The 43,608-nt window shown below is 55.9% G+C and carries 45 protein-coding genes and 1 tRNA gene; 23 read left to right on the forward strand and 23 right to left on the reverse strand.

All coding sequences use genetic code 11. The features are described 5' to 3' along the window. A partial coding sequence (locus AABZ39_15080; protein MEK6796102.1) for a hypothetical protein occupies positions 1-324 on the reverse strand: 324 nt, incomplete at its 3' end. Positions 325-438: 114 nt separating this feature from the next. On the opposite strand from AABZ39_15080, the gene AABZ39_15085 reads away from it, so the two are divergent. Beyond that, positions 439-1,152, forward strand: coding sequence for an AraC family transcriptional regulator (locus AABZ39_15085; protein MEK6796103.1), 714 nt, complete (start codon positions 439-441; stop codon positions 1,150-1,152). A gap of 29 nt (positions 1,153-1,181) precedes the next feature. Here the strand turns inward: AABZ39_15085 and AABZ39_15090 are convergent, their stop codons facing one another. Both AABZ39_15090 and AABZ39_15095 read right to left on the reverse strand, forming a co-directional pair. Next, positions 1,182-1,868 carry a hypothetical protein gene (locus AABZ39_15090; GenBank protein MEK6796104.1) on the reverse strand — a complete coding sequence of 229 codons (687 nt, stop codon included), beginning with the start codon at positions 1,866-1,868 and terminating at the stop codon, positions 1,182-1,184. Then, positions 1,865-2,596 carry an MBL fold metallo-hydrolase gene (locus AABZ39_15095; GenBank protein MEK6796105.1) on the reverse strand — a complete coding sequence of 244 codons (732 nt, stop codon included), beginning with the start codon at positions 2,594-2,596 and terminating at the stop codon, positions 1,865-1,867. The genes AABZ39_15090 and AABZ39_15095 overlap by 4 nt, the downstream gene beginning before the upstream one ends. 145 nt (positions 2,597-2,741) lie before the next feature. Here AABZ39_15095 and AABZ39_15100 point away from each other — a divergent pair, with 145 nt between their 5' ends. From AABZ39_15100 to AABZ39_15110, 3 genes are read left to right on the forward strand one after another with little or no spacing between them, the layout of a single operon-like run. Beyond that, positions 2,742-4,019 (forward strand): hypothetical protein, encoded by a 1,278-nt coding sequence (locus AABZ39_15100; GenBank protein MEK6796106.1) that lies wholly within the window; start codon positions 2,742-2,744, stop codon positions 4,017-4,019. 21 nt (positions 4,020-4,040) lie between these two features. Next, positions 4,041-4,469 (forward strand): hypothetical protein, encoded by a 429-nt coding sequence (locus AABZ39_15105; protein MEK6796107.1) that lies wholly within the window; start codon positions 4,041-4,043, stop codon positions 4,467-4,469. 36 nt (positions 4,470-4,505) lie between these two features. Beyond that, positions 4,506-5,363, forward strand: coding sequence for an alpha/beta fold hydrolase (locus tag AABZ39_15110; GenBank protein ID MEK6796108.1), 858 nt, complete (start codon positions 4,506-4,508; stop codon positions 5,361-5,363). A 10-nt stretch (positions 5,364-5,373) separates the two neighbouring features. Here the strand turns inward: AABZ39_15110 and AABZ39_15115 are convergent, their stop codons facing one another. The 4 genes from AABZ39_15115 to AABZ39_15130 form a co-directional block, all read right to left on the reverse strand. Beyond that, positions 5,374-6,144, reverse strand: coding sequence for a sugar phosphate isomerase/epimerase (locus AABZ39_15115; GenBank protein ID MEK6796109.1), 771 nt, complete (start codon positions 6,142-6,144; stop codon positions 5,374-5,376). Positions 6,145-6,167: 23 nt separating this feature from the next. Next, on the reverse strand, positions 6,168-7,337 hold the full coding sequence (locus AABZ39_15120) for a Gfo/Idh/MocA family oxidoreductase (GenBank protein ID MEK6796110.1): 1,170 nt from the start codon (positions 7,335-7,337) through the stop codon (positions 6,168-6,170). A gap of 167 nt (positions 7,338-7,504) precedes the next feature. Further along, the gene (gene purB / locus AABZ39_15125; protein MEK6796111.1) at positions 7,505-8,941 is read right to left on the reverse strand and encodes an adenylosuccinate lyase; all 1,437 of its coding nucleotides are present in this window, start codon (positions 8,939-8,941) and stop codon (positions 7,505-7,507) included. Positions 8,942-8,982: 41 nt separating this feature from the next. After that, positions 8,983-9,630, reverse strand: a complete 648-nt coding sequence (locus AABZ39_15130; GenBank protein ID MEK6796112.1) for a bifunctional nuclease family protein — start codon at positions 9,628-9,630, stop codon at positions 8,983-8,985. Positions 9,631-9,836: 206 nt separating this feature from the next. Between AABZ39_15130 and rplM the strand changes: the two genes are divergently transcribed. From rplM to dnaB, 4 genes are read left to right on the forward strand one after another with little or no spacing between them, the layout of a single operon-like run. Continuing rightward, entirely contained in the window at positions 9,837-10,268 is a 432-nt protein-coding gene (rplM, locus tag AABZ39_15135) for a 50S ribosomal protein L13 (GenBank protein MEK6796113.1), read from the forward strand. A gap of 10 nt (positions 10,269-10,278) precedes the next feature. Then, entirely contained in the window at positions 10,279-10,674 is a 396-nt protein-coding gene (gene rpsI / locus AABZ39_15140) for a 30S ribosomal protein S9 (protein MEK6796114.1), read from the forward strand. A gap of 20 nt (positions 10,675-10,694) precedes the next feature. Beyond that, positions 10,695-11,138, forward strand: a complete 444-nt coding sequence (gene rplI / locus AABZ39_15145; protein MEK6796115.1) for a 50S ribosomal protein L9 — start codon at positions 10,695-10,697, stop codon at positions 11,136-11,138. 38 nt (positions 11,139-11,176) lie between these two features. After that, positions 11,177-12,589 (forward strand): replicative DNA helicase, encoded by a 1,413-nt coding sequence (dnaB, locus tag AABZ39_15150; GenBank protein ID MEK6796116.1) that lies wholly within the window; start codon positions 11,177-11,179, stop codon positions 12,587-12,589. Positions 12,590-12,597: 8 nt separating this feature from the next. Here the strand turns inward: dnaB and AABZ39_15155 are convergent, their stop codons facing one another. The 6 genes from AABZ39_15155 to AABZ39_15180 all read right to left on the reverse strand — a co-directional run bounded on the left by AABZ39_15155 (position 12,598) and on the right by AABZ39_15180 (position 16,122). Next, positions 12,598-12,882, reverse strand: coding sequence for a hypothetical protein (locus tag AABZ39_15155; GenBank protein ID MEK6796117.1), 285 nt, complete (start codon positions 12,880-12,882; stop codon positions 12,598-12,600). 11 nt (positions 12,883-12,893) lie between these two features. Further along, a complete protein-coding gene (locus AABZ39_15160) occupies positions 12,894-13,148 on the reverse strand; it encodes an STAS domain-containing protein (GenBank protein ID MEK6796118.1) in 255 nt (84 codons plus the stop codon). Positions 13,149-13,275: 127 nt separating this feature from the next. After that, a complete protein-coding gene (gene fabD / locus AABZ39_15165) occupies positions 13,276-14,193 on the reverse strand; it encodes an ACP S-malonyltransferase (protein MEK6796119.1) in 918 nt (305 codons plus the stop codon). Positions 14,194-14,221: 28 nt separating this feature from the next. Then, a complete protein-coding gene (locus AABZ39_15170) occupies positions 14,222-14,632 on the reverse strand; it encodes a hypothetical protein (GenBank protein MEK6796120.1) in 411 nt (136 codons plus the stop codon). 183 nt (positions 14,633-14,815) lie between these two features. Next, the gene (locus AABZ39_15175; protein MEK6796121.1) at positions 14,816-15,844 is read right to left on the reverse strand and encodes an ROK family protein; all 1,029 of its coding nucleotides are present in this window, start codon (positions 15,842-15,844) and stop codon (positions 14,816-14,818) included. Between the two features lie 86 nt (positions 15,845-15,930). Continuing rightward, a complete protein-coding gene (locus AABZ39_15180) occupies positions 15,931-16,122 on the reverse strand; it encodes a hypothetical protein (GenBank protein ID MEK6796122.1) in 192 nt (63 codons plus the stop codon). A 71-nt stretch (positions 16,123-16,193) separates the two neighbouring features. On the opposite strand from AABZ39_15180, the gene AABZ39_15185 reads away from it, so the two are divergent. After that, a complete protein-coding gene (locus tag AABZ39_15185) occupies positions 16,194-17,084 on the forward strand; it encodes an endonuclease/exonuclease/phosphatase family protein (protein ID MEK6796123.1) in 891 nt (296 codons plus the stop codon). Positions 17,085-17,093: 9 nt separating this feature from the next. Here AABZ39_15185 and AABZ39_15190 read toward each other — a convergent pair whose 3' ends face one another. Beyond that, positions 17,094-17,684: a MarC family protein gene (locus AABZ39_15190; protein MEK6796124.1), complete on the reverse strand. Its 591-nt coding sequence runs from the start codon at positions 17,682-17,684 to the stop codon at positions 17,094-17,096. A 130-nt stretch (positions 17,685-17,814) separates the two neighbouring features. On the opposite strand from AABZ39_15190, the gene AABZ39_15195 reads away from it, so the two are divergent. Both AABZ39_15195 and AABZ39_15200 read left to right on the forward strand, forming a co-directional pair. Next, positions 17,815-18,648, forward strand: a complete 834-nt coding sequence (locus AABZ39_15195) for an AraC family transcriptional regulator (protein ID MEK6796125.1) — start codon at positions 17,815-17,817, stop codon at positions 18,646-18,648. Between the two features lie 43 nt (positions 18,649-18,691). Beyond that, positions 18,692-18,764: transfer RNA gene (locus tag AABZ39_15200), tRNA-Thr, on the forward strand. Between the two features lie 158 nt (positions 18,765-18,922). Here the strand turns inward: AABZ39_15200 and AABZ39_15205 are convergent. Further along, on the reverse strand, positions 18,923-20,284 hold the full coding sequence (locus tag AABZ39_15205; GenBank protein ID MEK6796126.1) for a sulfatase-like hydrolase/transferase: 1,362 nt from the start codon (positions 20,282-20,284) through the stop codon (positions 18,923-18,925). A gap of 137 nt (positions 20,285-20,421) precedes the next feature. On the opposite strand from AABZ39_15205, the gene AABZ39_15210 reads away from it, so the two are divergent. From AABZ39_15210 to AABZ39_15250, 9 genes are all read left to right on the forward strand, one after another. Next, entirely contained in the window at positions 20,422-21,216 is a 795-nt protein-coding gene (locus AABZ39_15210) for an AraC family transcriptional regulator (protein MEK6796127.1), read from the forward strand. Between the two features lie 74 nt (positions 21,217-21,290). After that, positions 21,291-22,283, forward strand: coding sequence for a LacI family DNA-binding transcriptional regulator (locus tag AABZ39_15215; GenBank protein MEK6796128.1), 993 nt, complete (start codon positions 21,291-21,293; stop codon positions 22,281-22,283). Positions 22,284-22,503: 220 nt separating this feature from the next. After that, positions 22,504-23,949, forward strand: a complete 1,446-nt coding sequence (locus tag AABZ39_15220) for an L-fucose/L-arabinose isomerase family protein (GenBank protein MEK6796129.1) — start codon at positions 22,504-22,506, stop codon at positions 23,947-23,949. Continuing rightward, the gene (locus tag AABZ39_15225) at positions 23,940-24,911 is read left to right on the forward strand and encodes a class II fructose-bisphosphate aldolase (GenBank protein MEK6796130.1); all 972 of its coding nucleotides are present in this window, start codon (positions 23,940-23,942) and stop codon (positions 24,909-24,911) included. Before AABZ39_15220 ends, AABZ39_15225 begins: the two co-directional genes overlap by 10 nt. Before the next feature lie 51 nt (positions 24,912-24,962). Further along, the gene (locus AABZ39_15230) at positions 24,963-27,119 is read left to right on the forward strand and encodes a glycoside hydrolase family 36 protein (protein ID MEK6796131.1); all 2,157 of its coding nucleotides are present in this window, start codon (positions 24,963-24,965) and stop codon (positions 27,117-27,119) included. A gap of 261 nt (positions 27,120-27,380) precedes the next feature. After that, positions 27,381-28,085: an IspD/TarI family cytidylyltransferase gene (locus tag AABZ39_15235; protein MEK6796132.1), complete on the forward strand. Its 705-nt coding sequence runs from the start codon at positions 27,381-27,383 to the stop codon at positions 28,083-28,085. A gap of 42 nt (positions 28,086-28,127) precedes the next feature. Next, a complete protein-coding gene (locus tag AABZ39_15240; GenBank protein ID MEK6796133.1) occupies positions 28,128-28,880 on the forward strand; it encodes a lysophospholipid acyltransferase family protein in 753 nt (250 codons plus the stop codon). Continuing rightward, positions 28,877-29,617, forward strand: coding sequence for a 16S rRNA (cytidine(1402)-2'-O)-methyltransferase (gene rsmI / locus AABZ39_15245; protein ID MEK6796134.1), 741 nt, complete (start codon positions 28,877-28,879; stop codon positions 29,615-29,617). The genes AABZ39_15240 and rsmI overlap by 4 nt, the downstream gene beginning before the upstream one ends. Next, on the forward strand, positions 29,614-29,886 hold the full coding sequence (locus AABZ39_15250) for a flagellar biosynthesis anti-sigma factor FlgM (GenBank protein MEK6796135.1): 273 nt from the start codon (positions 29,614-29,616) through the stop codon (positions 29,884-29,886). The genes rsmI and AABZ39_15250 overlap by 4 nt, the downstream gene beginning before the upstream one ends. Before the next feature lie 48 nt (positions 29,887-29,934). Here the strand turns inward: AABZ39_15250 and AABZ39_15255 are convergent, their stop codons facing one another. Continuing rightward, positions 29,935-30,720: an AraC family transcriptional regulator gene (locus tag AABZ39_15255; GenBank protein MEK6796136.1), complete on the reverse strand. Its 786-nt coding sequence runs from the start codon at positions 30,718-30,720 to the stop codon at positions 29,935-29,937. Further along, positions 30,695-33,037 (reverse strand): DUF5060 domain-containing protein, encoded by a 2,343-nt coding sequence (locus AABZ39_15260; protein ID MEK6796137.1) that lies wholly within the window; start codon positions 33,035-33,037, stop codon positions 30,695-30,697. Before AABZ39_15260 ends, AABZ39_15255 begins: the two co-directional genes overlap by 26 nt. 86 nt (positions 33,038-33,123) lie before the next feature. On the opposite strand from AABZ39_15260, the gene AABZ39_15265 reads away from it, so the two are divergent. Together AABZ39_15265 and AABZ39_15270 are read left to right on the forward strand one after the other, a co-directional pair. Next, complete coding sequence (locus tag AABZ39_15265) at positions 33,124-33,975, forward strand: AraC family transcriptional regulator (protein ID MEK6796138.1); 852 nt, start codon at positions 33,124-33,126, stop codon at positions 33,973-33,975. Between the two features lie 90 nt (positions 33,976-34,065). Continuing rightward, positions 34,066-35,145, forward strand: coding sequence for a uroporphyrinogen decarboxylase family protein (locus AABZ39_15270; protein ID MEK6796139.1), 1,080 nt, complete (start codon positions 34,066-34,068; stop codon positions 35,143-35,145). A 95-nt stretch (positions 35,146-35,240) separates the two neighbouring features. Here the strand turns inward: AABZ39_15270 and AABZ39_15275 are convergent, their stop codons facing one another. Further along, complete coding sequence (locus AABZ39_15275) at positions 35,241-35,711, reverse strand: hypothetical protein (protein MEK6796140.1); 471 nt, start codon at positions 35,709-35,711, stop codon at positions 35,241-35,243. A 1-nt stretch (position 35,712) separates the two neighbouring features. Then, entirely contained in the window at positions 35,713-36,588 is an 876-nt protein-coding gene (locus AABZ39_15280; GenBank protein ID MEK6796141.1) for an AraC family transcriptional regulator, read from the reverse strand. A 75-nt stretch (positions 36,589-36,663) separates the two neighbouring features. On the opposite strand from AABZ39_15280, the gene AABZ39_15285 reads away from it, so the two are divergent. After that, on the forward strand, positions 36,664-37,830 hold the full coding sequence (locus AABZ39_15285; GenBank protein MEK6796142.1) for a uroporphyrinogen decarboxylase family protein: 1,167 nt from the start codon (positions 36,664-36,666) through the stop codon (positions 37,828-37,830). Between the two features lie 87 nt (positions 37,831-37,917). Here AABZ39_15285 and AABZ39_15290 read toward each other — a convergent pair whose 3' ends face one another. The 4 genes from AABZ39_15290 to trpE form a co-directional block, all read right to left on the reverse strand. Continuing rightward, on the reverse strand, positions 37,918-40,629 hold the full coding sequence (locus AABZ39_15290; protein MEK6796143.1) for a hypothetical protein: 2,712 nt from the start codon (positions 40,627-40,629) through the stop codon (positions 37,918-37,920). A gap of 84 nt (positions 40,630-40,713) precedes the next feature. Further along, positions 40,714-40,887, reverse strand: coding sequence for a hypothetical protein (locus tag AABZ39_15295; GenBank protein ID MEK6796144.1), 174 nt, complete (start codon positions 40,885-40,887; stop codon positions 40,714-40,716). Beyond that, a complete protein-coding gene (locus AABZ39_15300; protein ID MEK6796145.1) occupies positions 40,887-41,720 on the reverse strand; it encodes a carotenoid biosynthesis protein in 834 nt (277 codons plus the stop codon). The genes AABZ39_15295 and AABZ39_15300 overlap by 1 nt, the downstream gene beginning before the upstream one ends. A gap of 84 nt (positions 41,721-41,804) precedes the next feature. Continuing rightward, positions 41,805-43,292, reverse strand: coding sequence for an anthranilate synthase component I (gene trpE, locus AABZ39_15305; protein MEK6796146.1), 1,488 nt, complete (start codon positions 43,290-43,292; stop codon positions 41,805-41,807). Between the last annotated feature and the right edge of the window lie 316 nt (positions 43,293-43,608).

Genomic DNA, 43,608 nt, shown 5'->3' on the forward strand with positions numbered 1-43,608 from the left:
TATCTTTACGATGACATATCCTTCCTTGCCGTCCGACTTCTCGGTGTTCGCGCGGAGAAAGAACGTGAGGACAAGGCTTTTCTGCTTGAGCGCAACCGGCACGAACGCTTCGATGGACACATCCCAGGGCTGCTTCGTGGCCGCCGGCACGCTCGCGCGGAACGCCTTCGTGAACGGCTGCCCCGTCACTTCGACAATGCTTATACCGTCGCCTGCGGTGATGAATGTCTCCGTGAACGACTTATCGAACAGCGATGTCCCTATGAATGACGGCTCGGCAGCAAGCATGCCCGCGAGTATCAGGACGATGATGGGTCGTATCATACAGCACCTCCGCGTATCGAGAGTGTAGCACAGGAACGTCCCGGTGTAAATGAGGAAATATGCTGTATTGATGATGAAAATTGACACATCACCCCACGCGGATATAATAACGTCATGTCGAACCTCATCGCCATCGGGCGGATACTCCCCCGCATGCACACGCCCATGCATCAGCATGATGAATGGGAGATCGTCGTGTATCTCGAAGGCAGCGGCACCTCCGTCATCGAGGGTGTATCGCATCCTTTTTCCGCCGGGACGGTGGTATGCATCCCTCCCGGCCATGAGCACAACGACAACGGCGAAAAATACCGGAGCATATGGATACAATTCCAGAGGATGGACGCTCCGCGCACGCCGATCATCATGCAGGAGCCTGCGCACGCCCCCCTTTCGAGGATAGCGGATATCCTCTGCTCGGAGTTCAGCCGCGGCGTAGAACATCGGGAATTCTGCGACAGCATGCTCGATGCGCTCATCATGGGGATCGTGGCGGACGAGCATCTCCCGCGCCATCACCCGTCGGTAGAAACGCTTAAGCGCGAGCTCACCGCGCATGTGCACGATGCCGACTTCAAGGTACGCGATGCGCTCCGCGATCACGCACTTTCATCGTTCCATCTCTCCCGGCTCTTCACGAAAGCGGTCGGCAAATCACCGCGGCAATATCTTATCACGCTTCGCATCAGGGAAACGGCTGCGCTTATCCGTATGGGCGCCGGTACGATACGGGCCATCGCCCGTGAATTCGGGTTCAAGGACCCGTATCATTTTTCACGGCTTTTTAAGCAGCGCATGGGCGTCAGCCCGGCACGTTATCGCCGCTGAAACGGTCATTGCACAAAAAGCGGCGCAGCTTAACGTTCGTGCAATTCCTTTATGAACGGGGCCGCACCTCTATTCGTTACTATCGACCACGCACGCACATAGTCGGTGCCGTAGCTCTCATCCATTTTTCGCACCGTCCGCAGCGTTTTCCCCGACGGGTCGAGCGTCATGAACACTTCATGCTCAATGGCGAACGAGTGCAGATGCGCACGGACGAGGGCCGATTCTTTTGCATTTTCATCAAGCAGCGGCGTGCTTCTCTTTTCAAGGATCTCATTCACGTACAGATGCAGCACCTCATGGAATACGATAGGCCCGATCATCGTTCTGTCGAGAGCAGCGTTCCCTCGCACCGTTTTGAGGAACGGATGCCCCCAGATAAGGAGCGGTGTCGCCATAGCAGGGATGTCACGGCAGAGATAGAGCACCGCCGTCTCTTCCTTCCTGCGGAACGGCTTCCCGACAATGCGGGCCGTCGCATCGAACAAGGCGGTCTGCTGTCTGTCCCAGGAGGCCTGAAGCACGGGCAGCATTTCGACAAGCTCGGTCACTTCGGCGCTCTTGATCGCATCCTTGCACACAACGCTGTCGAACGCATAGCTGTACTTGAAGAATATTTTTGGATGCTCCGCTGCGGAAAGAGCGGAGATGACACCGAAGGTACAGAACACCGCCAGCGCTCGCATGGTCCTGCCGATGAAAAAACGGCCGCTCATCGCCGTGCAGAATCCCAGTTGGTCGTATAACCCGTATGTGCGGTCCCGAGCACGGCGACATCAGTAAGCGTTTTCAACGCGGCGACTGTCCGTTCATTGAGCGCTGCATCCTCAGTGAACGGTTTCCCCATGGCCTTCATATGCCCGCCGATGAGTATGACCGAATCCCCGGTGAAAAGATATTTCCCATCGATGAGATAGGAATACGAACCGGGCGTATGCCCCGGCGTGCTCATTGCGCGGACGGATGTCCCGCCGACCACTGCCACCTCGCCGTCGCTGACAAGCGAATACACCGGCGCGGGAATATGATTGGTCCGTGAGAAAAAAAACAGGTGACGGAGCTTCTTTCCCGTGACAAGATCGTTCTCCTCGTGTGAAAGGTACACGCGTGCGTTTGGGAAAAGCGGTAATCCCGCGGTATGATCGCCGTCGGAATGTGTAAGAAATACCGATGCTACCCGTGACGGGTCTATCTGCAATGCGGTGAGCGATGCTTTCATCGCATCGAGGCTGTCGCCCGCGTCCACAAGGATAAAGCCCGTCTTCGCCGAAACGGCATAACAGTTCACCCGCGCACCCTTGATGCAGTACACGCCGTCAGTTATCGCGGCCGATGCCCCGGCGCGCATATCCTTCATCATGAACGCAAGCGCGCCGACAGCCAGGATCAGCACTGCGGCGATACACGCAATCGCGATCCCGATCATTTTGAATACACGTTCCATCGCACACTCCGTACATCGATCATTATCTTCAATGGATCCCGGCAGGATTTACAGTATAATGCGAACGAGTTGCCAGTCAAGCACTTGTATGATACTATCCCATGGGTCCCAACCTCGCACATGAGCCGATGCCCGGGAGCTGTTGATGAAGCCGCAAAAAGAGATCGTACGAGGAACAACAAAAATACGTGCATCGTCGGCGTGCTGTATCTGCAGGATGATCCTGTGCGCCGCTCTTGTGCTCAGTACGCCGCTCACAGCACGGACAACCAATACCATTTTCGGCACGCTCATAAGCGATACGAAACACATCGACGAGGATCATCGCGCCGGCGTTCGATTGGCGACGATATCCCTGTCATGGGGACGTTTTTTTCCCGAGCAAGAACGTGTCAATGAAGCGTATGTCGCGGAGGTACGCTCCCGTATCGAAATGTTTCGCACCGCTGGCATGCATGTCGTACTCGACCCCGGCATGCACTTTCCGCCCGTGTGGATATTCGATGTCCCGCACAGCCGCTATGTGAACCAATACGGTGATGCGTTCACTATCACGAATAAACCGGGATTGAACGCGGTGAACGGTGTGTTCAATCAAGCGGTTCGCGAGGCTCAGTTATCGTATATCGCGCGTATCTTCACCGACCTCGGCACGAATTTCTTCGGCATACGCATCGGCTGGGGACATTATTCCGAGCTCCATTACGCGTGGAAAGGCTACAATGGAAAGAAGAACTGCTATTGGGGGTTCGATCCCATCGCGCAGGGCAGAACCGGCGGGCTGGCAGCCGGGATAAAACCATGCCCCGTGCCGGGATGGCTGCCGGGAACACCGAGCGACGGACATTCGAATGCAACGCTCTTCCTTGAATGGTATCTCGATTCGCTTGCGCAGTATCAGAATTTTCAGATCGCAGCGGTGCGCCGTTCCTTCAGCGGCTACTGCATCGCGCTCTATGCGAACTGGGGCATACGTCCCGGGCAGTTGGCGGATGCGGCAGCGTGCGATCTCGACGGAACGAGCTTCGCAGAACAATATGAACAGACCCACAAGGGATACGATTTCTCGCGATTCATTACAGCAATCACCGACGAGAAGGTCATCGTATGCGGCACCTGCGTGAACGCCGCTTCTCCGTGGCCGATGACGAACGATATTGTACGCGACGACGGCGACGATCCTGTCGCCTGGAGCCCTATCCATTATCTTGCATCATGCGCGGCAGCGCACAACCCGCCCCTCCTTGTCGGCGGCGAGAACGAAGGCAACGATGATGTCCGCGGCATGCAGCTCTCATTCGCGCGTGTCCGCCGGTTCGGCCTCGCCTTCTTCATGTGGGCGTTCGACTTTCAGTTGTATGATAAGGACAAGCGATACGCGACGATTGACGATTATCGTAACGCGATCGAACGATCTCGATAATATATACCACGGAGCGACCGCATGAAGAACATTTTCATTGCCGCAGGAATGGTGCTCGCCGCGTATGCATCGAACGGAGAGCAAAGGAAATATCTCTACGGCGCCTGCCAAATGGACATAACGAATGCAGCGAGAACATCCGCCGCCGGCCTCAGTGTCGCCGTCATCAATGTCGGATGGAATCGCGGCGAACCGAAACGCGGAGAGATCGACCGTGCCTATCTTGCTTCGGTGCGGGCGAAAATAGCCGCATTCAGGGGACAAGGCATCGAACCGATGCTCGATCTCGGTTTTCAGTACGCGCCGAAATGGCTCGAGACTATACCCAACGCCCGCTATGTGAACCAGTTCGGCGGACCGTATGTCATCTGGGCATTCGAACCCGAGCTTTTCAGCGGCAAGTATGCGACACTGGACGAGTATGCAAAGCTTATAGAGGGATATCGATAATTTCCGCCGCAGATATCGGCAATAAGGATACAGCATATGTTTTTTATAAAAACAATACGATCATGCATGATAGTCTCGCTCACGGTGCAGTGTCTATGCGTATTCGGCGCACCCGCCGCAATAAAAAAGATCCCTATCTCCTACATGAGCGGAGATCTCAGGATCACCGGATTGATGAGCAAGCCGGAAGGAAGCGGCCCGTTCCCCGTGGTCATCATCAATCACGGCGGATTTGATCCGGCATCGAGCGTCGGCGGGTTCATGGATATTTTTACCGCTTTCGGTCTCGTGGCGATCGCTTCCGATTATCGCGGCGTTGCCGGCTCGGCGGGAAAACACGAACTTGCCGCGGGCGAAGTGGACGATGTACTGAACGCGATCGTGTACGCAAAGACACTCCCCTCTATCGACAGCGAACGCATCGTCATGTGGGGATACAGTCACGGCGGCGCCATCGCTTTTCTTGCCGCCGCGCGCAGCCCGGAGATAAAAGCGATCGCAACGTTCGGCGCGCCTATTGAATTCGCCGACTGCTATAAATACTGGAAAGAGAACGTCGGCACAACGCCGTCGCTCGAAAAACTCATCGCCTGTTCGATCTATGTCGGCGGTACGCCCGAAGAGAACCCCGACGCTTGGAAGATACGCTCTCCGCTCTATGTCGCCGGCCGCATCGCTTGCCCTACGCTCATCGCGCAGGGCGGGAAAGACGAGGCCGTACCGGCTCGGCAGGCGGTCCTTATGGCGGAGACGATGAAACGATCGGGCAATACGAACGTGATACTGCTCCTCGACCCCGAGTCCCATCACGTATTCGATGCCGGAACATTCGAGCGTATCGTCAAGCCGATGGCCGCTTTTCTCCTCGTGCGGGCTGGTGTCGGGCGAAAGTGAATGACATCCGCTACTTCACGCCCATCTTCCGAAGATTCTCAAGCGATATCTTCGAGGACTCAAGCGGATCGCGTTCGCATTTATCCTGCTCGATGATATACCAGCGCGCATCGATCTCTTCGCATGCCTTGATGATCTCTTTCCAGTTGAGATTGCCTTCGCCGATCTCGGCCATGATGACCTGGTCCTTGCGAATGGTCATGTCCTTGAAATGGACCTCTTTCATCCGGCCTTTGAGCTTGCGTATCCAGAGCGCGGGGTCGGAACCGCCATGCTGTACCCAGAACGTATCTATTTCGCCCATGAGATATTTCGGATCAGTCTGCGCGTAGATCTCTTCCAGGAATACCTTGTCGGTGAATTTCTCGAACTCGACCTTGTGATTGTGATAGCCGAAGCGTATGCCGTTGTCGAGGAGCCGTTTGCCGATGTCGTTGAGCACTTTTGCAAGTTGCTTTATGCCGTCGGCGCTCCAATAGGCCCCGCCGGGATGTCCGATAGCGGTGAACGGGCATTCCAGCGTTTTGAGCTTCTTCACCGTCTCATCGAATTTCTCCGTGAGCGCCGGTATGCCGTCGTGCGATGCGCAGCAATAGAGCCCGTTCTTATCGAGCATATCTTTCAGACGCCGGGGCTCTATCTCCCCCAGACCGGAAAGCTGTACAGCTTCGTAACCGATCTCCTTCACTTTCTTGAACGTCTTCTCCATATCCTCAGGTGTTTTGAGATAGTCACGTATCGAGTAGCATTGCAATGCGATCTTTGTTGACGGGATCTTCATGTTCTTCTCCAGTGTATTTTATTTTAGAACGAATTCGCCATGTTCGCGACGGTGCCGGTCGCCTTCACTTCCTTCTTGAACTTCGAGCCTTTGATAAGGTCTTTCAGCTTCGATTCGAACGCATCCCCCGACATGGGGAGATCGATGGTCCGTTTCTCGAACGACGAGAGCATTATCGCATTGTTCATCATGACCGAATTGATGCCCTGCTCCGCCGGCGCAAGGAGCTTTTCACCCTTGAGTATCGCATTGGCGAAATTATCCATAATGATACGATGCCCCGGCTGCCCGTGATGCTTATACGGAATATCTATCGTCCACGACTCCGGCCGGTCGAACCCGCTCTGGCATTCCTTCAGGTGCTTGAACACCGGCGTACGGTTCTGCACGAACGTCATCTTGCCGTTCTCATAGACGAGCTTGCCGTTCTCGCCGGCTATCTCAAGACGGTTCGTTCCCGGCGCCTCCGCCGTCGTCGTGACGAAATGGCCGACCATGCCGTTCTTGTACTCGAAATATGCGGTCACTTCATCTTCCACTTCGATAGTGTGATACTTCCCCAGTGCCACAAAACCGGTGATCCGGTCGGGAACGCCGAAGAACCACTGATAGAGGTCGAGATTGTGCGGACACTGGTTCATGAGAACGCCGCCGCCCTCCCCCGCCCATGTCGCGCGCCATCCGCCCGAATCGTAGTACTGCTGCGTGCGGTACCAGTCGGTGATTATCCACGATGCGCGCTGGAGTTTGCCGAGATCGCCGCCGTCGATGAGCGACTTGATCTTCTGCCAGAAACCGTACGTGCGCTGCATGAACATGGCAGAGAAGACGATCTTCGGGTCTTTCTTTTTAGCCTCTTCCCATGCGGCGATCATTTTCTTCGCATCGTTGACATGCACGGCGATGGGCTTTTCCACCAGTACGTGCACGCCGCGGGCGAACGCATCGATCGTTATCGTCGTATGATCGTAGTGCGGCGTGGCGATAACGATCGCTTCGGCGCCGCTTTTTTCAAGGAGCGTCCTGTGATCATAATACGCCGTCGTCTTATACTCCGCGGCGACCTTATCCGCCTTCGCCTTGTCGATATCACAGACGCCGACAAGCGAGAGATCATCCATGGTGGAGATATCCCGCACATGCGGTCCGCCCATGTTCCCGATACCGATGACCGCAACTTTCACTCGACCCATATCATTGACTCCTTGGAGATCTTACTGATGAACGAGAACAAATATAGGGACGGCCGTATCGATTTTACATAGACAAAAGCGCGAAATACATGGACATTCACCGGCCCTGTCGAAAAAAAAGCGATGCTCCATGTCACGGGGTTCGAATCGTATGTGAAAATCCCTTATCACACTTTCAGCTCGCCGTCCGCGCGCCCCTGCATACCCGTGAAGCGTTCCAGGAACGGAGCGACCACATCGCGATGAAAATCGTCCACCTGCGCCGCCGCGCGTCCGGTGAAATTCGGGAGGTCCATCACCGCATCGATATCCTTCTGCGAAAGACCTATCTCCCTGTCCGCCGCGATATACTCTATAAGACGGTTCTCCTTCCCTTCCTGCTTCACTTCATTCCCCGCCCGCTGTGAAAGCTCGCGTATGCGCTCATGCACCTTCTGCCTGTCGGCGCCCTTCGCCACCGCAGCCATGAGGATGTTCTCCGTGGCCATGAACGGCAGTTCGCGCATGAGATTGCGCTCTATCACTTTCTTATTGATGACAAGCCCGCGCGCGATGTTCTCAAGGATGATGACGATGGCGTCCGCAGCGAGGAACATCTGCGGGACGGCAAGACGTTTGTTGGCAGAGTCGTCGAGCGTACGCTCGAACCACTGTGTTGCGGCGGTCATCTCCAGCGAGTGCGAACAGCCGATAATGAAACGCGCAAGCGAACAGATGCGTTCGCTCCGCATGGGATTGCGTTTATAGGCCATGGCGGATGAGCCCACCTGCGTCGATTCGAAAGGCTCTTCCACTTCCTTCATGCTCTGCAGAAGCCGTATATCAGTGGCTATCTTATGCGCGTCCTCGGCGAGGAGCGAAAGGGCTTTTCCCGCCTTGCTGTCGAAGCGACGCGGATAGGTCTGTCCGGTGACGGCGTAGCTCGAGGGAAAACCGAAACGCGATGTCACCGCCCGGTCGAGCGCCTTCACCTTCTCATGATCACCGTTAAAGAGCGCGAGAAAGCTCGCCTGCGTGCCGGTCGTGCCCTTCACGCCGCGGAAGCGCATCGATGAAACGCATTCCTGCATCTCCAGAAAATCATCGACAAGGTCCTGCACCCAGAGCGTTATGCGCTTGCCCACCGTCGTCGGCTGCGCCGGCTGAAAATGAGTGAACGCAAGCGTAGATATATCCTTCGCCGCACGCGCCGCCTCCATGAGCGACCGGATGACATGGTACAGTTTCCCGAGTACGATGGTGAACGCCTCACGCATCTGTATGAGATCGGTATTATCGCCGACGTACGCGCTCGTAGCGCCGAGATGGATGATCGGTGCCGCTTCCGGGGCGGCCTTGCCGTAGGTATGGATATGCGCCATCACATCGTGACGGAGTTCCTTTTCCTTCGCGGCGGCATACTCATAATCGATATCCGTGATATGCGCCTTCATTGCCGCTATCTGCGCATCGGTTATCGGAAGCCCGAGCGTTTTCTCCTCTTCAGCGAGCGCAATCCAGAGCCTGCGCCACGTCGTGAATTTGAAATCATCGGAAAAGACGGAGAGCATCGCCTTTGACGCATAGCGTTCCGAGAGCGGCGTGGAATACGTATCGTGCGGCATGTATCGGTTCCTTGCAGAGAGTAGTACGCGGGGCCGTAGCGTTATTCGATGACGGAGAGTTTCCCGAGCTCGTCGCGGAGCAGTGCCGCGTCCTCGTAGCGCTCCTCGCGCACCGCGTCCTCAAGCATGGCGGTCAACTGCTCTTTCTTCGTCTTCGTGCTCACCGGGTCGGCAGCGCGTTTCACCGCATCGACCGCGGGCACGGGGCCCTCTCCGGCAGCGACACCGCTTTCACCGAACGGCGGCGCATCGTCCTTTCTGGCCACCGGCGATATAGCGTCCTTGAGCATCTTGTCGTCAAGGAAAATACCTGCCGCTTCTATGACCTTTTCCTCGACGAATATCGGCGATTTTGTCCGAAGCGCCATGGCAATGGCATCCGACGGCCGCGCATCGATACGCAGCGTTTCATTGCCCTGCGTAAGCACCATTTTCGCATAGAAGGTATCATTGCGCAGATCATCGACGATGACCTGTTCGATACGGACATTGAAGCTCTCCAGCACGTTCCTGAAGAGATCATGTGAGAGCGGACGCGGCTGCGTAAGCCCGAGGAGCACTATCGATATCGACTGCGATTCGAGCGCACCGACAAAAATGGGTATGACCTTTTCGTGGCCCTTGGGCTTGAGTATGATGACAAAGCCCTTATCGGTAATGGCCAGATTGACTATTTTTGCTTCGATCACAGGATGCTCCGCCCGAACGCATGCCCCCAGTATAAATGGTCGGGTATATTATGTCAAATTGCGGGTTTCTGTCCCCTGCCGTGACAATGCCTTGCCGGAGCGTCCCGGCGCTTGACATTTTCCGTACCATCGTATAAAATCCTCACCTCATTACCCCAGAGAACACCGTCGTATAAGACGTTGTACATAAGGTTAAGGTCACTGCAATGAAAGACACATTCGTACCCGCCGCGGAGCATATGGCCCATCGCTGGTATCTCGTTGACGCCGACGGGAAGACGCTCGGAAGGCTTGCCAGCCGCATCGCCCATGTGCTCAAGGGCAAGAACAAACCCACGTATATCTGGAACGCAGACGGCGGCGATTATGTCGTCGTCATCAATGCCGGCAAGGTGAAGATGACCGGCAAGAAGCTTACCGATAAATTCTATCACAAGCACAGCGGGTTCGCCGGCGGCATGAAAGAGACATCGTATGGCGATCTCATGCGCAAGAAACCCGCCTTCGTCATCGAACGTGCGGTCTGGGGCATGATCTCGCATAATGCGCTCGGACGCAAGATAATAAAGAAACTGAAAGTATACGCGGGCGATTCACATCCGCATACCGCGCACAAGCCCGAGCGGCTTGAAGTGTAAGGAGAACGCAATGAGCAAGCAGATCGCCATCCATGTGGGAAAACGCAAATCGGCCATAGCGCGTGTACGGATGAAAAGCGGCGCCGGCAAGATAATCGTCAACGACCGCGAGGTCGAGGATTATTTCAACGGGCGCGAGACCATCATCAACGCGCTTCGCATGCCCCTCATCGTGACGAGCACGGTCGGCAAGGTCGACGTGACCGCGAACATCTCTGGCGGCGGCCTTCATGCCCAGGCGGAAGCGCTCAGGCACGGCATATCCCGCGCGCTCCTCACGCTCGACGCCGAGAACCGCACGGCGCTCAAGAAAAACGGCTTTCTCACCCGCGATCCGCGCGAGGTCGAGCGCAAGAAATACGGACATAAAAGCGCCCGCAAAAGCTTTCAGTTCTCGAAACGCTGAGCGGATACAGGAGATCACCGATGGAAGTCATACTCAGACAGGATTATCCGCTGCTCGGATACGAAGGCGATATCTGCAAGGTCAAGAACGGCTATGCGCGTAACTATCTCTTCCCGAGAAGCATCGCCATGCCGGCCACCGATGCGAACCTCAGGTCGCTCAAGGCGCTCCAGAAGAACATCGAGAAGAAAAAGGCTACGCGGACCATCGACGCGTCCGGCACGAAGGAAAAACTCGAGGCAACGACGATAAACATCCCGGTCAAGGTCGGCGAGAATGAAAAGATGTACGGCTCGGTCTCATCGCAGACGGTAGCCGATGCGCTCGTAAAAGCGGGCTTTCCCGTTCAGAAGCGCGATGTCGAACTTTCCGATCATATCAAATCGCTCGGTGCGTTCACGGTGCGCGTGAAGGTGTACACCGGAGTATACGCCGACGTCAAGATCTGGGTAGCGAAAGAGTAATTTCGCGCAGTAGTACGCGCCGCAGTATGGGGGACTCAATGTCTGAGGGAACGCTCCTGACGAAAGTCCCGCCGCATTCCGTCGAGGCGGAGGAATCCGTTCTCGGTGCGATGATACAGAACCCCGAAGCATTCTACGCCGTCATTTCCAAGCTCCACGAAGGTTCATTCTACATCGAACGTCATCGTCTTCTCTTCCGAACGCTCACCGCCATGCACGAGAAGAACATTCAGGTGCATATCGAAACGGTGCTGCGCTACCTCGCGGAGAACAATATCGCCGATATGGTCGTGGGCAACGACATGGGTTTCCTCCAGCGCCTCGTCGATGTATCCCCGATAACGCGCAACGCCGAATACTATGCCGACATCATATCCGGGAAAGCGCTCCTGCGCGAGCTTATCACCGCCTCATACAATATCCAGAACCTCTGCTTTGAGGCGCCCGAAGAGAATGTAAAACAGATAGCCGATGAGGCGGAACGCCTCGTTTTCAATGTGACCAAAGAGCGCTTGACCAATGATTTCTCAAGCGTGAAGGACCTGCTCGTCTCCACGCTCAAAGCCATCGAGGACCGCTCGAAACTGAAGGCGCATGTGACCGGCGTGCCGTCGGGCTACCGCGAACTTGACAGACTGCTCGGCGGTTTCCAGCCGTCCGATCTCATCATACTCGCCGCGCGCCCGTCCATGGGAAAAACATCGTTCGCGCTCAATATCGCAGAGAACGTCGCCACCGTACCGGAAACATCGAACTTCGGCATCGGGATATTCTCGCTCGAAATGAACAAAAGCCAGATAGCAGAACGTCTCATCAGCTCGAAATCGCTCGTATCGCTCTCGAAGATCCGCCGCGGGGAAATGGCCCATCACGACTGGGCGAAGATCGGCACCGCGCTCAATACGCTCCACGAAAGCAATATCTTCATCGACGATTCCAATCCGCTGTCCATCATGGAGATACGCGGCAAGGCGCGTCAGATGGAGGCGAAATTCCGCGACATAGCCCGCACCACCGGCAAGCCCGTGGCGCTCAAGCTCATCATCGTCGATTATCTGCAGCTCATTTCGCCGCCGCCGTCCAAACGCGGGGAAAGCCGCGAACAGGCGGTGGCCGACATGTCGCGGGGGCTCAAATCGCTTGCCAAGGAACTCTCCGTCCCCGTCATCGCGCTCTCACAGTTGAACCGCGACGTTGAAAAACGCACCGAGGATAAACGCCCGAAGCTCTCCGACCTCCGCGAATCGGGAGCCATCGAACAGGACGCCGACGTGGTCATGTTCCTCCACAGCGACCGCTACTACGACAGGAATAATACCGAAGAGGCCGCCGCACCGGATGACAACAGTGTCGAGGTCGTCGTCGCAAAGCACCGTAACGGCGCGCTCGGCGATGTGAAGCTCATGTTCCTGAAGGAATTGACGCGTTTCCGCGATCCGGTGACGATGTAGGCGAAGCCCTAGAGATCCTTAACGAACTTACTGTCCTTGAACTCTTTCGTCGGCTCTCCCGCGAACATGTGCACGGCGCTGATGAGCGAATAGCTCACCCATGCGGATTTTTTCCGCTCAGCAGGGCTCTTCGGGCTTGCAGCCTCATTGTCATCGAGAAGCTTATTGAGCGTATCCGTTATATCGTCGGTATGCTCTTCGAAAAAGTCCTCGCATTCCTCGCAGGTATCGGTGGTCGCGGCATCGGTCTCTTCCGGCACGGGTTTTCCGCACCACGCACAGGTATAGCTCATACCATTCCTTTTTATACGGCGGGCGCTCCCGCCTTTTTCGGGAAATATCGCTTATAGCGCTCGGGCAATCCCTCAACGGAAAAACCGACCTTATTTCGCTCGGCCTGCTTGCGCATCGTCATAAGCACCTGCAGCCCAAGGAGGTCCACATCCCCGGAAAGCCTGACCACCACGTCCTTATCGTATGTAACGCGGCTGATACGCTCCTCCATGATGTCCGGGAGCGTTGCCATTGTCAGTGGCATTTTTATATCGACGATCTCCATGCATACCTCCACCGGCGGTGGTGAGAACTGAACAAGAGCCGCCTCAAAAGCATGCCGAATAGGACAAACAGTATTTATAATTTACGTACCCGCTCGCTGAAAGTCAAGCACTGCGGGATGGAAAAGATCATCCCTGAGAAGCCACCGCCTCTATTTCCGCCGCCGTCCCGGCGTTCTGCACCGCCACATCCGCTGCGCATTTTTTCATGAGCCCGGCGAGCACTTTATTTGGCCCCGCTTCGATACACATGGCAGGTTTCATCGCGGCAAGGGCTGCCATTGATTCGACCCATCGCACGGATGAGTACATCTGCTCGGCCATTCTCGTACGGATCTCGGCGAACACATGCACTTTCGCGGTGACATTGGAGAATACCGGTGCCTTCCCTTCCGTAAAGGTCATCTTTTCGAGCACGGAGGCGAAATCCTTCGATGCCTCGGTCATGAGCGGCGAATGGAAAGCCCCGCTTACGGCAAGGGGAACGACGCGCTTTGCGCCTCTGTCCTTCGCCTTCGCACCGGCGGCTTCCACCGCGGCGCGTTCACCGGAAATGACGGTCTGGCCCGGATCATTATAGTTCGCGACCACGACACCGGGGGTCTCGTCGCATATCGCAGCGACATCAGCTGACGACAGTCCAAGCACGGCGGCCATCGCGCCCTTCCCCTCTTTATCCGCGCCTGCCATGATAAGCCCGCGCTCGCGCACCGCTTTCACGGCATCCGCGAACGAAAGATATCCGCCGGCAACGAGTGCGGCGAATTCGCCGAGGCTGTGCCCGGCTGCTGCGGAAACGGTAAACCCTTTCTCTATGAGCACGCGCCACGCGGCAACGCTCACGGTGACTATGCACGGCTGTGTATTCTCGGTCTTCTTAAGATCGTCCTCGCTGCCTTCGAAGCAGAGCGACTTCACGTCAATGCCCGCAGCTTTTCCCGCGGCATCGAATATCTCCCGCGCATCGGGATATGCCTCATAGATGTCCTTCCCCATGCCCGGCTTCTGCGCTCCCTGCCCGGGAAAAATAAATGCTGCTGCTTTCATCGGAACTCCTTCGTATGTTGTACGTACGTTATCGCTTCTGTCCGCTGACTTCCTTCGCTATCATCGCATCGTAATCGGTCACATCGCCCCAATCGATGGAGAAACGGCCTCGCATGAAGTCAAGGAGCGCTTCCTCATCGTGATTCACGCCCTTGTATGCAAGCGCCGCCCGTTTCATCCACGCTATCGCCCGGCATTTCCTGCCGTAGCGCTCCGTCGTAAGGAGTTCGGCAACATGGTCCCTCAACGCATTCTTCCCCGTCATCATCAATGACTCAGCGGCTTTCATCGCCTCATCTTTCATGCCTGCGGGTATATTCTCCACCGAACCGAGCCTGTCGAGTACTTCAAGCTCGATCTTATTGGTACCGCCGGCGCTGTCATCGATGTGTATCATGAGCCAGACGGCTTTGACGAGCGTCTCTTCGTAACCCGGCATATCGGCCTCCTTGGAAAGGTGGACCGATTATACAGGCATCGAAAAAACAATTCAATCGCCGGACGCAGGCTGTCGCGAAAATATTGTTAACCGATCACCATACCGTCTTGAAAAAAACAACGTCATCAGGATCGCTGAGAAGGGTCATACCCACCTTGTTCTCTCTTTACGCGACGGCCTCGATCACCCATTCGATAACGACGCCATGCGCGCCAATTCCAGCGCCGCGATATCGCCGATCGCTTCCCCCAGCTGCGCCGGGACAATGCGGCATACCGCGCGCGAACGCGCGAGCGATTCGAGTGCAAGCGACTTCATCATCGACGGACGGATGAAGCGCTCACCGCGGGCGTACACACTGCCGATGACTATCGTATCGGGATTGAGAACATCGATGAGGATGGATAACCCGCGCCCGAGGAGCTCGCCTGATATCTCGAGCACCTTTTTCGCAAGAACATCCCCGCGGACGGCGGCCGCTGCGACATCCCTGGCCGTTATATCCGAAACGGGAACAGTGCCGAGTATCCCCGGATCGGCACCCCGCTGCGTGCGTTCAAGCACCCTGTCGCGCGCGAGCTGTGCTATCCCGCCGCCGCTGCAAAACCCTTCGAATGAACCGGCCTTGCCGTAACCGACGGGGCCGTGCTCTGCGAGCCGAATATGACCCGCCTCGCCAGCCATGCCGTTGGTACCGCCGTAGAGTGTTCCGTCGAGTATCAGCCCCGCCCCGAGACCGGTGCCGAAGGTGAGAAATATCATGTTCTTCGATCCGACACCCGCGCCATAACGATGCTCGGCGAGCGCACAGGCGTTCGCATCGTTCTCAAGGCGTACGGGCACGGCGAATTCTTTTTTCATGATATCGACGATGCGCACATTGTCCCATCCGGGGAGATTCGGCGGCGAGAGTATCACACCGCGGTCACTGTCGAGCGGACCGCCGGAACTGATGCCGATGCCTCTGCATGCAGCGCGGTCAACGCTGTGTTTCACGAGCATGGCCTGTACGGCGGATATGATACGGGCGATGGCCTTCTTCGGCCCCTTTGCGGCCTCGGTCGGGAACGCTGTTCTGTCAATGACGGTGATCTGAGCGGACGAACGCGTGCGTCCGCGAGAGGCTGTGAGCGGGGGATCCGCCGTACCGATGACGACGGCGCATTTCGTACCGCCGATATCGATGCCGATAAGTATTTTTTCACTGCTCATGGAACGCTCCCGCTATGATGCTTATAGTATCATCGATACGGGAAAATGTCTTTGCGCTATTTCCATGAATATTTACGTGAAATTGTCTATCGATGGATGATGATGAGCGCGTCGGCATTATAGGCGGGCATGCCGAACACGGTCTTTCCGTCGACGAACGATACCGGCATCGGCGCTTTGGTGAAGGCGCTCCATACGGTGTCGGCGAGGTAGAAATACGGTTTGCCGTTCCTGAGAATTCTATCCTTCGTCGGCGCTGCTGCATACGATGATGTCATCGGCGGCCCCCTGCTTTCTTTTTTATGCACAATACATATACTGAATGCATGTACGATAGTCCTGCGGAAATATGAATAAAAGCAACGGAAATCCGGCACGCCGTTCGGCAGCAGCTATCGAGACTTGTCGCATGCACCCCTCGATGCAGAGCTTCGTCATATCGTTCCTCTCAGCGGCGATGCTTGTTGCGGGAAGCAATGAGATGACCATCGGCGCTTTCAACATACAGATATTCGGCGATGCGAAATCGAAGAAAGCGGATGTCCTTGAGGTGCTCGCGGACATCGTAACGAATTTCGATGTCATCGCGGTGCAGGAAATACGCGACAGCTCCGGTGAGGCGATGCCGCGGCTCATGGAACGCGTGCATACGCGCGACACGCGCTACCGATACGTTATAAGCGACAGGCTCGGACGCTCGGTGAGCAAGGAGCAATATGCGTTCGTCTATCGCACGAACATCGTGCAATGCTCCGGCGCATCGGTATACCGCGATACGAACGATGTCTATGAACGCCCGCCGTATATCGGGCATTTTGCCGCTGGGATTTTCACCTTCACGCTCATCATCGTTCACACGAAGCCCACCGACGCGGAGCGCGAGATCGACGGGCTCATCCGTGTCATTGCCGGAACGACGCGTCACGCAACGAATAAGGACATCATCGTTCTCGGTGACCTGAACGCTGACGGGACGTATTTCAGCGAGAAGACGACAACCGGCATCCGGGATGAGCGCTTCTGCTGGTCAATAACCGACGACATGGATACGACCATAGCCGAAAGCGAACGCACGTATGACAGGATCATCTTCCTTAAAAAATATACCGTCGAGGACTGGAGCGGGAAGGCCGGCGTGTTCCGTTTTGATATTATCTATCGCCTCGCCATGCCGGCGAAGGAAGTGTCCGATCATTTTCCCGTATGGGCGAGATTCTTTACCGACAAAGATACGGATTAAGATCGCCTGTCAGAGGCCGAGATATCCTTTCACGCCGCCGAGGATGAATTGCGCTGCGAGCGCCGCGATGACAAGGCCGGTGAGCTTTGAGAGCACGGCAAGCCCGTTGACGCCGAGCACTTTCCGTATCGCCTCGGAAAGGAGACAGAATAAACCCGTAAGAAGCGCTGCCGCGAGTATTGCCGTGAGCGCAAGGAATTTATCCTGGAATGTCTCTAGTTCGGTGCTGTAGACCATGACGGCGCCGATGGTGCCGGGACCGACCGCTATCGGTATCGCAAGCGGCACTACCGATATTTCACCTTTGTTATCCTTTTTCGCGTCAGCGCCGCCGCGCACGAGCGATATCGCCGACAGTATGAGCAATACACCGGTGCCGACGCGGAACGAATCGAGCGTAATGCCGAACACATTGAAGATGACACCGCCGAACCAGAAGAGCACAAAACATATTGCAGCAATGGCGACGCCCATCTTTATCGCGGTGATACGACGGCGCGATGGTGTGAAACCATCGGTCATGGATATGAACGACGAGAGCACGAAGAACGGAGTGAGAAGGAAGAACATTTTGAGGAAGATATTGAACCACCACGGCATAGCAGGCTCCTTGTCGGAGCAGTATAGAACGATGCGCCCGCGCTGTCAATAAGCACTTGGGCGCACGTATGCATTCTGTATTTCACGCGCTGCGTTTGCATGAACGGCGCATGAGCGATATACTGAACGCATGATGCACGCCGACATCGACCGCCGCCTCACCGAAGAGGTGAAACGCATGTCATTTAAGCTTTCATCGGCCGGCAATGCAGTGCTCGATGCATCCTGGAACTGGAATGATTATTACCGTGAACGCACCGATGTCGCCCGCATCTGGGCGATACGCTCGGGCTCCATATCCGTAAAGGCCGCGACCGCGACGTATCAGCTCTCTGCCGGCAGGACCTATTTCATACCGGCCGGCATGCCCTTCACCGCCAGCGCGAAGCAGGTGAGCAAATTCTGGATCGACTTCAATGTTTTCGTGTTCGCCGCGGAAGAGGTAACGCTCTTCGTCCGCGAAAAGAGGATCATCCCCGTCTCCGCGCTTCCCCGATACGGGTCAGCAAAGGACGCATCTGTCACCGCTGTCGACGCGCTGTCGCTCTGGAGCGCCTCGGTCAATGCGGTCACATCGTATCTTGACCGCTGCCGCGCCAGCATCGATACCGACCGGCTTGCCGTGTTCGGGAAATACCGCGAACTTATCAGCTATATCCGTGAGCATCTCTCGATCAAGCTCTCGATACGGGAACTCTCTCGACGCGCGGGGGCATCGGACTACTATCTTTCGACACAGTTCAAGACGGATATGGGCATACGCCTCAAGCAGTATGTGGAAAAACTGGTGCTGGAAAAAAGCGTATCGCTCCTCCTCGGCTCGAACGAGTCGGTCAGATCTATCGCGCGCGCGCTCGGCTTCTCCAACGAGTACTACTTCTCGAATTTCTTCAAGAAACACGCACGCTTTTCTCCGATGCATTACCGCGAGCGGCATCTTCAGGAACGACGAACATCGGCTTGATATTAATTTTTTGCATGATATACTGCCTGCCGCTTCGGTTTTCGCCAACCTAGCTCAGTTGGTAGAGCAACGCATTCGTAATGCGTAGGTCGAGGGTTCGACCCCCTTGGTTGGCTAAGTACTGCATTGTTCATAGCGCGGCGAGCGCTACTTCTTTTTCCTGATAATACCGCGCTTTCGCCTCGTCCTCCGTGCGCAACGGCAGCGTGACAGCTGCTTTCTGCCAGGTATCAGCAATAGGTACGGGCGATAATTACTTTTTGCGGGCAAGAAATTAAGATTCCTTCATCCAAGGGGTATCCTTATGCCATTGACGCAGCGCCCTGTCGAGCACATGCACCGCCTGCGGCTGTTCATCCGTGCCGCATAAGTTCCGTATCTGATACGGGTCGCTCCGCATATCGTAGAACGACCGCGGCGAATCAGACAGCACACGCGTGTCCGCATACGGAAGATAATACATATGCGTCATCGACCGTATTTCCAGCCCGCCGCCGGTCTCCACTATCGCATAATCCCTCTGCGGCGAGAAGATGTCCTCTCCGTGAAAATGTCCGGGGATGGGGCATCCCGTTCGCGCGAGCAATGTCGGCGCAATATCGACAAGACTTGCGACATCCGACCGCACATCGCCGCCGCGCATGCAGCTGTCGGGACCGCGCATGATGAGCGGTATGCGTATCGATTCCTCGTTGGGGCCGCCTTTCTGTACAAGACCGTGGCTCCCGAGATTATCCCCGTGATCCGATGTGAACACCACGATAGTGTCCTCCGCAAGTCCGGTATCATCGAGCGCTGCAAGCACGCGCCCGAGGCAGTCGTCCACCCAGGATGTCAGACCGTAATAATCGGCGATAAGACGTCGCAGATCGTACTCCGGCGGAAGCGCTTCGGTGTACGGCAGATGCATGCTGTAATAGCGATAATCCCATCGATATACCTTGAACCAATGTTCCTGATCCTTGAGCGGTATCGATAGATTCACGTTCGGACGCAGCGGGATGTCCTTCGGATCATACATCGATAGATATTTCTCCGGGGCGTCGTTGAGCGGACAATGCGGCGGGGATATGCTGTAGTAAAGGAAGAACGGCTTTTCATGCTCCTCTCGCAGGAATGCCTCGACGCGCGATGCTTCATAGTCAACGCTGTACCCGGGCGGCGAAAATTCCGTTCCGCCATTCTCGGTAAAAAGCTGCCCCGAATGCGCATGATGTACACGCGGAATGAGCCAGTTGTCAAAACCGATATCATGCGGCCAGGAATGGATATGCCATTTACCGATAACGGAGGTCTGATATCCTACCCCGCGCAGCAATTCGGCGATTGTCGGCGACGGGAGATGGGGACGCCCGTTCACCGGATACTCGGGCATATTGTGATCGCCCTTCTGCCAGCTTGGATGGCTCACGTTCGCAACGCCGCCGGTACAGGTGCGATTATACTGACCGGAGAGCATTACCGAACGCGCGGCCATGCATACCGGATAATTCGTGACAGCCGTTTCAAAACGCACTCCCTCGGAGGCCAGTCTGTCCATATTGGGGGTGCGTATAACGGCGTTGCCGTAGCAGCCGACCTCGAACGCGCGGAGCTGATCGCACATGATAAGGACGATGTTTGGATGTTCAGCCATAGCGCTCCTGCCTTGCCGCGTATCGTAACGATAGCGCAGCGCTGCTCGCGGATGTGATACGTACTCACATCTACTATACCATGGATATCACTACCGGTGAATTGAAAATATGGAAAAAACATGTACTATCAGCTCATATGAAGTCCGTATCACTTACCGCCCCGTTCGATCGTAAGATCATATCAGCGCATCGCTTCGTCCGAAGCGATTTTTCCGACTGGCATATACCGCATATACCGCCGCAGCATATCCTCTATTTGCAGGTATCCGGTGAAAGACGGGTGTGCTGGGGAGACGAGATCATCCCTGTTGAGCCGGGGGACATCGTTCTCTTTGCGGCGAAGAACGAATTCGATAACCCCCTGCCATCGGCACCGTATGAAGCGGTCAGGATAACGTTCGCTGCGCTCCATGCCGACGGGACATCCCTCTCATCGAACGGTCTTATTCTCAACTGGCATACCCGGTCAAAGAATGTACGCCTTGCATCGTATTTCGAAGAGATAATGCTCGGTGCGGATGCTGCGGCTGACTCCGCCCGCAGGCGGCTGTCGCATCTCCTTGCCGTATTGCTTATCGATCTCTCGAGGGAATACACGTCCCCTGAGCGCCACTCCCGCATCGCATCCCTTCGGGAGAGCATCGATAGGGACCCCGGCGAACCAAGGACGGAGAGCTCGTGCGCAGAAGAGGCCAATATCAGCGTGAGCACGTTCAAGCGGCTCTTTCTCCGCGAATGCGGCATGTCGCTCAAGGAATATCAGCTGCGCCGCCGGATCAGCAATGCATCCGCCATGATAGCATCCTCGCCGAAGAAGACCTTCCACGAGATAGCGCTCTCGCTCGGGTTCTATGATGAATTCCATTTCTCGCGGATGTTCAAGAAGATCACCGGCATGCAGCCCAAGACCTATCGCAACACCGTACTGTGACCGATCGATCAGTCATCATCTGAGACTTGTCTCATACCTTTCATCATGCTATACTTAAAGTCATAATGATCACCATGGATGAGATCGCGCAAGAAGCGGGGCTTTCCCGCTACACCGTATCGAAGATATTGAACGGCGATACGACGGTAAAGGCAGCGAGCCGCGATGCGGTAATGGCCATATGCAAGCGCCACGGCTATATGCCCAACAATAATGCCGTCGGCCTCGTGAAAGGCAGAACGAACATAGTCGCGATGATAGTGCCGTATATAACCGATGACTTTTACAATGAGATGATAGAATTGACCGAAACGCTCATCGAAAGCAAAGGGTATCGTCTCATCTACAAATCATCCTATAACGATGCCACAAAAGAAGCGGAGATCATTCAGAGTTTTCTTGCATTGAAAGTATCGGCGCTCATCATCGTCCCGGTCGTTGATGGACCCAATGTACGCATACACACGCTTGCTGCGAAACACGTCCCTGTCATCTACATTGACCGCACCCTCAACAAACGCGGATACAGCGTACTCAATGACAATGAGGCAAGCGCTGCGGCAATGACCGAGCATCTCCTTGGAACGACGGAACGGGTAGCCTATCTCGGCAGCTTCTACGGCGATTCGAATCCAACATCACTCGCCCGAAAGAACGGCTATATCAGTACTATGGAAGAACATGCGCTGAGACCTGATATCATTGCATGCGATGCCAGCACGGAAAAACAGGATAATGAACGGTTCGGTTATGAGAACATGGCGCATTATCTCAGGAACGGCGGGCGCGCGGACGCGGTGTTCTGCGTGACGGATGCTGTCGCACTGGGCGCGATCAAAGCCGTTCGCGACAGCGGAAAGGTCCCCGGCAGGGACATACGCATCGCCGGGCATGACAATCTCAGGTTCACCGAATTCGTCTATCCCTCGATAACCACCATGAAACAGCCCATCGACCTCATGTGCCGTGCATCGGTAGCCATGGCCGATGATCTTATCCATGACCGTTTCCACGGCAAAAAGCAGCAGATCTTCACTTCTGAGCTGATAATCAGGGAATCTGCATAATAATTGCCGCGAAAATATAGAACAAGGGGTCATGACCCCTTGTTCTATTCGATCCTATCGCTTCTACACCGCAAACATACAGACGCCGTTGGGATTTGCCGTTTTCGCGGCGGTTTCCGTATACAATGCCATCGCCGAATTATTGTTATATTGCAGTTGACACGAGGCAACATCGTTAGTATATTATTATTGACACGTGACAATATAAAGAGGTGCCGATATGCATACCCCATTACGCCTCGGCTTCATGCCCACACGGAGACGCTTCTTTTCGCGCGAAGACTCCATGAAATACAAGACCATGATACTCAACAAAATCAGGGAATTATCCCCCTCGCTTGAGATAGTCGACCTGGAATGGCTCAACGAGGACGGCCTTATCCGCGATGCCGATGAATCCGCCAAGGTGGCACGCCATTTCATCGAGAAAGAAGTGGATGCCGTATTCTGCCCGCACTGCAATTTCGGCACGGAAGATGCCGTCACGCTCGCCGCGAAAAAGATCGGAAAGCCGGTACTCCTCTGGGGGCCGCGGGACGAAGCACCGAACGCTGCCGGTGAGCGCCTGCGAGATTCACAGTGCGGGCTCTTCGCGACATCGAAGGTGATGCAGCGATTCGGTGTACGCTTCACCTACATCGTCAATTCGCGTCTCGATACCCCTGTCTTTGAGAATGGTTTTCTCAATTTTCTCCGTGCGGCCAATGCGGTCAAACATTTCAAGGGAGCGCGCATCGGGCAGGTGTCGACACGGCCGCGCGATTTCTATTCCGTCATCGTCAACGAAGGCGAATTGATGGAGAAGTTCGGCGTACAGATAGTACCGGTGGACCTCAGTAAAATAATCGCCGAGGTCCGCTCCTCGCTCGCATCGAACGCAAAGGACATCGATACCGTTGCCGAAGCAATGCGCACCACAGCGGATTTCTCACGCATGGACAAAGAGCTCCCGAGGAAGCTCGCCGCGCTCAAGCTTGCCATACGTAAATGGAGCGATGCAGAAGGTCTCGGAGCGGTCGCCTTCCAATGCTGGGATGCGCTCCAGGAAGAGCTCAAGATATGCTCATGCTTCGCTCATGCCGAGCTCACCGACGAAGGCCTTCCCATAGCATGCGAGACGGATATTCACGGCGCATTGAGCTCACTCATGCTCCAGGCCTGCGATCATTTCGAACACCCGACATTCTTCGCCGACCTTACGATACGCCATCCTGAGAACGATAATGCCGAACTCCTCTGGCATTGCGGACCGTTCCCGGCAACGCTTGCGGAAGGCAAGCGGACGATCAACAGCCATTTCGTCCTGCCGAGCCATGCGGAAGGCGTATGCAACTGGAAGCTCAAGGATGGTCCTGTCACCGTCAGCCGTTTTGACGGCGTGAACGGAAAGTATTCGCTCTTCTGCGGCGAAGGGAAGACCGTGCCCGGCCCGTTCAATCAAGGAACATATACCTATCTCGAAGTGAATGACTGGCCGCTCTGGGAAGAAAAGCTCATCTACGGACCGTACATACATCACGTCTCCTGCGCATTCGGGAAATTCGCTCCCGCGCTCTCTGAAGCAGCGCGCCATATCGAGCATCTGGAATTCGATCCGGTAAGCCCCTCTCTCGGCGAGATACAGAAGGCACTTCGCGAGGGAACGGAGACCGTCACATGCCGATAGTCACCGAAAAAAAAACCGCGCAGAAGGTCATCGACAGCGTCATAGAAAAGAACGCATCGATGGCGATATTCTGCACCGCAAGCCATTGGAACACCGAGGCGATACTCCTTGCCGCGAAGAAGTTCTGCGACAAGTATCAGATCGAAAGCGTACCGCTCGCTGTCGCGATGACGTTCAACTATCCGCATATGCCGCAGGCGCAGCGCGTCACGCACAGTAAAAACGCCAAGCTCGGCTTTCAGAGCATCATGGACCATCTCCATCTCCTCTGCGAGAGCCCCGACTCCCCGTATCGGAACATCACGGTGCTCCCGCATCTCGATCATGCCGACCCCGAGCGCGACGAATGGGCGCTCACCGATGGCACGAAATACCTCGCGTCAGCCATGTTCGATGCGCAGCGGTATCCTTCGGGAAAGAACATCGATATGACACGCGAGTATGTACGGTCTTTCGGCAAGAAGATACTTGTCGAAGGCATCATGGAAGAGCTTGTCGTCGCCGATAAGCACGAAAAGAGCACCGGCTCATCCGACAATTATCTCGAACGGGCACGCGAGTATGTGAGATCGACCGGCATCGATTTCCTCGTCGCCGATCTGGGCACCGAACAGCAGTCATCGAAAAGCGATGCGCACTACATGAACGCGCGTGCAAAGGGACTTACCGCAGCGCTCGGCAGAAAAATGCTCGTACTTCACGGCACATCATCGCTCAACACGGAACAGATGCACGGACTCTCGGATGACGGCGTTGTGCGCGTGAACATGTGGACGAAGATCGCGCGCGAAGCAGGAAAATTCGCCGCCGCCGGTCTCTTTCAACGGGCAGAGTCTATCTCCAACAATGATTTCGAATCGATAGAGTCGAACCGATATATCATGGACTCCATCGACAAGGCTTCCGACATGATGCTCGATGTGCTTGAAGCGCTCAATTACGCGAACTTCGCCCGCTTGTAGATAGATCGAACAGCATGTAAAATAACAATGCACGGAGCAAAGGAGACATCGATGTACATCAATTACAAGGGTTATTCCGCCGAATACGACGAGGCATCGAACACGTTCTCCTGCTCATTCACACCCTCGGGCACATCACAGGAAATACGATTCATTACCAATGGAAAAGCATCGATACGAAGCTATACGGGCGAACGATTTTCCGTGTCTGATTATAAAAAGGTAGAATGCAAACAGAGCGTCGCCTTGAGCGGACGGACATTAAGCGTGATCTACGCCGACGGTCCCGCGTCCGTGCCGCGCGTTGAACTGCACTTCGCCCTCGAGGCATGCTCGCTGCAGATACGAACATTCACCCGCGCCATCGTCTGTGTCGAAGGCGATATTCTCTGGGGAGATGAACCTGAAACATCCACGTTCGGTGTGCGTCTGAACGCCGAGGATCACATCCTGCGCGCAGCGTGCGGCCCCGCGTTCTCGGTGCACGACAACGCCCTCTTCGACCGCACCGCCGACCGCGCCCTTGAGTTCAAAGCGACCGATCTGTTCCATGTCCGCTACGACTGGGGCTCGTCGCATTATCGCTTCGATTTTGAAAGCGGTCTCGATTTCGGACGCTCCTTCTCGTTCAAGATACATGAGAATTTCTGCAAGCGGAAATTCGCCATCCCCTACTCTCCGATCGATAAGCGCCACGGCTTTTCCACACCGCCCGTCGGCTGGATGACGTGGTATGCCGTTCAATTCAAAGCGAACGAAGAGATAGTCCTGAAGAACGCGCGTTCGCTCGCTTCGATATTCGGGAAGTATTCAGACAAGCTCTGCCTCTGGGTCGACTGGGAGTGGAATCACAGCGGATTTACCGGGCTCGGCGATGACGGCGTCGATACGTTCACGCCGCGAAAGGAGGCCTACCCGAACGGACTTGCGCCGGTGGCGAAAGAGATAGAAAAGCTCGGGCTCATCCCCGCGCTGTGGATAGGCGCAACGAATGACGGACGCGAGAACGATCTCCTCAGGAAAAACCCCGAATGGATACTGGCGCAGAAGCAGGTCTGGTGCGGACAATGGTGGATAGACCCGAGCCATCCCGATGTCGTTGAGAAATATATACCGGCAGTGTTCCGTCAGGTACTCGACTGGGGATACAAAGCGATAAAGTGGGATTGCCTCCCGGCGACATTGAGCGTCTGCGACGAGTTCCATTCGAAGTTCAAGGACCGAACGCTTTCCACCGACGCGGCAATGCGGAACGTGGTCAGGTCCGCAAGGAAAACGATAGGCCCTGACGTGTATATGCTCTCCTGTTCGGCAGAATCCGAACGCGATATCACCTTCGCCATGGATGAGTTCAGCGCATCGCGCATCGGCGGCGATATTTTCAGCTGGAGCGAATTCCTCTCGCACTCCATCGATCGTGTGCTGCACTTCTTCCCCCTGCATAACACCGCGTTCTACACCGACGGTGACAATGTCGTCCTTCGCGACGAGTTCAATACGCTTGCGCAGGCGCGTTCGCGCGTATCGTTCTACGGCCTCGCCGGACTTCCGGTGACCATAGGAGATGAATTTTCCGCGCTCGATGACGCGCGTATCGATATGCTCAAACGGATAATCCCTGTCGCAGATATTCATCCATCGGATATCCAGCAGAAAAAGCGTGCGGCAGGATATGTAACCGTTGATCTTGCCGTGTGCAGGGAATTCGGGAACTGGAATGTCGTAAGCATCATGAACACGAAGGATGAAACGCTTGAACTGAATCTGAGCCTCTTATCTGACTTTCACATCGATACCGGCAGCGGCCGGCGATTTGCCGTCTACGATTTCTGGAAAAAGGAACATATCGGCATCGTGGGGGACACACTCACTGTCGCGATAGCCCCGATGGATACCGCCGTGCTCCGCATAACTCCGATAGCCGATAATCCGGAGCTGATATCGACTTCTCGCCATATCACGCAGGGCGGCATCGATCTTACCGCGCTCGCATGGGATGCAAAGAAGAACATCCTGTCAGGGACATCGCGCTGCGTGGAGGGAGATGCGTATACGATCACCTGTCATGTACCGGAGGGATATGTGCTTTCCGGCGTCGACTGCAGCGAGAAGATAGCGCACCGGACCGACGGCGCCATTGCGGCGATCGATATCCATCCATCGAAAAGCGGCGGCGTGGATTGGAAGATTCAGTTTACGAAGCAGTAAGCGGCTATTGGTGAATAGCCATATTTCTGCATTGGTCGTTGTCAAATGTATATTCTTGTAATATACTACAGTCAATATGCAGCGAAAGCAGTTGATAGTAAAGGCGAATGTCTCTATTTGTGAAACATGAGGGTCGATGGGGCTCACCTTTCTGCAACCCGCGACTTAAGTCGCGGGTTGCAGAAAGGTGAGCGGCAGATCGATTGGAAAGAGTACGAATATAGAACGCACGAAAGAGTAATTTGACATGACGGTTTTCCCATGACATCTTTAAACGACAACGGCCTCATCCTTCTTATCGGCGGACGCTCGCGCCGCGCGAACCTCGATGTAAAAAAACAGTTCTACCCCGTGGACGGCGAGGCTCTTTTCATACATGCGATACGCTCGCTCTTTATCCTGCCGTTCAAGCACAGTGTACTCGTCGCCCCGGCGGAAGACCGTGAAACGGCGCTGAAACATCTGCAGAAAGCGAACATCGATATCCCTGTCGTGGACGGCGGGAATGAACGCGTCGATTCGGTGATGAACGGCATGCGCGCGCTGGCCTCCTCGGGGATAGGATATGTTTTCATTCACGACGGCGTACGCCCGCTCGTACCGAAAAGCGATCTTGAGCAGCTTGAGAAAGCGGTGCACATGCACGACGCGGCCATACTCGCCGCACCGGTGACCGACACGATAAAAGCCGTGAGAGAAGGGGTTATCACCGGTTCCCCCGAACGCTCGACGCTTTGGCGGGCGCTCACCCCGCAGGCATTCTCATACGAACGCTATATGACCGCGCTGAACGCATATCGCGCCGACGCATCGCGCATTCCGGCGACCGACGATGCCGCCGTCTATGCAGCCTACGCGGGTGACGTGCATATCGTTCCCGGCGACCCGTGCAATATCAAGGTCACCCATGCCGAGGACATCGAGATATTCCGAACATTGAAAAAAAACGTAAACAGTATAGGATAGCCACGCACCGTATCGCACGATTTTTTTCGCGAGGGTTCTATCATGTTGCGCACCGTCTTCGTCGTTCTCATCATGCTGCCGGGGACGATCACCGTTATCGGTCTGGAAACCGTCGTGGTGCTGCTGCTCCTCCCGTTCCGACGCTTCCGCAACGATGTGCTCCATCGCATCAATTGCACCTGGGGAAAGTTATTCTTCCTTATTTCAGGGTCATCCATTACCGTGGACGGACTTGAGAATTTTGACAGAAAAAAAGCACACATCATAATGATGAATCATCAGGGGGCATTCGATATCTTCCTTCTGTTCGCCGTGCTTCCCGGTCAATTCCGTTGGCTGTCGAAGGACACCTATTTCAAGATCCCCGTTCTTGGATGGTTCATGACGCTCTCAGGTTATGTCTCCATCGTCCGCGAAAAAAAGAAAAGCGCCTACGAGAGCATGCTTGCCGCCGGGGTGCGGCTCAAAGAGAACCGGAGCATCGCGATATTCCCCGAGGGGACGCGAAGCCATGACGGCGAGGTACAGCGTTTCAAGCCCGGCATTCTCATACTCACCGAGAATTATCCGGCAGTACCGATACTGCCGGTCGTCATACACGGGACAACACACATCATGAAAAAGGGTTCGTTCGCGATAAAGCCCTCGCATGTGCACGTGGAGATACTCCCGCCGTTCGATATCAATGCGGTGCACGGCGACCGCAACGCGAAGATATCAGCGCTCGAGCGCCTTATGCGCGACAAGCATGTGCATGTGAAATCAAAAGCGCATGCCCGGTCGAAACATCGATGACTCCGGGCCTCTATGTCGTCGCCACGCCCATCGGCAATCTGAAGGATATCACCTATCGCGCGGTGGAAACGCTCCGCGATGTATCGTTCATCGCCGCCGAGGACACACGGCGCACGATGATACTCCTCAATGCGTACGATATCAAAAAGGAGCTCATCTCCTATCACGGCCATTCGGACGAACGCCGCATGGAACGCATCATCGAACGCATGCAGGCGGGTGAATCCTGCGCGCTCGTGAGCGAGGCGGGCACGCCGGGCATAAGCGACCCCGGTGTGCGTCTCATCTCCAACGCGAGGGAAGCGAATATCCCCGTCATCCCGATACCCGGAGCGAGCGCTTTCGTCACCCTCCTTTCTGTCGCCGGCATACCGACGAACGGGGTTCTTTTCGTCGGCTTTCTCCCCCCGAAAAGCGGCTCCCGGAGGAATCGCCTGACCGAGCTCTGCACCGCTGAAAAAAAGGTCATCGTGCTCTACGAATCGGTGCACCGCATCACGGCGCTTGCCGCGGATATAGCCGCCGTATTCCCGCCGGAGACGCCGGTGGTCATCGGACGCGAGTTAACAAAACAATTCGAAACGATACGACGATTTTGTAGTAAAGATTTGCTTGATTATTCCGAAAATGGTAGTATAATTAAAGGAGAATTTACGCTTATTATTGACAATCGGGGAAAAGCGTTAAAGTCCCTTTCAGAAGACGCCGACAATGAAGGTGAAGGAGCAGTCGTATGACTATTGACAAAATTGGCACCGGTAACAATATCCAGCCGACACATCACATCCGGAAGGTCGAGAAACCGACCACGGTGCAGCAATCCGACCGTATCGATATATCCGCCGACAAGCGCGAGCGCGTCGAGCTTGAGAATATCGTCAAGGCAGCCCCGGATATCCGCGCCGACAAGGTGGCGGAGGCTAAGGCGAACCTCGAACGCTACATGAAGGACGACAAGGTGTTCGACGAGGTCGCACGGCGCGTCATACGCTCGCTTGTCGAATAGCTTCGACCGATACCACAGTGAACAGAAAGCGGCGACAGCGCCGCTTTTTTATTTGTTGCCCATTGCGCCGGGGCGGCCGTAGAAATCACCGAATGAGGCGCGGTACTGCGCGGGAGAGACCCTCTCGAATTTCTTGAACCAGCGCGAAAAGTAGAACGGGTCGTCGAACCCGAGCGATGATGCTATCGATGCTATCGTGTCCGTACCGCCGGCCAGCCGCTTCCTCGCCGAATCCATTTTCAGCATCTTGAAATATGCCCCCGGAGCGCTGCCTGCGATGCGCGGGAAGATCTTGCGCACATATTCATAGCTCAACGACGCGGACTCGCAGAAGAATGCGAGATCGAACGATGCATCAGCGACCTTGGACTTCATGCCCTGTATGACGCGGGAGACAGCTTCGTGCTCCCGTGTGAGTGCAGCCTCTGTCCTCCCCCGGAGAAGCATGCCGGCGAGCATGCCGGTCATTATCTCCGTGATACGGTCGATATACCGGGCAGGGTGTCTGTCCTTAAGCGCTATGCACGCATTCCAGCGCGTACGCACGGATCGATCATTCCCGAGATGTATGACAGGTCTCGCAGGGTCGAGCATGCCGTTGTCCCGCCATCGATCGGCGATGTCACCCTCGAAAAGGAACCAGTAATGCGTCGACGGCGTCGATAATGAACCGTAGGTATGCCACACACCGGGGAACAAAAAATACGCTTCCCCCGCATTAATGGTACGCTGTGCCGTATAGTGCGATGCGAATTCGACCGAGCCCCTGGCTACATACACGACGGCGTATGTCGAAAGCGTTCTCCGCTCACGCGGCCATGTACCCGCGCTCAATCCCTGGCGCCCTACCCCGAGCGCCTCGATGCCGAGCGTATGCGCCCGAATGCTTCTCTCGCCGAACCACATGAGCGCAGTATATCGGGAGACGAACGTTGATGCAATGCTGTATCTCGGTCAGCGTGCGGTCTTCCGTTTCAGTTTGATCGCCGCATCCCGTTCGATGCGTTTGACCATGACGGACACCGTGCCCCCCCGCGGCAGTGGTTTCGCTCTCTCCGACAAGCGATCCGCTGACGGGGTCGATGATGCGTACGGCATAGACGCCGCCGACAAGCCCGCTGAATTCGACCTGCACATCGTTCACCGCAACGGCATCGCGCTTGAGTATGCTTTGATAGAGCTGGCCGTAGGTGATGTTCGGGAGATATGCGAACGCCTCCTCCGCGGAGGAGAGACCCTTCGCCCCGATGAGGCCCTTCGCATCGTCGATGTCGATAACGACGAAGTATTTCCCGACGCGCAGCCAGTCGCCCTCGGCGAGCGCGAGCGTTACCGTGCGCGCGCCTGCTGCGAGCGGCACATCGAACCACTGCTCGTCGGGCTTAAGCTCGCGCCTCCCGCCGGCATAGACGGTACTGCGCGCCTGTGCCCCGTCGACCGCGGCGGTGAGTGTCTGATTGCCGCTCCCGATCTCATCGACGCGTGCAATGAACCGCCCGTTCCCCGGCATGTCGATCGTGAACGACGGCGTGACACGCCAGGCAATGCGGTCGCTTCGCTTGGCATAGAGCGTGCGGCTCATGCCCGTAAGCCATACCGCGTTCTCTCCGGCATCGATGGTGAACGTATCCGTAAGCGACTTCGCGCCCCAATCGGGGATATCGCCGTACGCCGAAGCAACGATGACGCGCGAGAACGAACTTCCCGCGGCCGATGCCTTCACGACGCGCACCGCCGCCGGCCGCCACGTTGCGGATGCAAGCGGCAGATCGGATGCAAAGTCAAGGACATGCTTGAAGAGCGGCCATGCATCGGTGCGGTCGACCTTGGTGTGCTCCCATACCATGACGGCGGCCACCCCTTTCGCGAAGTTATCCCAGAGCTCGGTATGGAGCGAGTCTTTGAACCAGCGTTCATCTTCGGTGAAATAGCACTCCTGCACCACGCCGGGCTTTGCGAGCGTCGTCGCGCCCTGCGCGTAATCCATGCGTTCGTTCGCGGTGCGCTTGTAATTGGCGCCGTATATCATCGGCCTCCAGCCCTCCGTGAGCCGGTGCGCACAGTCGCGCATCTCGGTAATGAACGACATGGCATGTTCGTTCGCATCGTCGTAATCATTGAATCCATTGAGCGCCCAGAGCGATCGGCTGTAGCCCCAGCGTGCGATGATGTAGCGCAGCCGTTTCTTGTACCATGGCCGTACCGCGGGGCTGCTGATGAAATCGGCCCCCGTCCCCGCCACGCCGCCGTTCGCGGTATTGTACGGATTGAATTTCCAGGAATCGTACGTCGTTCCGTTCATATGCTCGTTGTTGTCCTCGAGCGTGAGCATCACGGCGAATTCGTTCGATTCCGCCAGCGCAAAAACGCGATCGAGCTGGCAGGCTATCATCTGATTGTAGTAGCCGAGCCCGCCGTATCCCCTGTCGCTCATGGACTTCGGCGAGGGCATCCATTCGAGCCATGCCCAATGGCAGAGCCATACCCGCGTCGAGGATATCATGCCGCTTGCACGTGAAAAATAATGCTCATACGACGGAACGCCCTTCGCCTTTTCACCGATGCGCGTCCACGGTACGTTCGCCCCGCTTCCGAAGAACGCGCTCCCGTCAGTACGTTCGAAATAGTTCGGGTTCTTTTCCGCTATGCGTACGAACCCTCGTGCTTTCGACGGAATCACCGAAAACGACCGCGGCTCGGAAGACACTTTCTGTCCCTTCGAATCCCGCACCGCGATGGCAACGGTATGCACTCCGACTGCGGCGGATGAGAATCGCACCTTCCATACGCCCGGACCGAGCTTTCGGTAAGGGAGACTTCCCGTCATCTGGGTAAGGCCGTTCTCCGGTTCGTATGGAACAGCGTAGAACGCCGGGACAACCACGGTTTCGCCGTTGGGCTTGGTGATGACGGCGTTGACGAGTATATCTTCCGGGTCGAACGGATTCGTGTACGATACCTTCAGCTCGATATCCATTTCTAACTTTTCATACTGCCCTGTCGTCTCCGGGACGGTCAGGGCGGTCACCGACGGCGGCTCGGATAACGCCGATACGAACTGTGTCCGTATCGTGCGCAGAAGATCGTCGTTCTCTGCGGCGAACAGGGCGATCGAGAGGCTGATGACGGTACAGATGCGTATGATCTTCATAACGCCCTCCATGACGGTTTCTCCCCCTAGTATACACCATGGGAGCCTTCCCGCGAATGGCAGAAAGCGATTTCGGGATGTGTAAAATGAACATCACTTTACGGGCTGTATGTGCATGGTACAATGCGTTCATGCGCACTGAGACGATCTACACCATACCTGCTCCGGACGATGCACCGATCCATGTCATGTCCGTGGGCATACTGCACGGATCGCCGAAGTACGTGCGCCGCAATACGCACAACGGCGGCATCACGTTCGCCTATACGCTCGGCGGGAGCGGCACCCTTTTCCTGAACGATACCCGGTACACCTATACCGCGGGCGATGTCTATGTGCTTCCCAAAGGCGTGTCCTATCAACTGCGCTCCGACACGAATGCACCGTGGCGGAAGATATGGTGCTGGACGGTCGGCCCCCTTGCGGATGCCGTTGTCAGCGCCTATCGGCTGCATACGATGAAGTGCATCCCCTACGGTCCGCGGGCGCTCTTTAAAGACATGCTGAAAGCCGCCGGCGATGCGGACGACCCCGATCGCCATATGCGTATGGCACTGTTGTTCCATCGTATCGTGCTCGCCCTGTCGGGATCTATACGCACCAAGGAACGATATTCGCCGGCCGTACACAAGCTGATGGAATATCTCGACACCTCGGTGCAGCGGAAATTCCGGCTCTCCGCGGCCGCATCCGTCATCGGCAAGGGGACGGCGCAGACGATACGCATCTTCCGAAAGGAGACCGGTTTCACGCCGTATGATTATCTCATCGACCGGAAGATGGCGCACGCGAAGAACCTTCTGGCATACGGTGACATGTCCGTCAGGGCGATCGCCCGCGAGCTCTGTTTCTCGGACGAATACCACTTCTCAAAACAGTTCAAGCGCCGATGCGGATGCGCCCCGCTCTACTTCCGGCGGGACGCCCGTGTACGGTGATGTCCCAATTCGTCCATCCTGTTCCCATGAAGTCCATTCAATCGCCCCCGTTCGAACAGTATACTAGTGGTGACTGCACAGGAGGATGCCATGAATTACCGCGAGAACCTCATACGGGCGATGACGCGCAGGGACCCGGAATTCGTACCGATGGAATACAGCTTCACCTCGACGCTTATCGATAAGATCAAGAACGAGGTACATGTCGAGAACGCATACGATCATTTTAAAAGCGTGCACTATCACGCAAATCAAGGCATACGGAATATCGGCGCGAAGGCGTCCGCGCACAGGAACGACTATTCGCGTTACTTCGCCGGGCGTTCATTCGCGCATGAAGTAACTATCGATGAATGGGGCATAGGCCATCAGGCGGGTGATTTCATGCACTTCACGCATATGGAATCGCCGCTTATCAAGGCGGCATCGATAAAGGACATCGAATCCTATCCCATGCCGGATATCGGCGCGGACTATCGCTGGGCGCATGCGAAGAGCGATGTGGACGCATTTCATAGCGACGGTTATGCCGTCAGCGCGTTCACCGGGCATACATTCGAGACGGTGTGGCAGATACGCGGAATGGAGGAATTCCTCTCGGACATGTATCTCAACCCGTCATGGTGCGAAGCACTCGTAGCCAGAATATTCTCCGTGAACATTGAAGTGGTCACACAAGCCGCATCCGCCGGTGTCGATATACTTCGCGTAGGCGACGACGTGGGGACGCAGATGGGAATGATGTTCTCTCCGGAGATCTGGCGCACGATGTTCAAACCGCGCATCAAGGCGTACATTGCCGCAGCAAAGGCGATAAAGCCCGACATACTCATCTGGTATCACAGCGACGGCGATATATCGGCGATAATCCCCGAGCTCATCGATATCGGACTTGATATACTCAATCCGATACAGCCGGAATGCCTTTCGCCGGACATGGTCAAGCGCGAATACGGTTCATCGCTCTCGTTCTGGGGCGTTGTCGGCACGCAGCAGCTCATGCCCTTCGGCTCTCCGTCGGATGTTAAAAAGGAGATCAAGCGGCTCATCAGCGTCGTCGGGAAGGGCGGCGGGCTCTGCCTTGCGCCGACACATGTGCTCGAACCGGAAGTGCCCACCGCGAACATCAAGGCGATGGTGGAAGCGGTGGAAGAATACGGCCGATACTGAAATGCGTTCGCCTCGGTGCGACACGGCTGTACAGAACACGAATGGCGTTCGCATGCCGACGCGGGTGATATCATCGCGTTCATTCCGCTCGAATATCACATCGTATACAGGTACATAAAAAAACCGCTCTGTCCGGGCTTCGTAATGATAACGCCGTGCATGAGCGGGGAGCGATAGAATGCCCGCGCATCGAACGTCACTGATGATGCATCGAGGTGCATCCGCTCAAGCGCCGCACGCATCGGCGCATCGACGGCTTTCATGATCGAAACGTCAGGGGCATCGCCCGTTGTCCGAACGGCAGAAGCAAGCACTTTCTTCATGCCGGCAGCATCGCACACAAGATACGCAATGAGCGCCCAATCCCCGGGGCCGAGACCGTCACCGCGGGATAGTTCAATTATCTGCCATCGCGCGGAGATCGGGCGTACCGGGAGCGTGATCGTTGCAGAAAGCTTCTCGACATCGGTGCTCGACGCCCGCATCGTTCCATCGTCGCTTCGTCCGCATCCGAGCATCGCCCCGAGCATACATGCGGCGAATACTGACAGCCTGAGCCGCTCCACGTCAACGCCCCGTGTCCGCGCCGAACGACCTGAACGCCATACGATAATCCGTCGGCGAGAGCGAGGTGAGCTTCGTGAACCACCGCGAGAAATAATACTGGTCGTCGAACCCCAACGCGTTCGCTATCGACACTACCGTTCCATCGCTCGTGACAAGCCGTTCCTTCGCCGTTCCAAGCTTTATCTGCGCGAAGTACGCCCCGGGCGTATAACCGGTCTCCCGCTTAAAACGCCGCCGCGTGTACTGAACGCTCAACTTCCCGCGTGTACAATATCCCTCAAAGTCAAAATCCATCTCACGGACATTCGATCTCATTGCATGGATTATCCGGGCGATATCGTTCCCTGCGGTGCTCTCATCCCGATGTTCACCGGCGGCTATCACTTCCTGCAATATCGCGGTGGCGCGGCGTGCAAGTGACACATGAAAGCCCTGCGTACGGGATTCATCCATTGTAAGACATTCGTCCCAGAGAGAGACGATATTATCGCTCTTGCCGACAGGGAATACCGGCGCTGCCGGAGAAAGGATGCCGTTCTCGCGGTAGCGATCGAGAATATATCCCTCGAAGATGAACCAGTATTCGAGCGACGGCGGAGCACCGGGCGTATACGTGTGTGCTATGCCGGGAAAAAGGAAGAACGCATCGCCCGCCGACACACGCCCGCCATCATGCGCATCGGACCTGAATTCATACCAGCCGTCGGTCAGATATACCACCGCATACACGGGCAGCGTCCGCGGTGCCGCTACACCGGTGGTGGAACGCTGTTTCCCGACACCGGTCACTTCGAGCCCGAGCTTTTTCGCGATCGGATCGCGGGTGTGTATATACATGAATAGGAGTATATCCCGATGTACGATTTTGTCCATCATGACGACCACGCCGTCCATTCACCGGGGCGGCCATTATGCGTATGGTATCCCTGTATTTGAGCACAGGAGAACACCATGACCGCAACAATGGAACGCGAACGTACAGCAGACGGCATTCACGCGATGGTGCCGTATGAGAACATGACCATCGGCGCACGGAAGATGCGCGACTTCTATGCGCAGAAACCGGGGGCGGCGTTCTATCAGCGCGAATTCGGCTTCTATTCCCTCGATGCGTGGAAGGCCCAGGGCATGCCCCAGGATGTGCCGCATCATGTGCTTTTCGGTTTCGATCCGGCGGGCAAGCACAGTCTCGGCCAGATAGGCTGGTGCGAAGCGGGCTTCAATCCCGTCTTCGAGGACAAAGTGATAGAGGACCGCGGCGAGCATGAGGTGTATCAGGATTTCGCCGGCCGCCATGTGCTCGTATTCAAGGGGCGACGCTCGGGATTCATGCCGGAATACATCGATCATCCGGTAAAGGACATGCGCACGTGGAAAGAGCTCTGCGAGTGGCGCATGGACCCGTCGACGCCTGAACGCTACGCGGATCTTGACGTGCGTATGGAGAAGGCGAAGAAAGCCGCGGGCGAAGGACAAGTGATATGCCAGAACCTTGTCGGCGGCTACATGTATCTGCGTTCGCTCATGGGGCCGGAAGGGATACTTTACAAGGTGTATGACGACCCCGAATTGATACATGCCTGCATGAGGACATGGCTCACGCTCGCCGATGCCGTCATCGCGCGCCATCAGGAGCAGGTGACCATCGACGAGATATATTTCGGCGAGGACATCTGCTACAATGCAGGGCCGCTCATCGGGCCGGATATGATACGCGAATTCCTTTTCCCGTATTACCAAGCGCTTATCACGAACACAAAGCGCCGTCAGATCGATACTTCACGGCATCTGTACGTAAACCTCGACACCGACGGCAAAGCGGCGACGGTCATCGACGTGTATAAAGAGATCGGCATGGACTACATGAACCCGTTCGAAGTGGCATCAGGATGCGACGTAGTGGAAGTGCGGAAAAAATACCCCGATCTTCTCATGCACGGCGGTTTCGACAAGCGTATACTCGCCAAGGGCAAGGACGCTATCGACCGCGAAGTTGACAGGATATTCCCGTTCATGAAAGAACACGGCGGATACATCCCCACCTGCGATCACGGTGTTCCTGAAGAAGTGAAGTACGAAGATTATTTACACTACCGGAAGCGCTGCTTGGAATTTTAGCCGAACGCAATGCCCGCCCGTATTGAATAGAACAAGGGCTCATGAGCCCTTGTTCTATTACTGCGATAAGAAGTTAGATAAAGCTGTTTACAGAAAAAACAGCGGGATGGCAATACCGAACGTATATCCGAAGCGAGCGTCCCGTATCGCATAATTGCCCTCGGCGTAGAACTCCACCGGCACGTAGGGGTGCACGGCGAGGTGTACACGCAGATAGCAGGACTGAAGGAATGTATCCGCGTAATACGCCGCGCGATACCCGCCGGTGCAATAGAACCGCCGCACATAGAGCGAAAGGAACAATATACCCTGCTGTATCTCAATGTTGAAGAGAAGCGACTTCGCCTCGGCATGGATATAATACCATGAGCCCACCGTATCATCCCGATATTCGAGAAAAGAGGGATAATGTGATGCGAGCGAATAGGCAAGGGCGCCGGACGGGCGGAAAAGACGTCTATCGCTTGCGGCACCGTACGCAGCGAGGCGCAGGGGAAAGAACGGCACGGCCGCCTCGAACGATGTTTCATACTTCCACGCACCCGAAGGAAAGCTCACGTCATAGTAATGAGAGAACGCTATGCCCCGCCCCTGCAGAAGCCTCTCCTTGATGTTCGTATCGAGCTCGGTAATGCCGTTATAGCCGACAGACACCCCGCACAGCACGGCGTACCCCGCATACGGCCATTGATACGCGCTCACCGCATCCGTCAAAGCAGAAGCGATAATACCGCCTGCGGACGCGCGCATGAAAAAATGTTCGCCGTTCAGAGGGAGATCGATGCGCAGGAAAAGGTCCGCGTCAGCGCGTGTCAGCCGCCTGTCATAGAACGTATACGCGCTCGCAAGCGTATCGGAGATGGAAAGTCGCCACCATATCGGGAGCGTTGTGTTCTGCCACGTGAAATTCAGTCCGGCGAAATTACGCACATAATTGTACACCGCCGTGAAAAGAAAGGCATTCTCTTCTATCGGGTCATCCCCGTAGACGAGGAAACCCGCCTCGACGAAGGCATTGCCGAACGTATTGAGATACGGCACCGCATACGGCATCCACATGCGCGGGAGAAGCCAGCCAAATCCGTTGTAGGCCATGACCGGATGCACTATCGACCTGCTCTCTGCTTCGGCATTCGTACACGGGCGCATCGGCGCATTCGTTCTGAGCATCCGCGGCAGCGGCATTGCCATTATCGCATCGCGCTCGGAGCCGGTGGACACATAGTAGAGCGTGTTCGACAGCACGGCAGGGAACGCCACGCCGCCGAACACATTGTTCGTCATGAGCGACACGAACGCACCATCGATGACAGCGGCTTTATAGAACGTATCATCATTATTGCATGCAAGGACGATCTTCCCCTCGCATACGGACAGATGCATACCGTATTTCACCGGGATATCGTATCGCTTCATAACGCCCGTTGTCGTGTCGAGTGAACGCACCGTTGTCACGCCGTCCTCGCTGGCGAGAAAGGCTATGTTCTTTTCATCGACGGCTTCGGGGCGGCCGAAATAGAGCGTCTCCCCTCCTTCTGCGAGAACACGCTCGCTTCCGTCGGGTGCGATGAGAACGATATCGGTGAGCGAACCGCGGCTTGACAGGGCAAGGATATGTTCGCCCCGGAACGAGCAATCGCTCACACGCTTTTCAATGACACGCGCCGTGAACGAGCGGCTGCGTATATCGAAAAACCGGACACTGGACCTGACGACACCGCCCTGTATCGGCATGGTCTCAAGGAGCAAGAGCGACCCGTCGGGGGAAACATCGAATGAGCGGAGCGAGGAGATAGGAAGTACGGTACGGACATCGTTGGGGGAATGCACATCGATGCATTGTATCGCATCGTCGCGTGCATCATAGAACCAGAGCCTTCCCGCTCGGAGACGCATGGCTGATACGAGAATATCGCCGGCGAGTGTAACCCCATTCGATACAAAACCGTTCGTGTATCGGAACGTTTCCTTGAATGCATCCCATACCGCGGAGAAATTCATTTTCAGTTCGCCGTCCATTGCACCGTCAATGCCCATGAGATTCCATGCCATGTTCGTCCACAGACGGGGTATCACCTTCTCCCCGTAACGCTCGGCAAGATACCGGTGGAAGAGCCCGCCGTAGTGATACGGGATAGCGCCGTTCGGAACGATATCGAACCCGCCGGCAGCCTGCCCCGGCGACTTGAACCTGTTCTCACGATGGTCCTGCAGGAGCATCTGCCGCACCGATGGATGATGCGCGCGCCCGAAGCCCTCGGCGCTTTCGGCATGTACGGCGACGCCCTCCACCATGGATCGCGGAAGAAGCGCCGTGATCGACACCCAGTTCCCGAACACGGCAGCGAGGGGCGAAGCGATGCCGTCACGCAGGGAGAGCGTTACGATATGCGTGAGTTCGTGCGTGAAGAGCGTATCGAGATAATTGCTGTAATGGAACGATATCGGCATGGGATAGTCATAGAGCGTGATGCGGTTCTCAGGGAGTATCGTCGCATAGCCGTTGGCCGCATGCATATCGCGCGTGACCGTGACCGTGATGCGCGGACGCGGTGTGCACATGAAATACGCGCAGAGGCGTTCGTATCGGTCATCCGCGAACGCGGCGAGAGAGGATGCTGACGGGCGGCAATCCTCGGGGAAGATAATGTCAAAATACTTCGTCTGCGCAACAGAAAGCGGTTTGCCGCTGTCATAGAGCCGTGCGGAAAGCGGGATCGCCATGCAGACGGCAATAAGGATGAAGGGACGGAACGCTCGTTTCGGCATCCGCTGGCGCAGGTTTGTATCGTACGGCATGGAACGCAGTATAAACGCGGCAGCGTGTGACGTCAACAGCGCAATGCGCCGTTCGCCGTCCGGGCATCTGCCGCTGAAAATGGACTACCGCCGGTATGACCGCACCGCACTCATTATCATGACGGCAACGACCGGCAGCGTTACAGCGCCGAGCACGACAAGTTCCGCTCTGCCGCTGACGATCGCCGGAAGAAGTCCTCCGGCGAGCCAGAAAAGCATGAACGCCAGCGCGGGAAAGAGGGAAACAAGGCGTTGCACTATATACCCCCGCATGTCAGATTCATGGTCGTGTCGATGAGGCGCATCGTAATGAGACCGTATGCTATCTGTACGAGGAATATCCCGAACGCAAGCCCCAGAAGCGAAAGATAGAAGAGGAACGCCGAGACCCCGGGGCTGAATCGCTCTCGGAAACGCGGCAGCCGCTCGAAGAACCAGGCGAATACAAAAACCATGAGGAACCATCCGATGAAATTGGAGAGCGGAATGGAGAATATCCGGATGTGATCATTGGAAAGCCACACCCATGACTTCCATGGTGCGCTCACCTGCACGGGGTCGAGCCAGAGATCGAAGATGACCGCAAGGATGCCGCCGAGCGCAGCACGAAGCACGGCGGGGAGCTTCGGTGCAATGACGTGCACGGCGTACACGCATGAATAGGCAAGGAAGAACCATGCAAGACAGATCAATATCGGCGTCTCTATCCACCAGAAGAATCCGCGCGTGTAGTAATAGGTGCCGCTTGCCCCGTCCGCGACCAAGGAGACAGTGCCGATCATGAACCTTCCGAAGAGCACCCAGATATTCTCGACAAGGCCGGTAAAGAAAAACGATCCGCCGAGAAATACCGATGCCTGGTAAAAGCCCATCGTGCGTCGTGCGTGTTCAAAACAGAGCCATGCGAGCACTATCGGTATGAGATCGAGAAGGAACATGACAGGATAGCGTGAGAATGCCACCGCCTCGGAACGCACCTGCAGGAGCGAGGGAAAGCAGTGATGAATGACCGAAGACGCGATGACGGAAAACGCCATGAGCGCAAGGAGCATCCACGCAGTTCTGTTCTCGGGGGCTGAATTCGTTTTCATTGCTCATCCCGCGGGGTTAGTGTTACAGCAGCACAGGGAAGCATCCCGCAGCGGCGTGCACCATATCACCGCGCGTGTGATATGTCAAGCGGATATCTCTTTCGCAAGCGTCAACGCCTTGATAAGCGAGCGCACCTTATTGAGCGTCTCCTCATATTCCTTTTCCGGGCTCGAATCGTAGACGATGCCGGCGGCCGCCTGAAAATATATCGTGCCGCCTTTGATGAATATCGTACGTATGATGATGCCCGTATCCATATTCCCCGACGCGGAGAAATAACCAACGGAACCGGCATACGGCCCGCGCCTCACGTTCTCAAGCTCGTCGATCACCTCCATCGCGCGGACTTTCGGCGCACCGGTGACCGTGCCCGCGGGGAATGCGCTCCGTATCACATCGATATTGGACTTGCCCGGCGCCAGATGACCTTCGACATTCGAGACGATGTGCATGACATGGGCGTATCGCTCGATAACGTTCTTCTCGGTAACGCGCACGGTACCGTAAGAGGCGATGCGACCGACATCATTGCGCCCGAGGTCGATGAGCATGAGGTGTTCGGCTAATTCCTTCGTATCGGAGATGAGCTCCTCGGCAAGGGCCGCATCCTCAGCGGCATCCTTCCCGCGCCTTCGCGTACCGGCGATGGGGCGAAGCGCAACAACGCCGTTCGTCTGCTTCACAAGTATCTCCGGCGATGAACCGATAAGCGTGATATCGTCGAACGAGAGGCAGAACATGTACGGCGACGGATTGACGAGCCGGAGCGCACGGTATATCGCGAGCGTATCGATCTTTTTCTGCGGGCAGGAGAATCGCTGCGAGAGCTGCACTTGAAAGATGTCCCCGCGGTAGATGTATTCCTTCGCACGGGCCACCTGCGCGCAGAATTCCTCTTTCGTGAAATTCGACGTGACGGCGATATCTTTCGTGCCGCGCGGGAGCATTCTCGGCATTGACTTCACCGGGGCGGCAAGGTCCTTTTCCATCGCATCGAGATCGCGTTCGGCGCGTGCGTAGAGTTCCTCGATCTTCGTCCCGTCAAGACGCATCGTCCGTATCAGAAGCACCTTGTTCTCAACGTGGTCGAACACGATGAGCTTATCGGCGAACACATAGAAGATATCCTCGCTGTCGAAATCCGAGCGGTTCTTGTCCGGTATCTTCTCGATATACCGTATCGCATCGTAGGAGAAGAAACCGACCGCGCCTGCGTAGAACGGCGGGAGCGATGGATAGGCAGCGCCGTGGAACGCGGATGTCATTTCATGGAGAAGCGCCAATGGATCGGGATGATCGAACCCTTTTCGTGAGCCCTTCTCCTCGACGACGACATGGTTCGCCCGTATGCGGAGCACCGTCGTTGGATCGTAGCCGATGAACGAATAGCGCGCGAGGTTCTCGCCGCCGGTAATGCTCTCAAGCAGGAACGAATAGCGATGCTGCCGCACGCGCGAGAATATCGCCGTGGGGGTGTCGAAATCGCCCATGAGCTCGCGGGCGACGGGGAATACGCTCGCCTGCCCGATAGACGATTTTATCTCATTTAATGATGGGAATGATGCTGACATGGAATGGGATTGTACCGGGGAACATCAATATTTTCAAGCGTTGGTTTGGCGGGGGGTGAAAAATAACCCCTATCCCCGGCATTGAATATTTATTTTTTCAATCTGTTTTTTCGCCTCCCCTTTCCCCTTTTGAAGGGGAAGGGGCCCAATGCTGTTAAGTTAAGAAAGAAAATCAGCCACCCGCTTCGCTAGAGGCACGGAGACACGGAGAACTGATTGGTTCTATTTGCTTTTTCCCTTGTTTTTCTCTGTGTCTTTGTGCCTCCTATGTTATTTGTCAAGCGATCCATGACTCTCCCCAAGACTCCTGATATAT

It is taken from the genome of Spirochaetota bacterium (assembly GCA_038043445.1).
GTDB lineage: Bacteria > Spirochaetota > Brachyspiria > Brachyspirales > JACRPF01 > JBBTBY01.

Excerpts from the sequence above, each read along its gene's own strand:
- AABZ39_15085 (MEK6796103.1), top strand. The coding sequence starts at position 439 with ATGTCGAACCTCATCGCCATCGGGCGGATACTCCCCCGCATGCACACG.
- AABZ39_15090 (MEK6796104.1), bottom strand. The coding sequence starts at position 1,868 with ATGAGCGGCCGTTTTTTCATCGGCAGGACCATGCGAGCGCTGGCGGTG.
- AABZ39_15095 (MEK6796105.1), bottom strand. The coding sequence starts at position 2,596 with ATGGAACGTGTATTCAAAATGATCGGGATCGCGATTGCGTGTATCGCC.
- AABZ39_15100 (MEK6796106.1), top strand. The coding sequence starts at position 2,742 with ATGAAGCCGCAAAAAGAGATCGTACGAGGAACAACAAAAATACGTGCA.
- AABZ39_15105 (MEK6796107.1), top strand. The coding sequence starts at position 4,041 with ATGAAGAACATTTTCATTGCCGCAGGAATGGTGCTCGCCGCGTATGCA.
- AABZ39_15110 (MEK6796108.1), top strand. The coding sequence starts at position 4,506 with ATGTTTTTTATAAAAACAATACGATCATGCATGATAGTCTCGCTCACG.
- AABZ39_15115 (MEK6796109.1), bottom strand. The coding sequence starts at position 6,144 with ATGAAGATCCCGTCAACAAAGATCGCATTGCAATGCTACTCGATACGT.
- AABZ39_15120 (MEK6796110.1), bottom strand. The coding sequence starts at position 7,337 with ATGGGTCGAGTGAAAGTTGCGGTCATCGGTATCGGGAACATGGGCGGA.
- purB (MEK6796111.1), bottom strand. The coding sequence starts at position 8,941 with ATGCCGCACGATACGTATTCCACGCCGCTCTCGGAACGCTATGCGTCA.
- rplM (MEK6796113.1), top strand. The coding sequence starts at position 9,837 with ATGAAAGACACATTCGTACCCGCCGCGGAGCATATGGCCCATCGCTGG.
- rpsI (MEK6796114.1), top strand. The coding sequence starts at position 10,279 with ATGAGCAAGCAGATCGCCATCCATGTGGGAAAACGCAAATCGGCCATA.
- rplI (MEK6796115.1), top strand. The coding sequence starts at position 10,695 with ATGGAAGTCATACTCAGACAGGATTATCCGCTGCTCGGATACGAAGGC.
- dnaB (MEK6796116.1), top strand. The coding sequence starts at position 11,177 with ATGTCTGAGGGAACGCTCCTGACGAAAGTCCCGCCGCATTCCGTCGAG.
- AABZ39_15155 (MEK6796117.1), bottom strand. The coding sequence starts at position 12,882 with ATGAGCTATACCTGTGCGTGGTGCGGAAAACCCGTGCCGGAAGAGACC.
- AABZ39_15160 (MEK6796118.1), bottom strand. The coding sequence starts at position 13,148 with ATGGAGATCGTCGATATAAAAATGCCACTGACAATGGCAACGCTCCCG.
- fabD (MEK6796119.1), bottom strand. The coding sequence starts at position 14,193 with ATGAAAGCAGCAGCATTTATTTTTCCCGGGCAGGGAGCGCAGAAGCCG.
- AABZ39_15170 (MEK6796120.1), bottom strand. The coding sequence starts at position 14,632 with ATGCCGGGTTACGAAGAGACGCTCGTCAAAGCCGTCTGGCTCATGATA.
- AABZ39_15175 (MEK6796121.1), bottom strand. The coding sequence starts at position 15,844 with ATGAGCAGTGAAAAAATACTTATCGGCATCGATATCGGCGGTACGAAA.
- AABZ39_15180 (MEK6796122.1), bottom strand. The coding sequence starts at position 16,122 with ATGACATCATCGTATGCAGCAGCGCCGACGAAGGATAGAATTCTCAGG.
- AABZ39_15185 (MEK6796123.1), top strand. The coding sequence starts at position 16,194 with ATGAATAAAAGCAACGGAAATCCGGCACGCCGTTCGGCAGCAGCTATC.
- AABZ39_15190 (MEK6796124.1), bottom strand. The coding sequence starts at position 17,684 with ATGCCGTGGTGGTTCAATATCTTCCTCAAAATGTTCTTCCTTCTCACT.
- AABZ39_15195 (MEK6796125.1), top strand. The coding sequence starts at position 17,815 with ATGATGCACGCCGACATCGACCGCCGCCTCACCGAAGAGGTGAAACGC.
- AABZ39_15205 (MEK6796126.1), bottom strand. The coding sequence starts at position 20,284 with ATGGCTGAACATCCAAACATCGTCCTTATCATGTGCGATCAGCTCCGC.
- AABZ39_15210 (MEK6796127.1), top strand. The coding sequence starts at position 20,422 with ATGAAGTCCGTATCACTTACCGCCCCGTTCGATCGTAAGATCATATCA.
- AABZ39_15215 (MEK6796128.1), top strand. The coding sequence starts at position 21,291 with ATGGATGAGATCGCGCAAGAAGCGGGGCTTTCCCGCTACACCGTATCG.
- AABZ39_15220 (MEK6796129.1), top strand. The coding sequence starts at position 22,504 with ATGCATACCCCATTACGCCTCGGCTTCATGCCCACACGGAGACGCTTC.
- AABZ39_15225 (MEK6796130.1), top strand. The coding sequence starts at position 23,940 with ATGCCGATAGTCACCGAAAAAAAAACCGCGCAGAAGGTCATCGACAGC.
- AABZ39_15230 (MEK6796131.1), top strand. The coding sequence starts at position 24,963 with ATGTACATCAATTACAAGGGTTATTCCGCCGAATACGACGAGGCATCG.
- AABZ39_15235 (MEK6796132.1), top strand. The coding sequence starts at position 27,381 with ATGACATCTTTAAACGACAACGGCCTCATCCTTCTTATCGGCGGACGC.
- AABZ39_15240 (MEK6796133.1), top strand. The coding sequence starts at position 28,128 with ATGTTGCGCACCGTCTTCGTCGTTCTCATCATGCTGCCGGGGACGATC.
- rsmI (MEK6796134.1), top strand. The coding sequence starts at position 28,877 with ATGACTCCGGGCCTCTATGTCGTCGCCACGCCCATCGGCAATCTGAAG.
- AABZ39_15250 (MEK6796135.1), top strand. The coding sequence starts at position 29,614 with ATGACTATTGACAAAATTGGCACCGGTAACAATATCCAGCCGACACAT.
- AABZ39_15260 (MEK6796137.1), bottom strand. The coding sequence starts at position 33,037 with ATGAAGATCATACGCATCTGTACCGTCATCAGCCTCTCGATCGCCCTG.
- AABZ39_15265 (MEK6796138.1), top strand. The coding sequence starts at position 33,124 with ATGAACATCACTTTACGGGCTGTATGTGCATGGTACAATGCGTTCATG.
- AABZ39_15270 (MEK6796139.1), top strand. The coding sequence starts at position 34,066 with ATGAATTACCGCGAGAACCTCATACGGGCGATGACGCGCAGGGACCCG.
- AABZ39_15280 (MEK6796141.1), bottom strand. The coding sequence starts at position 36,588 with ATGATGGACAAAATCGTACATCGGGATATACTCCTATTCATGTATATA.
- AABZ39_15285 (MEK6796142.1), top strand. The coding sequence starts at position 36,664 with ATGACCGCAACAATGGAACGCGAACGTACAGCAGACGGCATTCACGCG.
- AABZ39_15290 (MEK6796143.1), bottom strand. The coding sequence starts at position 40,629 with ATGCCGTACGATACAAACCTGCGCCAGCGGATGCCGAAACGAGCGTTC.
- AABZ39_15300 (MEK6796145.1), bottom strand. The coding sequence starts at position 41,720 with ATGAAAACGAATTCAGCCCCCGAGAACAGAACTGCGTGGATGCTCCTT.
- trpE (MEK6796146.1), bottom strand. The coding sequence starts at position 43,292 with ATGTCAGCATCATTCCCATCATTAAATGAGATAAAATCGTCTATCGGG.